This window comes from Amycolatopsis sp. NPDC003676 (assembly GCF_053587275.1).
Genome location: NZ_JBSFNS010000047.1, coordinates 1 through 57,671, shown reverse-complemented (window position 1 = coordinate 57,671; position 57,671 = coordinate 1). Strand labels below are relative to the sequence as shown.

The 57,671-nt window shown below is 68.2% G+C and carries 41 protein-coding genes and 2 tRNA genes (1 of these 43 running past the window's edge); 21 read left to right on the top strand and 22 right to left on the bottom strand.

Features of this window, described 5'->3' with window-relative positions; genetic code table 11:
• The 4 genes in view from ACWDNU_RS25585 to ACWDNU_RS25570 are tightly spaced (each overlapping or abutting the next) and all read left to right on the top strand, a layout consistent with a single transcriptional unit that may run on beyond the window.
• Positions 1-230, top strand: the 3' end of a protein-coding gene (locus ACWDNU_RS25585; RefSeq protein WP_449670747.1) for a membrane dipeptidase. 760 nt of this gene lie to the left of the window's left edge; only the last 230 of its 990 coding nucleotides appear in the window; its start codon lies beyond the left edge, outside the window; the stop codon is at positions 228-230.
• A complete protein-coding gene (locus ACWDNU_RS25580) occupies positions 227-919 on the top strand; it encodes a hypothetical protein (protein ID WP_449670746.1) in 693 nt (230 codons plus the stop codon). Before ACWDNU_RS25585 ends, ACWDNU_RS25580 begins: the two co-directional genes overlap by 4 nt.
• Complete coding sequence (locus tag ACWDNU_RS25575; RefSeq protein ID WP_449670745.1) at positions 916-1,317, top strand: RidA family protein; 402 nt, start codon at positions 916-918, stop codon at positions 1,315-1,317. The genes ACWDNU_RS25580 and ACWDNU_RS25575 overlap by 4 nt, the downstream gene beginning before the upstream one ends.
• Positions 1,307-2,656 carry an MFS transporter gene (locus tag ACWDNU_RS25570; RefSeq protein ID WP_449670744.1) on the top strand — a complete coding sequence of 450 codons (1,350 nt, stop codon included), beginning with the start codon at positions 1,307-1,309 and terminating at the stop codon, positions 2,654-2,656. The genes ACWDNU_RS25575 and ACWDNU_RS25570 overlap by 11 nt, the downstream gene beginning before the upstream one ends.
• Before the next feature lie 46 nt (positions 2,657-2,702).
• Here the strand turns inward: ACWDNU_RS25570 and ACWDNU_RS25565 are convergent, their stop codons facing one another.
• Positions 2,703-3,365 carry a fasciclin domain-containing protein gene (locus tag ACWDNU_RS25565; RefSeq protein ID WP_449670743.1) on the bottom strand — a complete coding sequence of 221 codons (663 nt, stop codon included), beginning with the start codon at positions 3,363-3,365 and terminating at the stop codon, positions 2,703-2,705.
• 64 nt (positions 3,366-3,429) lie between these two features.
• On the bottom strand, positions 3,430-4,947 hold the full coding sequence (locus ACWDNU_RS25560) for a molybdopterin-dependent oxidoreductase (protein ID WP_449670742.1): 1,518 nt from the start codon (positions 4,945-4,947) through the stop codon (positions 3,430-3,432).
• 185 nt (positions 4,948-5,132) lie between these two features.
• Between ACWDNU_RS25560 and ACWDNU_RS25555 the strand changes: the two genes are divergently transcribed.
• The gene (locus tag ACWDNU_RS25555; RefSeq protein ID WP_449670741.1) at positions 5,133-6,458 is read left to right on the top strand and encodes an outer membrane protein assembly factor BamB family protein; all 1,326 of its coding nucleotides are present in this window, start codon (positions 5,133-5,135) and stop codon (positions 6,456-6,458) included.
• Here the strand turns inward: ACWDNU_RS25555 and ACWDNU_RS25550 are convergent.
• From ACWDNU_RS25550 to ACWDNU_RS25540, 3 genes are all read right to left on the bottom strand, one after another.
• Positions 6,448-6,936, bottom strand: a complete 489-nt coding sequence (locus ACWDNU_RS25550; protein WP_449670756.1) for a DinB family protein — start codon at positions 6,934-6,936, stop codon at positions 6,448-6,450. The two genes, ACWDNU_RS25555 and ACWDNU_RS25550, sit on opposite strands and share 11 nt — an antisense overlap.
• 96 nt (positions 6,937-7,032) lie before the next feature.
• Entirely contained in the window at positions 7,033-7,764 is a 732-nt protein-coding gene (locus ACWDNU_RS25545; RefSeq protein WP_449670740.1) for a GAF and ANTAR domain-containing protein, read from the bottom strand.
• Between the two features lie 188 nt (positions 7,765-7,952).
• The gene (locus tag ACWDNU_RS25540) at positions 7,953-8,918 is read right to left on the bottom strand and encodes an AraC family transcriptional regulator (protein WP_449670739.1); all 966 of its coding nucleotides are present in this window, start codon (positions 8,916-8,918) and stop codon (positions 7,953-7,955) included.
• Between the two features lie 468 nt (positions 8,919-9,386).
• On the opposite strand from ACWDNU_RS25540, the gene ACWDNU_RS25535 reads away from it, so the two are divergent.
• Positions 9,387-11,087, top strand: coding sequence for a DUF1003 domain-containing protein (locus ACWDNU_RS25535; protein ID WP_449670738.1), 1,701 nt, complete (start codon positions 9,387-9,389; stop codon positions 11,085-11,087).
• 2 nt (positions 11,088-11,089) lie between these two features.
• Here the strand turns inward: ACWDNU_RS25535 and ACWDNU_RS25530 are convergent, their stop codons facing one another.
• The 4 genes from ACWDNU_RS25530 to ACWDNU_RS25515 form a co-directional block, all read right to left on the bottom strand.
• The gene (locus tag ACWDNU_RS25530; protein ID WP_449670737.1) at positions 11,090-11,500 is read right to left on the bottom strand and encodes a hypothetical protein; all 411 of its coding nucleotides are present in this window, start codon (positions 11,498-11,500) and stop codon (positions 11,090-11,092) included.
• 254 nt (positions 11,501-11,754) lie between these two features.
• Positions 11,755-12,582, bottom strand: a complete 828-nt coding sequence (locus tag ACWDNU_RS25525; RefSeq protein WP_449670736.1) for an SCO6745 family protein — start codon at positions 12,580-12,582, stop codon at positions 11,755-11,757.
• Positions 12,583-12,589: 7 nt separating this feature from the next.
• Positions 12,590-13,018 carry a HutD/Ves family protein gene (locus ACWDNU_RS25520; protein WP_449670735.1) on the bottom strand — a complete coding sequence of 143 codons (429 nt, stop codon included), beginning with the start codon at positions 13,016-13,018 and terminating at the stop codon, positions 12,590-12,592.
• A 52-nt stretch (positions 13,019-13,070) separates the two neighbouring features.
• Entirely contained in the window at positions 13,071-13,652 is a 582-nt protein-coding gene (locus ACWDNU_RS25515) for a TetR/AcrR family transcriptional regulator (RefSeq protein ID WP_449670755.1), read from the bottom strand.
• A gap of 104 nt (positions 13,653-13,756) precedes the next feature.
• Here ACWDNU_RS25515 and ACWDNU_RS25510 point away from each other — a divergent pair, with 104 nt between their 5' ends.
• On the top strand, positions 13,757-14,716 hold the full coding sequence (locus ACWDNU_RS25510) for a hypothetical protein (protein WP_449670734.1): 960 nt from the start codon (positions 13,757-13,759) through the stop codon (positions 14,714-14,716).
• Between the two features lie 154 nt (positions 14,717-14,870).
• Here ACWDNU_RS25510 and ACWDNU_RS25505 read toward each other — a convergent pair whose 3' ends face one another.
• Positions 14,871-15,728: an SAM-dependent methyltransferase gene (locus tag ACWDNU_RS25505; protein ID WP_449670733.1), complete on the bottom strand. Its 858-nt coding sequence runs from the start codon at positions 15,726-15,728 to the stop codon at positions 14,871-14,873.
• Positions 15,729-16,143: 415 nt separating this feature from the next.
• Here ACWDNU_RS25505 and ACWDNU_RS25500 point away from each other — a divergent pair, with 415 nt between their 5' ends.
• Complete coding sequence (locus ACWDNU_RS25500; protein WP_449670732.1) at positions 16,144-17,181, top strand: M48 family metallopeptidase; 1,038 nt, start codon at positions 16,144-16,146, stop codon at positions 17,179-17,181.
• A gap of 196 nt (positions 17,182-17,377) precedes the next feature.
• On the opposite strand, the gene ACWDNU_RS25495 is transcribed toward ACWDNU_RS25500, so the two are convergent.
• On the bottom strand, positions 17,378-18,838 hold the full coding sequence (locus ACWDNU_RS25495; RefSeq protein ID WP_449670754.1) for a GH25 family lysozyme: 1,461 nt from the start codon (positions 18,836-18,838) through the stop codon (positions 17,378-17,380).
• A 587-nt stretch (positions 18,839-19,425) separates the two neighbouring features.
• Here ACWDNU_RS25495 and ACWDNU_RS25490 point away from each other — a divergent pair.
• From ACWDNU_RS25490 to ACWDNU_RS25480, 3 genes are all read left to right on the top strand, one after another.
• Positions 19,426-19,917: a type 1 periplasmic-binding domain-containing protein gene (locus ACWDNU_RS25490; protein ID WP_370935526.1), complete on the top strand. Its 492-nt coding sequence runs from the start codon at positions 19,426-19,428 to the stop codon at positions 19,915-19,917.
• Between the two features lie 159 nt (positions 19,918-20,076).
• Positions 20,077-30,900 (top strand): LamG-like jellyroll fold domain-containing protein, encoded by a 10,824-nt coding sequence (locus tag ACWDNU_RS25485; protein ID WP_449670731.1) that lies wholly within the window; start codon positions 20,077-20,079, stop codon positions 30,898-30,900.
• Between the two features lies 1 nt (position 30,901).
• The gene (locus ACWDNU_RS25480) at positions 30,902-31,351 is read left to right on the top strand and encodes an SUKH-3 domain-containing protein (RefSeq protein ID WP_370935533.1); all 450 of its coding nucleotides are present in this window, start codon (positions 30,902-30,904) and stop codon (positions 31,349-31,351) included.
• A 369-nt stretch (positions 31,352-31,720) separates the two neighbouring features.
• Here the strand turns inward: ACWDNU_RS25480 and ACWDNU_RS25475 are convergent, their stop codons facing one another.
• From ACWDNU_RS25475 to ACWDNU_RS25460, 4 genes are all read right to left on the bottom strand, one after another.
• On the bottom strand, positions 31,721-33,325 hold the full coding sequence (locus ACWDNU_RS25475; RefSeq protein WP_449670730.1) for a DUF2079 domain-containing protein: 1,605 nt from the start codon (positions 33,323-33,325) through the stop codon (positions 31,721-31,723).
• 274 nt (positions 33,326-33,599) lie between these two features.
• On the bottom strand, positions 33,600-33,950 hold the full coding sequence (locus ACWDNU_RS25470; RefSeq protein ID WP_449670729.1) for a hypothetical protein: 351 nt from the start codon (positions 33,948-33,950) through the stop codon (positions 33,600-33,602).
• Complete coding sequence (locus ACWDNU_RS25465; RefSeq protein WP_449670728.1) at positions 33,943-35,244, bottom strand: pre-toxin TG domain-containing protein; 1,302 nt, start codon at positions 35,242-35,244, stop codon at positions 33,943-33,945. The genes ACWDNU_RS25470 and ACWDNU_RS25465 overlap by 8 nt, the downstream gene beginning before the upstream one ends.
• Before the next feature lie 237 nt (positions 35,245-35,481).
• Positions 35,482-36,402, bottom strand: a complete 921-nt coding sequence (locus ACWDNU_RS25460) for a helix-turn-helix transcriptional regulator (protein ID WP_449670727.1) — start codon at positions 36,400-36,402, stop codon at positions 35,482-35,484.
• Between the two features lie 135 nt (positions 36,403-36,537).
• Here ACWDNU_RS25460 and ACWDNU_RS25455 point away from each other — a divergent pair, with 135 nt between their 5' ends.
• The 5 genes from ACWDNU_RS25455 to ACWDNU_RS25435 all read left to right on the top strand — a co-directional run bounded on the left by ACWDNU_RS25455 (position 36,538) and on the right by ACWDNU_RS25435 (position 42,085).
• Entirely contained in the window at positions 36,538-37,482 is a 945-nt protein-coding gene (locus ACWDNU_RS25455; protein ID WP_449670726.1) for an aldo/keto reductase, read from the top strand.
• 94 nt (positions 37,483-37,576) lie between these two features.
• Complete coding sequence (locus ACWDNU_RS25450; protein ID WP_449670725.1) at positions 37,577-37,999, top strand: hypothetical protein; 423 nt, start codon at positions 37,577-37,579, stop codon at positions 37,997-37,999.
• A gap of 121 nt (positions 38,000-38,120) precedes the next feature.
• Positions 38,121-38,357: a hypothetical protein gene (locus ACWDNU_RS25445; RefSeq protein ID WP_370935540.1), complete on the top strand. Its 237-nt coding sequence runs from the start codon at positions 38,121-38,123 to the stop codon at positions 38,355-38,357.
• 462 nt (positions 38,358-38,819) lie between these two features.
• Positions 38,820-41,033, top strand: a complete 2,214-nt coding sequence (locus ACWDNU_RS25440) for an AAA family ATPase (protein WP_449670724.1) — start codon at positions 38,820-38,822, stop codon at positions 41,031-41,033.
• 2 nt (positions 41,034-41,035) lie between these two features.
• Complete coding sequence (locus ACWDNU_RS25435) at positions 41,036-42,085, top strand: 5-methylcytosine restriction system specificity protein McrC (RefSeq protein WP_449670723.1); 1,050 nt, start codon at positions 41,036-41,038, stop codon at positions 42,083-42,085.
• A gap of 684 nt (positions 42,086-42,769) precedes the next feature.
• Here ACWDNU_RS25435 and ACWDNU_RS25430 read toward each other — a convergent pair.
• The 4 genes from ACWDNU_RS25430 to ACWDNU_RS25415 all read right to left on the bottom strand — a co-directional run bounded on the left by ACWDNU_RS25430 (position 42,770) and on the right by ACWDNU_RS25415 (position 45,893).
• Positions 42,770-43,621: a hypothetical protein gene (locus tag ACWDNU_RS25430; protein WP_370935543.1), complete on the bottom strand. Its 852-nt coding sequence runs from the start codon at positions 43,619-43,621 to the stop codon at positions 42,770-42,772.
• Between the two features lie 58 nt (positions 43,622-43,679).
• Complete coding sequence (locus ACWDNU_RS25425; RefSeq protein ID WP_449670722.1) at positions 43,680-44,150, bottom strand: hypothetical protein; 471 nt, start codon at positions 44,148-44,150, stop codon at positions 43,680-43,682.
• Between the two features lie 101 nt (positions 44,151-44,251).
• Positions 44,252-45,589, bottom strand: a complete 1,338-nt coding sequence (locus tag ACWDNU_RS25420; protein WP_449670721.1) for a hypothetical protein — start codon at positions 45,587-45,589, stop codon at positions 44,252-44,254.
• Between the two features lie 230 nt (positions 45,590-45,819).
• A tRNA-Pro gene (locus ACWDNU_RS25415) sits at positions 45,820-45,893 on the bottom strand.
• 100 nt (positions 45,894-45,993) lie between these two features.
• Between ACWDNU_RS25415 and ACWDNU_RS25410 the strand changes: the two genes are divergently transcribed.
• Positions 45,994-46,067 (top strand) — tRNA-Gly (locus tag ACWDNU_RS25410).
• Here ACWDNU_RS25410 and ACWDNU_RS25405 read toward each other — a convergent pair.
• Positions 46,036-50,763 (bottom strand): HAMP domain-containing protein, encoded by a 4,728-nt coding sequence (locus ACWDNU_RS25405; RefSeq protein WP_370935546.1) that lies wholly within the window; start codon positions 50,761-50,763, stop codon positions 46,036-46,038. The two genes, ACWDNU_RS25410 and ACWDNU_RS25405, sit on opposite strands and share 32 nt — an antisense overlap.
• 155 nt (positions 50,764-50,918) lie before the next feature.
• On the opposite strand from ACWDNU_RS25405, the gene ACWDNU_RS25400 reads away from it, so the two are divergent.
• Positions 50,919-52,430, top strand: a complete 1,512-nt coding sequence (locus ACWDNU_RS25400) for a SpoIIE family protein phosphatase (protein WP_370935547.1) — start codon at positions 50,919-50,921, stop codon at positions 52,428-52,430.
• A gap of 31 nt (positions 52,431-52,461) precedes the next feature.
• Here the strand turns inward: ACWDNU_RS25400 and ACWDNU_RS25395 are convergent, their stop codons facing one another.
• Both ACWDNU_RS25395 and ACWDNU_RS25390 read right to left on the bottom strand, forming a co-directional pair.
• On the bottom strand, positions 52,462-52,617 hold the full coding sequence (locus tag ACWDNU_RS25395) for a hypothetical protein (RefSeq protein WP_449670720.1): 156 nt from the start codon (positions 52,615-52,617) through the stop codon (positions 52,462-52,464).
• Between the two features lie 95 nt (positions 52,618-52,712).
• Positions 52,713-54,017, bottom strand: a complete 1,305-nt coding sequence (locus ACWDNU_RS25390) for a serine/threonine-protein kinase (RefSeq protein WP_449670719.1) — start codon at positions 54,015-54,017, stop codon at positions 52,713-52,715.
• A 408-nt stretch (positions 54,018-54,425) separates the two neighbouring features.
• Here ACWDNU_RS25390 and ACWDNU_RS25385 point away from each other — a divergent pair, with 408 nt between their 5' ends.
• The 3 genes from ACWDNU_RS25385 to fahA are packed head-to-tail and all read left to right on the top strand — an operon-like array spanning position 54,426 to position 57,615.
• Positions 54,426-55,625, top strand: a complete 1,200-nt coding sequence (locus ACWDNU_RS25385) for a cupin domain-containing protein (RefSeq protein WP_449670718.1) — start codon at positions 54,426-54,428, stop codon at positions 55,623-55,625.
• Positions 55,592-56,449, top strand: coding sequence for a hypothetical protein (locus ACWDNU_RS25380; protein ID WP_449670753.1), 858 nt, complete (start codon positions 55,592-55,594; stop codon positions 56,447-56,449). Before ACWDNU_RS25385 ends, ACWDNU_RS25380 begins: the two co-directional genes overlap by 34 nt.
• Positions 56,446-57,615, top strand: a complete 1,170-nt coding sequence (gene fahA, locus ACWDNU_RS25375) for a fumarylacetoacetase (protein WP_370935854.1) — start codon at positions 56,446-56,448, stop codon at positions 57,613-57,615. Before ACWDNU_RS25380 ends, fahA begins: the two co-directional genes overlap by 4 nt.
• Positions 57,616-57,671 lie beyond the last annotated feature (56 nt).

The window sequence follows — 57,671 nt, the reverse complement described above, 5'->3', positions numbered from 1 at the left end:
CGCAGGACTACGTCGCCTGGCTGCGCAACGGCCGGTGGCGGCCCGCGTCCGCGGTGCCGGTGGAACCGCAGTGGCCGGTGTGGCCCAACTGGTTCGGCGGACCGGCCGACTTTCCGGTCCTCACCGAGGGGCTGCTGGAAGTGGGCTTGGACGAAACCGTGGTGGCGCAGGTGCTGGGCGGCAACTGGCTCCGGCTGTTCGACACGGTGTTCCCTGGAGTTGAGCAATGACCGCGGCGCGGGCTGAGCGCGTTTCAGCCGCCGAAACCGTGCTTACCCGGGTGTCCGTGCGGGAGATCCACGAGGTTTCGCTGCGGGCGTTGCGAGCCTCCGGGCTGAGCAGCGGCGAGGCGGAGTATTTGGCCGAGGTCGTCGCTTCTGCTGAGGTCCACGAGAGCGCCGGGCTTGACGCCTTGGTCACCGAGACGGCACGCGTCCCGGCTGGACGGGTCGGGCTGCGGCTAGAACATTGCGACGGTTACGCGGTGGCGCACGACCCGGCGTCTCGCGGTCCGCTGCAGGCGTTCGTACCGGCGTGCGAAACGGCCGCGGTAGTCGGCACGTTGGTCGTGCCTGGCATGGCGGGAGCCCCGGCGCTGGATTGGGCCGCGTTGGACATCGCCGAACGGGCTGGCCGGGTACTGTCCCTTTCGGACGGTTCACAACGCACCATTGTGACTCCGGACGGGGATTTGCTCCGGCTCCCCGCTGAAGCCGAACCGCGTCCGCCGGTCGCGGGATTGGTGATCCGCTCGTTGTCCGACGTTCCCGCCGGTGAAGTGATTTCCACTGCGGCGGAACGAAAGCAGCGGTATCGCGAAGCGGTCACCCATGGCGTGGCCGTGAAGACTCCACTGTGGACTCACGCGTATTCGATCGCGCGCGGGTTCCTGATTCCGGACCACCGGGAGGGCCGATGAACTCGCGTGAGCTGGTAGCGCATCCGCACGGACCTCGTCCCTACGCCGGTGCCGCTGTCTTCGGCGGAGTGATTTGGGCGTGCGGGCAGGTTCCCGCACGGCGGGACGGCAGCGTCCCGGAGGAAATCGACGAGCAGGTGCGGGTGGCCCTCGACAACCTCGAGGACACCTTGCGGGCCGCGGGAGGGAGCCTGCGCACGCTGCTCAAACTGACGGTGTTCCTCGCCGACCTCGGCGAGTTCGACGTCTACCACCAGGCTTACCTCGACCGTTTCGCCGGCATCGACCTGCCGCCGCGGACCACGGTCCAGGTCGCCGGATTCCGGGGGACGAAACGCATCGAGATCGACGCCGTGGCGGCGGTCGGCAGCGAGGAGACCAACCGACATGAAGACTGACCGCGCACCGGACACCGCTGGCTCTGTTGTTCGGGCGACCCTGGATTCGGCCAAGCTCAACGGGTTCCACCGCAAACTGGCGCTGTACTCGTCCGGCGGACCGTTCCTGGACGGCTACATCCTCAGCATCATCGGCATCGCGCTGGTGCAGATCGGCCCGCAGTGGCAGATGGACTCGCTGTGGTCCGGCCTGATCGGCGCGTCCGCGCTGGTCGGCGTTTTCATCGGGGGAGCGGTGTTCGGGCCGCTCACCGACCGCATCGGCCGGAAACTGATGTACACGATCGACCTGATCGCGATCATCGTCTGCTCGGTGCTGCAGTTCTTCGTCGCCGACGCGGCGCAATTGTTCGTGCTGCGGCTGCTGATCGGCGTCGCGGTGGGCGCGGACTATCCCATCGCCACCGCGCTGGTCACCGAGTTCGCGCCGAAGGCATGGCGGGCGCGGCTGGTCGGCGGGCTGAACGCGATGTGGTTCGTCGGCGCGACGGTCGCCGCGTTCGTCGGGTTCTTCCTGCTCAATGTGGACCAGGGCTGGAAGTGGATGCTCCTGTCGTCGGCGGTGCCCGCGCTGCTGATCGTGATCGCCCGCACCAGCATCCCGGAGTCGCCCCGCTGGCTGCACAGCAAGGGCCGCGACGCCGAAGCGCTGGAAGTGCTGCGCACGACGATCGGCGAGCACGCGACGCTGGACGATCTTCCGGAAGCCGAAACCAAAACCCCGATGTCCGCGTTGTGGCGCCGCGGATATCTCAAGCGGGTCATCTTCATCTCGATTTTCTGGACGTGCACGGTCGTGCCGCTGTTCGCGATCTACGCCTTCGGGCCGCAGATTCTCGAACTGTTCAACCTCGGCGGCGGCAACCTGTCGCATCTCGGGTACGGGCTGATCAATTTCTTCTTCTTCGTCGGGAACATCGCCGCGCTGCTGCTGGTCGACCGGCTCGGCCGTCGCCCCGTGCTGATCTGGGGCTTCGCGATTTCCGCGGCCGGGCTGTTCTACCTCGGTCTGCAACCGGGGGCCGCGCTGTGGCTGATCGCGCTGGCCTTTGCGGTGTACGCGGTGTTCAACGGCGGTCCGTCCATTTTGGAATGGATCTACCCGAACGAACTTTTCCCGACCGAGGTTCGCGCCTCGGCGGTGGGGCTGTGCACCGGGATCAGCCGGATCGGCGCGGCGGTCGGCACGTTCGCGACGCCGTGGTCGCTCGCCAATCTCGGGCTTTCGGCCACGATGTACATCGCTGCCGGTATTGCCGCGCTGGGTGCGATCGTGAGTGCGTTCATGGCTCCGGAGACGAAGAACATCGATCTGCACGTCGCTTCTTCGCTCAGCTGAGGGGAAACCGGGCCCGGCGCTGGGGAGGCGCGCCGGGCCCGGTGGCTCAGTTCTTGTTCGTGCCCGGGGTGAGCACCTTGTCGATCACGAAGACGGTCGCGTTCTTGGTCGGGATGTTCCCGCACAGGATCTTCGCGCCGTTGACCGTCAGGTTGTCGCCGGAACCCTCGATCTTCAGCGGCCCGCCCGCCGCGTTCAGCGAGGTCAAGGTGCCGGCTTGTTCGAGGCCCTTGGCGTCGTACCGCTTTCCGACCACGTGGTACTGCAGGATCGGCGCGAGCTGGTTCGGGTTGGCCGCCAGCTCCTTGAACTTCGCGTCGCCTAGAGCGTTGAACGCCGGGTCGGCCGGGGCGAAGACGGTGATGGCCTGCTGGCTGTTGAGCGTGTCGACCAGGTTGGTGGCCTTGACCGCCGCGACCAGCTTCGTGAGCAGCGGGTTCGTCGAGGCGGCGGACGCGACCGGCTGCGGGCCCATCGAGTCGAGCGAACCCGGCGCGCTGCCCTGCGGGAGCTGGGAACAGGCGGGACCGAAGACCTGGTCGTTGGTGGTGACGCCGGAGCTGCTGCTGGACATCGGCGCCGAGGACGGCATCGACGAGGGCATTGCCGACGAGGAGCTGCTCGAGGCGTTGTTGTCGGTGCTGCTGCCGCACGCGGTGAGGGCGAGAGCAGCGACGGCACCGATACCGGCGAGGCGAAGGGACTTCACGGCAATTCTCCGTTCACAGTGGACTGTTCTTCAGGGATTCGGCGCCGGGTCGGCACCGGATTGGTCAGGAAGCGATAAAAGTCGTGGAATGCCAGCCAGTCGCTCCGTCAGGCACCGTGCCAGCGCGGGCCTCGGTCTGCGTATAGCCGGATTTGTCGGTCGCGCGCACGAACACCTGGTGCGTGCCAGGTTTCACCGAGATCTGCGTCCACCACATCCGCCAGGTATTCGGATTCACCTCGGCGGACAACGTGGTCGGTTGCCAGGTGCCACCGTCCACTTTGATCTCCACCTTGGCGATCCCGGTGTGCTGTGCCCAAGCGACGCCCGCGATCCGCACCGCACCGGACGGAACCGTCGCGAAGCCCTTGGGCGTGTCGATCCGTGATTCGGTCTTGATCGGCGCCTGCTCGCCCCAGCCGCGACGGAGCCAATAGGCCTGCCGGGCCTTCCAGGTGGTGACCTCGATGTCCACCACCCACTTGACCGCCGAGACATACCCGTAAAGCCCGGGAGTGACCAGCCGCGCGGGAAACCCGTGTTCCAGCGGCAAGGGCTCGCGGTTCATCCCGATCGCCAGCATCGCGCCGCGCGAACGGTCCAGCGCGGCGGCGACCGGCGTGCCGGACGTCCAACCGTCCACACTGGAGCAGAACAACTGCTCCGCACCCGGCTGTACTCCGGCTTCCGCGAGCAGATCGGCGAGATCGATCCCGATGAAGTTCGAAGTGGACACATAGTCGCCACCGACCTCATTGGACACACAAGTCATCGTCACGGTGCGCTCGACCAGCGGCCGGTCGCGGAGATCGCGGTACCGGTACCGCATTTCCCGCTCGACCATCCCGTGGATCCGCAGGCTCCAATCCTCGGTTCGCACCTGCGGAACGGACAACGCGGTGTCGACGCGATAGAAGTCCCGGTTCGGCGTGAGGAACGGCGGCGTTCCGAGCTTGGCGAAATCCGCGTCGGCGGGGATCGGCGGAGCCGAAACCGCGGGCACGAGCTGGCCGACCGCTGCCCGGGAAGCGGTCGCGTCGCGGCTTCCGCTGATTAGCTGCCCGGCACCGCCGAGCACTCCAGCCCCGACGACGGCGCCGACACTGCCGAGCAGGAACGACCGTCGTGAAGAGTCCGTCGTCTGCTGCTGTAAAGCGATTCGGTGCAGCAGCAGGAAAACCGCCGCTCCCACGACCAAACTGGCCAGGGGAGCGAGCAACGCCACCGCGGTCAGATCCGGCCGCGCGGCCACCGCGATCCCGCCGATGAGTCCGAACGCGACAATGATCGCGAGGCCCGGCCACGGCGATCGCCGAGACAGCAACCCGGCCGCCGCGGATACAACCAGTAAGACCGCCGCCATGCCGCCGAGCAGGACGGCTTTGTCGTAGGTGCCGAAGGTCCGCACCGCGAAGTCCTTCACCGGCAGCGGCGTCAGATCGATGGCTCCGTTCCCGACCGCGAGGTACGGCGAAGCGTTGACGTTGCCGAACGACGCCGCCAGGTGTCCGGCGGCCAGCGCCGAGACCAGGGCGAGGACACCGCAGAGCGCTGCCGGGAGGATCCGCAGACGGGAGGTCATGCCAGGCATTCGCGGCCGGACCGGCTGCGGATGGGCGCCGGTTCGTCACCCGTCTGGGTAGCGGCGAAGGCCCGGGTCACCTTTTTCGCCGCATTTGTGTGATCTCGTGCACGCGCGGCCGTTTCGTCGGCTAAGTTCCCCGACGACTCCGAATGGAGCAGTGATTCGGGAGAACGGGGACACCGATGCGGCGAATCGCGAGTATCGCGGCCGGTCTGGGGATGCTGGCCGCCACGGCCGCGTGCGGCGGCGGGTCGCTGCCGACCGATCTGCCCACCGACAAGGCCGGACCGGCCGGGCAGCAGCCGCCCGCCTCGTCCGCCCAGCCCGAGGCGGTGACCGCCGACCCGCCGCTGGCGTTCGACACCAGCAAAGGCGTCCCGCTGCCCCGCACGGCGCTGCAGGCCAATATGGGCGGCTCCGTGACGTCGAAGTTCATGACGCTGCGCGACCGCACCGGCTACATCATCGCCCCCGAATCGCTGAGCGCGGTCGACGTCCTGACCGGCCGCGAGAAGTGGAACACCAAGATCGAAGGCCCGGCCGCCGACCCGAACGCGCACAACGGGCCGTTCGTCGAACAGAGCGGCCCGCGTCCGCCGCTCGTCACGGACAAACTCGCCGTCGGAGCCGTCCCGCTGCGGATGCCCGAGCAGGGCACGACGCCGGGCTACCTCGCGCTCGCCGTCATCGCGGTGAACCCGGAAACCGGGGCCAAGGCCTGGCAGGCGAACACCAAGATCGCCGACGACCAGTACGGGATCAGCGGCGACCGTTCGGTCACGCACGTCGTCGCGGTCACCGACAAGGCGGTGATCGCCAGCTTCACGCAGTCGGAGGGCAACCGCACCGTCGGACTGGACCCGGCGACCGGGAAACAGCTGTGGGAGCGCAAGGACTTCGACGCGGGGAGCCTGAACGGCGACGTCGTGGTCGGCGTCGACTCCAACGTGGCCGAGAACTCCTCGATGGTCCAGGCGACCGCGCTCGACGTCGCTACCGGCGCGCAGAAGTGGGTCGCCGCCGCCAAATCGAGCGCGGTCGAGATCATCCAGGCAGATCCGGCGATGGTGGTCCTGAAAGCGAATGAGTACAGCACCGGGCACGCGTTCCTGAAGTTCCTCGACGCGACGACGGGCGCGGAGAAGTTCTCCGTGGAAGGCACCCGCAACCTGGGCCCGGACCGCTACGGCGACTGCCTCTACGACGAGCAGTCGGTGCTCGCCTGCACCGACTCCGGCGTGCTCACCGCCTACGACGCCAAGGCCGGGACCAAGCTGTGGAGCCTCCCGGACCAGGCCGCGAACCGCGTCCCGCCGGGCGGCCTGACCGTCGCCTGGCACGGCGCGCTGTACGGCTACACCAACGGACGGCAGCCGATCGTCCTCGACGCCAAGACCGGCAAGGACCTGTCCACCGACGTCGGCTACGTGCCGGACTGGGTGAGCAAATACGCCGCGGCGGGCGTCGACAAGGACGGCGTGCCCACGGCGTACCCGGTCAAGAAGTAGCGCCGTCCGCCGCGAGAATCTGCTCGCGGAGGATGTCCGCGTGCCCGCAGTGCTGAGCCAGCTCGCGCAGAACGTGCAGGTAGACGAACTGCAGCGGCAGCGGGCCGCGCCGGTTGCCAGGCAGGATGCTGGTGAGTTCGAGCGACGCGGTGGCCTGGCGGGCGTTCTCGCACGCTTCGCGGTGCGCCTGCTGGACGGACGCGACGGTGTCGTCGTCGGCTAAGGCGAACGATTCGTCGGGCGTGTCCGGGATCCCGATCTCGGCGCGCGTACGGCCGGTGACGGCTTCGTCGAACCAGACCTTCTCCACGAAGGTCACGTGTTTGACCAGCCCGAGCAACGTCGTCCGCGACGGCACGAGCGACCTGCGGGCCTGCTCTTCGGTGAGCCCGTCGAGGCAGTGCTGGAGCGCCTCGCGGTGCTCGTCGATGAAGAATTCCAGCTGCTTCTTGGCGGGACTGTCGATCACTGATTCCATGGTCACCGGTCCAGCTTGCCGGATCGCTGAGGCCCGGCAAAGCCCCCGGCGAGCAGCCTCGCCCGCACCGTCCTCTGTGGACCGTGCGGTGAAGCTTCAGGCGATCGCGCTCAACCCGGACGGGATGTCTCCCTGTACGACCAGTTCGGCCAGTTCGCTCAGCTTCAGCCGCTGCCCGCGGGCGTACGAACGCAGCCGCTCGAACGCTTCTCCCAGATCGACGTCCAGATGCGCGGACAGAATCCCCTTGGCCTGCTCGATCACGACGCGGGAGTCCAGCGCCGACTGCAGTTGCCCGATGATCTCGTCCTTCGTCCGCAACGCCTGGCGCTGCGACAGTCCGGCCCCGGCGGCGTCGGCCAGGACTTGCGCCAGCCGCAGATCCTGCGCGGCCGGGACCGACGGCGTCCCGCCGAACAACGTCACCGCACCCACCGTGTACTCGCCCGCCCGCAGCGGCACGGCGGCGGCGCGAGCGACTCCGGCCCGCAGCGCCCGGGCGGTGAACCGGGGCCAGCGCTGCGGTCCCGATCCCGCGGGCCGCAGCGTGACCGGGGGCAGTACGGCACCGGTGCGGATGGTGTCCAGGGCCGGGCCTTCGCCGAGTTCGAACTGGCTGCGGGCCAAGGGGAGGAACGTTTCGTCGGAGGTGGTGAGGCAGTCCGCTTTCCCGGTCTCGTCGAGGACCGAGACCCCGGCGGCCCGCAGGCCGAGCAGGGCGGCCACGCTGATCGTGAGGTCGTGCAGCAGGTCCGGGACCGGCCGGTCGCCGGCGGCAAGGCCGAGCACGGCCTCGGCGACCAGCGTTTCGCGTTCGGTGGCAGGCATAGTTCCCCTCCAGGCAGGCGGGAACCGGGCGCGTGCGGCGAAGCGGGTCCACCGGCTGCGCGGCGGTACGGCGCCGGCGTATGCGGCTGTCTGCCGCCGATGTCCAGTGAAGCCCGTATTCACCGGACGAAGCCATGCCGATAACGCAGCACCTCGCGCCGGGCGTGCAGAAAACGCAGGAGTCCCGCTCAGGGGCCGCGCTGGACGAGAGTCTGGTGCGGGGAGCAGCCGTAGGCGGTGCGGTACGCGGCGGCGAACCGGCCGAGCTGGAAGAAACTCCATCGGGCGGCGACGGCGGTGACCGTGACGGTGCCCGACGGGTCGGCGGCCACCAGGTCGGCGTGGGCGTGGGAGAGCCGGACCCGGCGCAGATATCCCATCGGAGTGGTGTCCAGGTGCCGCCGGAAGGCGACCTGCACCGTGCGGACGCTGACATGGACGGCGGCGGCGATGTCGGCGACGGAGAGGTCCTGGTCGGCGTGCTCGTCGATGTAGGCGACGGCGCGGTGCAGGGTGTCCGAGTGCGCGTCGCGGCGGTCCCCGCCGGTGGGCTCCGTCGTCGCCGTGTTCGGGAAGGCGGCCAGCACGCTCGCGGCCAGCAGTTGCGAAGCGGCCGAGACGAGCAGCGGCTGCTGGCTCAGTTCGGGATCGGCGCAGACGCCGTCGCGCAGGTAGGCGATGGTGCGCCGCAAATGCTGTGCCGCCGCCGGGGAAACGGGCCGGTCGCCGACGAGCCGCACCGGATCGGGCCTGCGGCCGGGGAGCCCGGCGGCCACGCGGGTCAGCAACTGCGGGTCGAACATGACGAGGTTGTAGCCGGAACGGCGGATCACCCCGGCGTAGGGCCGGTCGTGCGGAGCGTAGACGAATACGTCGCCGGGCCCGAAGAACCCTTCCTCCCCGTCGGGAAAGCACTGCCGCACGATCGAGCCGGAATGCACGTTGCCGAGACAGATTTTGCCGAGGGTCCCGGCGTCGTGGCTCATGTCGTAACTGAACTCGAGATCGTCCACGCTGACCGATCCCACGACATTGCGGGAGACGTGCGCCCGGGTCTGTTCGACGTCGCCGCCGATCTGCATCCTGGTGTAGGCCCTGCTGAGGAACTCTTCGGTGACCTCGAGGTCTTCGCTGTCGAAATCGAGCTCTTTCATCACGATTCCCGCCGTTCCCGGGCGTTCGCGCACTCGCGGCGCTGCCTGCCGGGCAGGCAATTCCGGGCCGGGGAAAGCGCCGTCCCGCGGCAGCGCGCCGAATGCGAAAACACCTCACCATCGCCGGTCTGCCGGAACCTGCCTTTCCGTCGTGCCAGCGCTTCCGCAACGGTACCGCTCGCCGGGGAAAGCCGGGAGACCGCGTTTTCCCCGACGGTGCGCTAAATGGGGCGAGAAAACGATTTCTTTGCCGAATGCGCGTAATATTTCCCGCCATGTCCGTCGCCGATAGTCCTCAGTGGACAGTGGAGCACGGGCGCCGTGGACCCCTCCCGGCCCGCGCCGGGATACTGGGGTGCAGAGACCGGCGGAAAGCGGAAGGGGCTCGACGGTGACGCGGCGCGGATCCACGGAGCGAACGAAAGCGTGCTGGAAAGCCGCTGTGGCCACCGAATCCGGACGGATCGGGTGAACCGCCGCCGAATGCCGCGGCTGCGGCGACCGGCCACGACCGCGGACGAACAGGTCGGTTTCAACGGCGCGTTCGCGGCCGCGCTGACGCGCGCGGTCGGCTCGATGCCCGCGCTGTATGTCGTGCTCGCTCTCGTCGCCGGATGGATGGCGCTGGCGACCTGGGGTCCGCTGCGCGCGGCCGACCCGTATCCGTTCGCGTTCCTGCTCTTCCTCGACAACGTGGTGCAGCTGGTGCTGTGCCTGGTGATCCTGGTCGGCCAGCGGGTGCTGGGCGGCGCGGCCGACCGGCGTTCGATCCAGACCTACGAGAACGCCGAGGCCGTCTTCGAGCAGATCGCGGACCTGCAGCGGCATCTCGACCAGCACGACCGGGCGCTCAGCCGCGGCGTGAGCCTGCTGGAGTCGAGCCCGCATCCGTGGATCCAGCAGCACCGGGTGCAGCGGCCGCCGCAGGCGCTCGACCAGGCGGTGAGCGTCAACGGCCGGATCGCGGCGTGGCTGACCCAGCGGCTCGGCAGCATGTGGGCGTTCTACCTGGCCGCCGGCACGCAGGTGGTGTGGATGGGGCTGGCCGGGCTGGGCGTGCAGACGCTGGACCCGTACCCGTTCGCGTTCATGACCTTCCTGTCCACGCTGGTGCAGCTGGTCTTCATGATCGTGATCATGGTCGGGCAGGGCGTGCTCGGCCAGGCCGGCGACCGGCGGTCCGAGCAGACCTTCCTCAACGGCGAGGCGGTCCTGCACGAATGCCGCCGCATGAAGGCGCGGCTGGAGGCGCAGGACCGGCTGATCGAGGACCTCAGCCGCTACACCCGCGGCGAGCTGATCGAGGATCTCGCGCGGGCGCTCCACGACGTCGACGGCCATGCTCAGCGGACCGTGCACGCCTGGGTCCCGCCCCGCTGGGACCAGGCCCCGGAGGAACACAAGGCGGTCACCCGTGCCCAGGCCCGGCAGCTGGGCGAGCATCTGGCGCTGGTCGGCTGCGTGATGGTGCCCGCGTTCGACCCCGACCTCACCGTCGCGTTCGGCGACGACGAGGTCCTGCTGCTGGCCCAGCGCGAACACGACCGGTGGCGGACCGAACAGTCCTCCGGCGAACTGCCCGACCCGGATTTGGTCGACTGGGACGACCTGCCGGAGCCTGCCCGGACGCGGAAACTGCACGTCGCGCGCAGCATCCCGGGTCTGGTGGCCAGCGTCGGCATGCAGGTGGTCCGCGACGGACGGGCCCGCGGCGGCGCGGGCGAGGAGGATTTCACCGCCGAGGAATGGGCGACCCTGCAGCGGGCGATGATGGCGTCGGGAATCCTGGTCGGGCTGTCGGTCGGCGGCGTCGATTCGGACGAGATGTTCGCGCTGGTGAAAACCTTGCGCGAAGCCAGCGTCGCGCACCCTCGGCGGTTCATCCGCGAGGTGGCGGCCTCGTCGGCCTTCGACACGGGCCTGCGGCCGGGCGTCAAATACTCCGAATACCTGCCGTACGCGGAAAAGACGATCCGCTCAGCCGCCACGATCGTCGCCGGCACCGCGCCCGCGGAACTGCCGGACTTCCGCGAGTTCCTGGTCGAGATCGCCACGGTGGTCGCCGAAGTGAACCAGGAAGGCGGATTCCTCGGAGTGGGCGCGCAACGCCGGACGCCCAAGGAGGTCGCGGCCATGGACGCCGTCCGCCTGGCCGCCCGGCACGACTGACGTCACCTGATCGCCGAGGCCGCTCCGACGACGGCTCCGTAGAGCACGAAAACGTTGACCAGTGCGATGAACGACGGCTGGAGCCAGCGGATCAGCTTCGGCGGCTGGTCGGCCAACGGAGTGCCGCTGGCGTCGAGCGCTTGCTCGCCCGGTCGCGAGGCCACCAGCGAGACCAGGCCGAAGAGGGCGCAGAGCGCGAAGGGGAACCACTGGCCGTGCAAGGGATTCCAGAATCTTTGCGCGCCGCCCCAGGCGGCGGAGACGGCGCCGGTCATCGCGGCGAAGTTGGTCAGCGACTGGACGGTGACGAAGTCGCTGACGTTCTTGGTGTCCGCCGGCGCCGAGTCGCCGAGGTTGCCGCTCGTCGGTTCGGCCGTCGGGGTGGTGGTGGCGAAGGCTTTGGCCAGGGACATGAGACACCTCGTTGTGACTCGGATTCCCCGAAGTCGCGGCGAGGCGGGGTGGCGTTACGTCACTTCGATCGGGCTCACGGTGATCGGCTCGAGGACGGCGATCAGTTCGGCAAGCTCGGCGGCGGGCAAGGCGTCCTGCGGCGCGGTCCGGTCACTTCGATCCGGCGGCGACCAGGGTGGCGGTGGTCGGTTCGTGTGAGGCGATCAGGTCATCGGATTCGGCGGCGGGCAAGGCGTCCTGCGGCGCGGTCCGGTCACTTCGATCCGGCGGCCACCAGCCTCGCGGTGATCGGCTCCAGCACGGCGATCAGCTCGTCGAGTTCGGCAGCAGGCAGGGCTTCGTAGGGCGCGGCGGCGAGTTCGTCGGTCAGGTCTTCGATGCCCTGCTTCACCTCGCGCCCAGCGTCGGTGAAATGCCCGTCGGCGTCCACGAGCCCCCGCTCCCGCAACCCTTCCATGACCGCCGCCAGCCGCTTCTTCGGCAGGTGATGCACCCGCCCGAACGACTCCGGCGGATGGATGCCCATCTCCAGCGCCGACAGGATGTGCGCCTCGGTCCCGCCGATCCGCGCGCCGACCAGAGCGGCGATGTGCCCGTCCCCGCGGTGCTCGCGCAGCATGGTCGCGGAATGCCACAGCCGGGCCACCGGATCGCTCGGCACCGGAAGCGTGCGCATCCCGGCGAACATCACGCGGCCCACGGTGGGGGCACTCGTCGCGGCCTTGGTGGTCAAGTCGGCGGCGCGCACCAAGCCCGGCGAGTCGGCCAGTTCGTCGCCGAGGACGCGGCGCACCGAGGCCGCGCTGCCCCGTTCGCGTGCGGCGACGGACGCCTCGGCCGGGATCGTCTCCCACGCGCTCGGGATGTGCCGCGCGGCCTCGCCCTCGGCGAAGTTGTAGAACGCCGCGTGCACGACCTCCGCCGACGGCCGTCCCAACGGCGCGGCGCGGCTGGCGAAATAGCCGTCCCAGTAGGTGCGGTGGCCGAGCGCGGCCAGTTCCTCGTTGCATTCGTCGGCGAAGAACGTGACGAGGCAGATCGGCTCCAGGAGCTCGAACATGCGCCGGGCGATGCGGGTCATGGCTGCATCATGCCAGCGCGGTGAGGAAAACATCGGCGATTTGCCCGTCGAGATCGACCGTCGCGGCGACGCCGTCCACGCGGTCCGCCTCGGGTGCGCGCAGGACGACCTCGGCTCGGTACCGCCCGCGCCGGGTCATCACGTTGAGAGCCTGGGTCGGCTGATCGAGGGAGACCGTCACGGTGTCTTCTCCGGCGAACCGGATCTGGTCGCCGCGGCCGAGGTCGGTCGTGGTCCCGTTGATCGTCAGCCGGAGCGGGCCGAGGGCGGTGAAAAGCCGGTCGATGTCAGGGAAAGCCGAGAACGGGGCGTCTTCGAGAAGATCCGCGACGCTGATCCGCCACAGTGTTTCGCCGGAGGGATCGGCGGCGAGTTCCCGCGTGGTGCCTGCTCCGTTGCGCCAGGGGACCGGGGTGACTTCGAACGGGTTGAGCATCAGAGCATCTCACCCGGTCTCGAGGACAGACGCAAACGACCTGCTAAGCGGGTTACTGCGGCAAAAGCGTCCGGACCGCGTCGGGGAATCCGGCCACTCCGTCCGGTCCGGACAGCGCCAGAGTGAAGAGGAATCCGGGCAGGAGCGCCAAAATCGCCTGCGCGAGGGCATCCGCCGATGCCCCGGTCCAGGCCCCGGCCTCCTGCCGGTCGCGCACGAGGCCGGCCACTTCGGCACTCATCTCGGCTGACGCGGCGGTCAGCCGTCCGGCGAGTTCCGGGTTGCGCTGGGCTTCCGACCAGACCAGCACCGCCATGCCCGCCAGCTGCCGGTCGCGATGAAGATCGGTCACGGCCTCCAGCAGCTCCGCCATCACCTCGCCGACGCCGTGCTCACCGGTGCCGCGAGCGAGAGCAGCGCGCAGGACCGCGGTCACGTCGTCGAGATTCTGCGCGGCGACGGCGACGATCATGTCCTCCTTCTTCGGGAAGTACCGGTAGACCGCGCCCGCGGACTTGCCTGCCTCGGCGAAGACGTCCTGCATCGAGGTGCGGTGGAAGCCGTCGCGGAGGAAGCAGCGGCGCGCGGCCGCCAGGATTTCTCCCCGCTGGTCGTCCTTGTACTGCTGGCTCACCCTCGGCAACGTCCGCTCCTTCGCCTTGACACTCCTCGCCTCCGCAGCCTAGCGTGAAAGAAAAGCGGATGTCCGTCCTCTTTTAACTCGCCGGAGGGTCCCTCATGCCGATGACTCCCGTTCCCGACGTCACGCTGACCCCGGTCGCGTCCTTCCCGGAGAAGTACTTCCCGGAAAACCTCGCCGTCCGCGCCGACGGTTCGGTGCTGGTCACTGTCCTCCTGCAGCAGGAGCTGTGGATCGTGCCGGAGCCGCGGCGGCCCGTTCTCGTGCACCGCTTCGACCATCCGGTCACGGGGATCGCCGAAGTGCTGCCGGACGTTTTCCTGATCAGCCTGACCGAGGGCTACACCACCCACGAATCGCACCTGGTCCGGCTCGACCTCACCGGCTGGTCGCCCGGCGAACCGGTCTCCCCGGAGGTCATCTTCACCTTCGACGACCGCGTGCGCGCCCTCAACGGCAGCTGCCTGCTCGGCGACGGAGTGCTGGCTGTCGCGGACTGCTTCGCCGGGCTGATCTGGCGCGTCGACCTCGATGCCGACGCCCGCGGCGCGCAGGCCCGGATCTGGCTGGCCCACGACACGATGGCCGACGACCCGGACGCCGAGGTCGCCCCGCCGCGCCAGCCGGGCGTCAACGGAGTCCGGTACAGCGCGCTGACCGGATACCTCTACTACACCTCGACCGCGCAGAAAGTCTTCATGCGAGTGCCGGTCGACCCCGTCACGCTCGACCCGGCCGGTGGCGCGGAATTCGTAGCTGCGATCGACAACGCTGACGACTTCGCCCTCGATGAAGAGGCCGGATTCGCATACGTCACCAGGCATCGCGCCAACACACTGGACCGGGTGCCGCTGATCCCGCGGCACGGCAGCGAGGTCCGGCACGTCGCGGGAGAGCCGTTCGACGACCTCTTGGTCGGGCCGTCGAGCGCTGTCTGGGTCCCGGGCGAGGAGGGGCGCGCCCTCTACGTGACCACGGACGGCGGGACGACCGCTCCGCCGGACGGGGTCTTCCGGAACGCGATGTTGGTGCGAGCTGAACTAAGCACGGGAGCGTGACGAGACGTCACCGCGCTGGATCTCGAACGCGCTCGCGTCGATCCGCCAATCCTCTGCCGGCGACCGGAATTCCCGGCAACGGCGTCTCGGCCGTCGGCAGCGACTCAAGTGTCCACTTTGGATGGAGGGCGACGATGTTCGAGATCAGCTTCAGTCAGCGTTTGCGCGCGACCCCGGCCAGCATCGCGGCCTCGCTGGGGTCCGCGAACTCGATGACCGGAGTGTTGAGACCGCTTTCCTCCGGATGCCACGCGGCAGTCCACGTGACGCCCGGGTCGAGCAGTTCGAAGTCTCCGAACAGGGCGTGGATTTCCGCGTTCGAGCGCAGCACGTGCTTGCTGACATTGGTGTCGTACAGCTGGATGACGGCGTGCAATTGGCGGGCGATGTCGTCGGGCAGTCCCTCGTGGGTGAGTTGCGAGAGCACCAGATACGAACCCGGGGAAAGCATTTCCCGGTACCGCGCGATGGCCTCGGGACCGAGGTCGCGGCCGTCCCGGCCGGGCTGCTGGATGTGCAGGACGGCGGTGACCAGCAGGGCCAGCGGCTGGTCGAGGTCGACGACGCCGGTGCCCGCGACGGATTCCCACAGTTCGTCCGGTTCGCGAAGATCGCCCTGGATCACCGCGTGCCGTGCGGGGTCGCCGTGGCGCTCCAGCAGAATCCGGGAATGCGCGACCGCGACGGGCTCGCGGTCGATGTAGACGACGCGGGAGTCCGGCGCGACCTCGTCGGCGATCTGGTGCACGTTGCCCATCGTGGGGACGCCGGAGCCGATGTCGACGAACTGGCGCACGCCGAGTCGGACGAGGTGCCGCACCGCGCGGTGCAGGAAGGCGCGGTTGGCTCTGGCGCAGTACATGCCGGCCGGAAAGGCCGAAAGGACCATTTTGCCGAACTCGCGGTCGATGGCCCAGTTGGCCGTGCCGCCGAGATACCAGTCGTAAACCCGCGCCACGCTGGGCCGGTCGAGGTCCACGCCCGGGATGGGCTCCTCAGGTCCTTGCGCCACGCTGCCTCCCCCGCAGTCGTGACCAATCGTATCCAATCCGGGCGATCGCGCCGGACGGGCGTGCTTGCCCGAGCGCGGGTTGTCCGGGTTGGCGGCGACGACCAGCGCAGCAGGACCGAGGCCGCGGGAGCTGAACCAGGTCCGCTCCCGCCCGGCAGCACCGGCCCACTTGCCCGGTCTGGCTTGCCTTGGTCCCCGGCTGCCGAAATCGTGTGCCTGAATTCCCCGCGCGCGAAGACGTCGGCAAAGAATGCTCCGTTCGGCCCATCCGCCCCGCCCCGTCCAGCAGTCTGCTGTGGTCTGGACAACAAGGTTTCCGCCAGCCCGAAACGGGAAGCGCCGCATTCCGGGGCCGCGGAACGATCTGTCGGCGGGCGTTGAGTAGGCTGCGGGCAGAAACTTTTATGGGGGAGTCATGACTGACGAAATCGAACCCGCGCGCCGGGATGCCGTCCGTTTTCCGGGAATCAGCCCGCGGGCATACGAACATCCGGTGGATCGCGGCGCGCTCGCCACGCTGCGCGCGGTGCCCGGATTCGCTCAGGTGATCCGCGCCGTCTCCGGTTTCTACAACGAGCGCGGCGAACGGCTGATGGCGCTGGCGTCGTCGATTCGCGTCGGGCCGCGGCAGTATCCGGAACTCGACCGGCTGCGCCACGAATGCGCCGAGACGCTGGATCTCCCCGCCGTGCCGAATCTGTTCGTCTACCAGGATCCGCGGCTGCAGGCGTCCGCGCTGGGCATGGACGAGCCGTTCATCCGGATCAGCACCGCGCTCGTCGACCAGATGAGCCACGAATCGCTGAGGTTCGCCATCGGCCACGAGATGGGGCACGTGCTGTCCGGGCACGCGGTCTACCGCACGATCATGGTGCGGCTGATCAGCCTCCAGCTGTCGATGTCCTGGACGCCGGTGAGCGCCCTCGGCATCCGGGCGATCATCGCGGCGCTGAGCGAGTGGTACCGCAAGGCCGAACTGTCGTGCGACCGCGCGGGCCTGCTCTGCGGCCAAGACCCGGCCGCGGCGCTGCGCGCGCAGATCCAGCTCGCCGGCGGGGTCGACCCGTCCCGCATCGACATTCCGTCTTTCCTCCAGCAGGGAGCGGAATACGAGTCGGTCGAAGACATCCGGGACAGCTTGCTGAAGCTGAAGAACGTCGAAACCGAGACCCACCCGTTCGCCGTGGTCCGGGCGACGCAGCTGCAGAAATGGGCCGCGTCGGAGCAGTACCGCGCGATCCTGTCGGGCGACTACCCGCGCCGGGACGACGACGCGCCGACGACGGACTGGAAGGACGACCTGAAGTCCGCGGCCAAATCGTACAAGGATTCCTGGAACGCCTCGGCGGATCCGCTGACGAAGGTTTTCACCGAGGTCGGGGAGACGGTCGCCGGTGCGGCCAGCAAGGTCTGGACCAAGTTCGGCGGAGATTCGGGAAACGGCAACAGCTGAGGCGACTGCGGTGTGCCGGATCCTTGCCGCTGGCGGGATCCGGCAGGCGAGTCGCGCGCATCGCGAATCCGGCTCGTTCAGCCAAGAACGGCGGGCCCGCAGGCGATCTGCGGGCCCGCCGTTCTTGTTGCTGCCGATGACTACTCGGAATACGGGTCCGGCGCGCTTTGCCGCGCGCCGGTCTCGCCGATTCTGATCAGCTGTATGCGACCTGGGTGCTCGAGTCGGCGCTGATCCAGGTGATGGTCCCGTGCTGGAAGGTGTTGCGGCGTCCGCCGGTGACGGCGAATTCGTCGCTGGTCGGGTAGCCGAGGCGGCCCTTTTCCCAGCCGAGGTCGGCCCACTTTTGCCGGATGGCTCCGTGGATCGATTGCGCGCCGGTCGCCGGGGTCCAGTAGATGGAGGAGCCTTGGGCGCCGTTGAAGTGGTTGTAGCGGCCGATTCCGTCGGGTGTGGTGCCCTGGTCGGTGGTCGGGTAGCCGAGCCCGCGTTCCCAGCCGAGTGCGGCCCATTTGTCCCGGATGGGGCCGCGGATCGATTGTGCGCCGGTGGCGGAGGTCCAGTAGACCGAGGCTGAGTTGGTGAAGTGGTTGTAGCGGCCGACTCCGTCCGGCGTGCCGGTCTCGTCGGTGGTGGGGTAGCCCAGTCCGCGTTCCCAGCCCAGTGCCGCCCACTTGTCCCGGATGGCTCCGTGGATCGACCGCGCGCCAGTGGTCGAGGTCCAGTAGATCGAGCCTGAGTTGGTGAAGTGGTTGTAGCTGCCGCTGCTGTCCGGGGTCAGGGTTTCGTCGGTGGTGGGCAGGCCGAGGAACCCGTTGGGGCCGCCGAGTTCCTGGTAGTGCTGGGCGATCGCACCGTGGACCGCGTAGGCGCCGGTCGGCGGGTTGTAGCCGATGACGCCGTACTGGTAGTTCTGCGCCCAGCCGCCTGCGGCCGGGTAGCGGTTGCCGACCGGGGTGCCGAGGTAGGACGTCGGGCCGCCGAGTGCGTTGTAGTGCTCGGTGATCTTGTCCGGTTCGGTGCCGGCGGCGAGGGTCTGGAGGTCGGTGAGGCTGCCGTTGAAGACGTCCTGGTCGCCGGGGAAGGTGCCCGACGTCGCGGTCTGGGCGAAGGTGTAGTCGGTCCAGCTGGCGGGCATCGTGATGGCGGCGGCGATCCACAGTGGATCGTTGGCGAAGCCGGGATTGTTGCCGGTGCAGTGGTTCCACCAGCCGTTGGTGGTGTAGATGACCGGCCACCGGTTGGTGCGGTCGTGGACGGTGGTGGTGAAGTCGGTGATCCAGGCGGAGATCTGGGCCGGGGTCATGTTGTAGCACCAGCCGGTCCAGTCGGCGGTGCTGTAGGGGTTGTACTCGATGTCGAGCACGGGCGGGAGGGTTTTGCCGTCGGAGACCCAGCCGCCGCCGTGGCTGAGGAAGAATTGCGCCTGCGCCGCGCCGGTCGAGGTGTCGGGCAGTCCGAAGTGGTAGGCGCCGCGCAGGATCCCGGCGTTCGCGGAACCAGCGTAGTTGGTCGCGAACTGCGGGTCCACATAGGTCGTGCTCTCGGTGGCCTTCATGTACGCGAACTTCGCGCCGTTGCCCGCGGCCGCGGCCCAGTCCACTGTGCCCTGGTAGTGGGAGACGTCCATGCCCGGCGTCGTCACGCCCGCCGCCATGGCTGTCCGCGGGGCGGTTTTCGGCTTTGCGGCGGGGTCTTTGCCGATGGTCGAGCCCAGGTAGTCCGAGCCCGGATGCGCGGGTGCGCTCGCGGTGCTCGGGCTCGGTGAGCTAGTCGACGCCGCAGCCGGTGTCCCGGCCAACCCGCACGTGAGCAAGACGGAGACCGCACCCGCGCTCACCGCACTACGAAACCATCTCACTGAAACCTCCACCCGGTATCTGTCCACACCGCTATCGCCGGGGGCCCGGAAGCGTTACCGGTGCGGCGAAGAAAATCCGGAGACCGGGAAAGCCGGGCTGCTGCGGCCGGTGAAAGCCACGAAGAGGTGAACGAGAAATGGCTCAGAGCGGTTGTCGGGCCGGGGAAGAACCGGACTGCGTGGTCGGAGATTAATCCAGTCATCCGTTCGGTCCGTGTCTCGTGGGGAAGCGCCGTGGAGTGAAACGGTGCGGTTAGGCAATTTCCCCTCTGCTTTGCCGAAGCCGGGCGGCACCGTACTGTCCCCGGAGCGGTGGGGCACACTGCCGCGAGTGCGTCCGGCGACGGGCGCGGAAACGAGGGGGTCTTGTGCGGCGTTGGGGTGTGGCTGCGGCTGCGGGAATTGTCGTCGCCGGTGCGGTGGCCGCGGTGGTGTGGTGGCCCCGGGGCGACGATTCGGGCCTGCCGCCCGCTCGGGCGCGGGTGTACGCGGACTTCTCGGCCTGCCTGCTGACCGGAGGGCAAGGTCTCGCGAGCCCGGGCGCCGGGCCGGTCTGGGCCGGCTTGCAGGACGCGTCGGGCGACACCCGGATCAAGGTCTCCTATCTCGCCGCGGCCGGGCCGGCCACTGAAGCGAATTACTTGCCATACCTGAATTCCCTGGCACAGCGGCGATGCGACGTCGTCCTGACGGTGGGGGAGCCGGGCACGTCGGCGGCGCTCGCGCAGGCTGCCGCGCACCCCGCGATCCGCTTCGTCGCGGTCGGCGGCACCGGTCGCGAAGGTCCCAACGTTTCCGCTGTGCGGGCTACTGATCACGTGCGCGGGGACGTCGCCGAAACCGTGCGGGCAGCGGCGCACGCCGCCGGGCACTGAGGAATTAGTGCCCTTTCATCCGATTTACGGATTATTTGTCCGATTTCTCATGTGTCGTGCATCGCGAGGATTAGTCGTTTAGGAGTCTTTTCCGGACAGTCGCCCGTGTGGTGAACTTTCTCGCCGCTCGCGGAGGCGGCCCTTATCGAGGGGGAACCGGTGCGCCGAGGCGTCGCGAGATCTTGTGCTGCCGCAATACTTCTGGGCCTGGGTCTTTCTCTGGGAACTGGGCAGGCGGACGCGGCACAGCTGGCCGCGGGACAGCGCCCGATCACGGAACTGGGCTCGTGGCTCGGTTCGCTGTTCTCCGGTTCTTCGGAGTCTTCCCCGCACTGGGGCGCGACGCCTCGGCAAGCGGGCGGCACGGCCGAAGGCAAGTCCCACGACGCGAGCACCGCGTCGACCCGCGCGAGCGGCGGCACAGGAGACGCTCCCGACACCGGACCCGGTGAGCTGCCGGAGAATCGCGGTCACGCCCGGAAGGTGAATCCGGGACCGAGCGGCGTCGCCACCCGCGGGTTCGACGCGGCGACGAGCCGGCGCGATGCGCTGAAGTCGAGCGCCACGATGAACTACTTCCTCAACGCGGACGGCTCAGTCACGCGGGACTACACACGCGGCCCCGTCAACTTCGCCGACGGCGCCTGGGGATGGAAGCCGATCGACACGTCGGTACACGGCGACCCAGACGGCCGATGGCACGAAACCGCGAACTCGTTGTCGGTCGATTTCGCGGGCAGCGCGGCGGATCCGGCACTGGCGAAGCTCGCAGTCGACTCCGGGCACACGATCTCCTACGGCCTCGACGGCGCCCGCTCCGTGGCACCGCGCGTCGACGGCCGCGCCGCGACGTATCCGGATGCGTTGCCCGGCACCGACCTCGCGCTCGAACCCACCGCCACCGGCCTGAAGGAATCGCTGGTCCTGCACTCGGCGACCGCGGCGAACACATGGCTGTTTCCGTTGACGCTCAACGGATTGACCCCGCGGCTGGAGTCCGACGGTTCCGTCAGCCTGCTCGACGGCGCCGGGGCGATCCGGCAGCGAATCCCGCGCGGCTACGCCTTCGACTCGCACGTCGACCCGGTGTCCGGGGTTCCCGCCACGACGTATGCCGTCGGCTATGAGCTGACGACCGCCGCGGGAAAGCCCGCGCTGAAGGTCACGCTGGACCCGAAGTGGCTGACCGACCCGGCGCGGGTGTTCCCGGTGACCGTCGACCCGACCTTCACCGACGCGCCGGCGTCGACCTACGCCGAGATCGGCGCCCCCGGCGACCACTCGATGGAGAAGGTCGTCAAGATCGGGTCGTACAACTCCGGCCCCGATTCGGCGAACACGTTCCTCCAGTTCCCGAAAGACCTCGACGGGTCGCAGGTCACGGTCAGCGCGGCAACTCTGAAGCTGTTCGACACGTGGGCTTCGACGTGCACCCCCACGCGCTTCGACGTCGCGCCGGTGACGCAGGCGTGGACGCCCTCGACCGTGACCGCCTACCCCGGGCCTTCCTACGGCGCGAGCATCGGCAACGCCACCCCGTCGGTGCCCACCGCGTGCGCGAACCGCGCGGCCGACCGGACGAAGGGCGACTGGGTCAGCGTGCCGTTGTCCACGGCGACTTTCACCGGCTGGGCCAACGGATCCGCGGCGGACAACGGCCTCGCTGTCTACGCGGCGACGAATGACGCGTCGCACTGGAAGCAGTTCGACTCCTGGCTGATGAACGCCGGCTACCAGCCGGTGCTGTCGCTGACGACGAGCGGCAACGTGCCTCCGGTGGTCGACTCGGCCTACCCGGGCCCCAGCGGGACGACGACCAGCCTCGTGCCGTTCCTGTTCGCCACCGCCCACGACATCGACGCCGGCCCCGGCGCGCTGAAGTACCGCTACCAGGTCGCTGACTCCGCGGGCGCGACGATCGCCGATTCCGGTCTGGTCAACGAGGGCACCTGGCGCGTGCCCGCCGGGAAGCTGAAGTACAACCAGACTTACTACTGGGCGGTCCAGGCCTACGACGGAGCGTCCTATTCGGCCGATCCGCCGTGGAACCCGCTCACCGTCCAGGTGGACCAGCCGCTGGTGACGTCGTCGCTGTCGCAGAACACCGGGGTGCACGGAGTCGAACCGAGCATCGGCAACTACACGACCTCGGCGACCGACGCCGAGGTGCGCACCGTCGGCCCGGCGCTGTCGGTGGTGCGCGACTACAACTCCCGCGACCCGCGGTCGACCGGCGCATTCGGCGCGGGCTGGTCGAGCGTGTTCGACGCGCGCGCGGCCGAGCAGTACGACTTCGACGGTTCCGGCGCGGTCGTGAGCGTCCTCGTGACCTACCCCGACGGCTCCGAGGTCGGATACGGCAAGAACGCCGACGGCACGTTTTCCCCGCCCGCTGGGCGATTCGCCACGTTCAAGGCGATCACCGGCGGGTACAGCCTCACCGACAAGAACGACACCGTCTACACCTTCACGCAGTCCCTCGGCTCCGGCGCCTACCGGCTTTCGTCCATCGCGGACGCGAGCGGCCGCACCGTGAACCTGACGGTGTCGGGCGGTCAGGTCACGGCGCTGACGTCCGCGGTTTCCGGCCGTGCGCTGCACCTGAACTGGACCACGCCGACCGGCGCGACGAGCCCGCACGTGGCCTCGGTCTCGACCGACGACCTGACCGCGGGCGCACCGCTCACCTGGACCTACAACTACACCGGCGACCAGCTCGCCAGCGTCTGCCCGCCGGGCACGACGACCGGCTGCACCCGCTACGGCTACACCGCGGGCTCGCCGTACCGCACCGGCGTGCTCGATCTCGGGCCGCATTCGTTCTGGCCGTTGGCCGAGACGACCGGCACCACGGCGGCGAGCGCGGTCCTGACCAACGAAGGCACCGACGCGGCGACGTATCACGACGTCGCGCTCGGACAGCCGGGTCCGCTCGCCGGATCCGCCGCGACGTCCGCCGGGTTCAACGGCACGTCGTCGTACCTGCAGCTTCCGCGCGCGGACGCGGCCGCTCCGAACACGATGTCGGTTTCGATGTGGTTCAAGACCGCGGCGGCCAACGGCGTCCTGTTCTCCTACAGCACCATGCCGTTGAGCGAGACCACGAGCCCGGCCTCCCAGTACACCCCGGCGCTTTACGTCGGCAACGACGGCAAGCTGGTCGGCGAGTACTGGACCGGCGACACGACCAAGACGATCACCACGGCCAATCCAGTCAACGACAACGCCTGGCACCACGTCGTTTTCACGCATTCCTCGACCAGCCAGGGCATATACCTCGACGGCCAGTTCGTCGGCTCCTCGATCGGCGCGATCGTGCCGATGGGCCCGCAGAACCGCTACATCGGCGCCGGGTTCCTCGGCAACGCCTGGCCCGACCAGTCCCACGCCGGGCAGCCGGGCACGGCGACGTTCTTCAACGGCCAGATCGCCGACGTCGGCATCTGGGACAAGTCCGTTCCCGGCACCCGGGAGCTGCCGCTCTACCAAGCGGGCAAACAGCAGGAAAGCCTGCTCACGTCGATCACCCGGCCCAGCGGGGCGGTGCACACGACCGTCTCCTACGATCCGGTTTCCCAAGCGGTCACTCAGATCGGCGACGAAAACGGCGGGACCTGGAAGTACGCGCCGCTGACGGCGACCGGTTCGAGCCAGGTTTACCGCGGCGCCGTTCTCGGCTCGCATCCCGAGCTGTACCAGCGGTTAGCGGACGCGCCGGGCACCGCGTCGCCCGCGGGCGAGGTCAATTACCGGCCTTCCGCCTACACCAACGCGACTCTCGGTGTCCCTGGCCGGTTCACCGACTCGACCGCGGCGAAGTTCCCCGGCACCGTCGGCGGCGTCACGCTGCCGGACCATCTGGTGAGCGCGTCGACCACGTCGTCGGTCGAGCTGTGGTTCTCGACGACGTCCACCGCGGCCGGAGCGCTTTTCTCGACCGGGGGTTCCGCGCTCGGCGCGGCGAACCCGTCCGGCGGCGCCATGCCGGTGCTGTACGTCGGGACCGACGGGAAACTGCACGGCCACTTCTGGGACACCACCGTGGCGGGCATGGCGTCGGCCGCCAAGGTCAATGACGGCAAGTGGCATCACGTCGTGCTGACCGGCGCGAACACCGCCCAGGTCCTCTACCTCGACGGCCAGCAGATCGGCACGTTGTCCGGCCAGATCGGCAACTACGACCCGCTGAACTTCGTCGGGGCCGGTGTCTTCAACAGCAACGGCTGGCCCGCCGCGCCGTCCGGGAACACCTGGAACTACTTCGCCGGTTCGATCGGCGAGGTCGCCTACTACCGGTCGGCGCTGTCCTCGGCCGAAGTCGCCCAGCATTTCCTCGCCGCGGGCAACTCCCAAGGGCTCGCGCCGGTCACGACGGCGACGATCACCGACCCCGGCGGCAAGACCGCGGTGCAGCAGTACGACCCGGGCGCGGGCAACCACAAGGTTTCCGAGACCGACACCGGGGGCAAGCGCACCAGCTACGGCTACGACACGTCGGGCTTCCTGCACACGACCACCGACCCGAACGGCAACATCGTCACCGTCGGCCACGACGTGCGCGGCAATGTCGTCTCGCAGACCACGTGCCAGAACCAGGCCGCGGAGAAGTGTTCGACGTCGTACTCGACCTACTTCCCCGACGACACCACCGCGCAGCTCACCACCGCCGACGCGCGCAACGACCTGATGCTGACTTCTCGGGACCCGCGGTCGGCGAACGCGACCGATCCCGCGTATCTGACGACATTCGGTTACGACACGGCGGGCAACCGCACCACGGTCACCACGCCGCCGGTGCCGGGGTTCCCGAACGGGCGCACCACCAAGATCACCTACAGCGACGGCACCTCCGCTTTCCCGGCGGCCGATTCCGGCGCCGTGCCCGCGGGCCTGCCGGTGAAGACCGTCTCTCCCGGCGGCGCGGTCAACCAGATCGCCTACCTGCACAACGGCGACGTCGCGAGCACGACCAACGCCGACGGCCTGGTAACCCGCTTCACCTACGACGCGCTCGGCCGGACGCTGACGAAGACAGCGGTCTCCGACAGCTTCCCGGCAGGGCTGGTCACGTCCTACACCTACGACGGGAACGACCAAGTCGTCTCGCAGACCGACCCGGCGGTGACGGACCGGGTGACCGGCGCGGTGCACACCGCGGTCACTTCGAGCGTCTACAACGCCGACGGCAGCCTCGTGTCCCAGACGGTCGCCGACGGCAGCGGCGGCGACTCGGCCCGGACCACCAGCTCGACCTACAACGACAAGGACCAGGTCGAGTCCACCACGGACGCGAATGGCGCCGTCACCACCTTCACCTACGACGCTTACGGCAACAAGAAGAGCGAAACCGACGCCAACGGCACCGAAACCGACTGGGCCTACGACGGCGAAGGCCGCTTGCTGTCCCAGGGCGTCTGGTACACCGGCAGCCCCGTCGACCCCAAGCCGGCGACGTTCCTGACCCAGAAGTCCAACGCCTACGACCCGGCAGGGCGGCTGGCGTCGGAAACGGACTCGATGGGCAACGTCACCGCCTACACCTACACCGACAACGGTCTCACCGCGACAGTCACGCGCAAGGATCCGAGCGGACAGCAGTCGTTCGTCACCGAGTCCAATACCTATGACGCGGCTGGCAATCTGGTCGGCAAGGTCACCGGCAACGGCGCGAACACCTCATCGTCCACAGTGGACGCAGCAGGGCGCGTCGAGCGGACCGTGGACGATCCGGGCGGGGCCGCGCGCACGACGTCGGTCTCCTACACCCCGGACGACAAGGTCGCGACCAGCATGCAGTCCGACCCGTCGGGCCGCAGCCGCACGGTCAGCACGGCTTACGACCCGATGGGAGTGCTCACCTCGCGTTCGATCTCCTCGGACGGCACCGGGCACCCGGTCGGCTGGTGGAAGCTGAACCAGACCTCCGGCACCGCGGTCACCGACTCCTCCGGGAGCGGCAACCCCGCCACCGCCACGGCGGTCACGTGGTCCGGCGACGCCGCGAACCTCGACGGCAGCGCGTCCCAGATCGCCACCGGCGGCCCGGTGCTGAACACCGCGGCGAGCTACACCGTGTCCGCGTGGGTCAAGCCGGCGGCGTTCGGCGCGGGATTCCAGACGTACGTGGTCCAGAAGGCCAACGTGATGAGCGGCCTTTACCTCGAATACGACTCGAGCACGCACAAGTGGTCCTTCTCGAGGTTCGGCACGGACGCGTCGAACGCCACGCTCTACCGAGCCGAGTCGGCCGCCGACGCGCAGTCCGGCGTGTGGACTCAGCTCACCGGCGTCTACGACTCCGGCACCGGCGCGATGACGCTTTACGTCAACGGGGCGGCGGCGGGCAGCGCCACCGATCCGACCCCGCTCGCGGCCAACGGCCCGCTGGTGATCGGCCACGGCTGGTACAACGGCGCGAACGGCAACTACGCCACCGGCCAGGTCAGCGGGGTCCAGGCCTATTCGCGAGCGCTCTCGGCGGCCGAGGTCTCGACTGTTTACAACGGCGGGCACAGCGGCGGGACCGTCGCGTCGTCGCCGGCTGAAACCACCACGTGGACGGTCGACCAGCGCGGTCTGCCGACCTCGATGACCGACGCCAACGGGAGCATCACTTCCTACGCCTACGACGAGGCCGGAAAGCCCGCCGTCACCACGGCGCCGACGGTCAACGCCGAGACCAACGGCGGAGCACCGGCCGCGGTGCATCCCGTCACGACCACCGGCTACAACACCTTCGGCGAGCCAGTGGAAGCCGTCGACCCCAACGGCAACCAGGTCACGACCGTCTACGACGCGGCGGGCCATCCTGTCTCGGTCACCAACCCGAATTACACCCCGCCCGGCGGCGGCGCGCCGATCACGGCGACCACCGTGCGCACCTTCGACAAACTCGGGCAGGCCGTCTCCGACAAGGACCCGCTCGGACACGTCACGAAGGCGGACTACGACCAGCTCGGCAACGTCGTTCAGGTGACGAAACCGTCCGGCGCGAAGACTGTGTCGACCTTCGACACCAACGGAGACCGGCTCTCGATCACCGACGCGAACGGCGCCCGGACCGAAGCGACGTACGACTTCTTGTCCCGGCCGTTGACGGCGACTGTGTTCGAGCGCTACCCGAGCACGTTGACCGCCACGACGACGAACTCGTACGCGGCCTCCGACAGCAACCCGGGCGGCGCGAACCTCGCGTCGACCAAGACGCCGGCGGGCACCGTGACGTCCTACGGCTACAACGCGCTCGGCGAAACGACCTCGGTCACCGACGCCGCCGGGAACACCACCCGCTACGGCTACAGCTACCTGGGCGAGAAGGCGTCGGTCACCGCTGCCGACGGCACGTCGACGTCGACGGCCTACGACCAGTCAAGCCGTCCGGTGCAGGTGACCCGCAAGGACGCGACCGGCGCGATGCTGCAGCAGACCTCGGCGGTCTACGACGCGGGCGGCCGCATGACGTCCAGTGTGGACGGACGAGGCACGGCGCGGACGTTCACCTACGACGCGGCGAACCGGCTGGCGAGCGAAATCCAGCCGGTGTCGGCGACGTCGTCGATCACCACCGCGCTCGGCTACGACGCGGCAGGCAACCGGACCAGGTTCACCGACGGCCGCGGCAACGCGACCGTCACCCGTTACAACTCGTGGAACCTCCCGGAAGCCCAGCTGGAACCGACCACGGCGATCTACACCGCCGACGCCGACCGGACCTTCACCGCGGTCTACGACGCGGCGGGCCGCCAGGTCCAGCAGACCCAGCCGGGCGGGGTGAGCGTGTCGGCCGGCTACGACGACGACGGCAACCTCGTCAGCCAGTCCGGCAGCGGAGCCGACTCCGCCACCGCGACCCGGACGTTCGGGTACGACCCGGCCGGGCGGATGACCTCGGCGGCCACCGCCGAAGCCGGCGCCGCGGGCCACGCGGACCACCAGGCGGCCACCAGCGAAACCTTCACCTACAACGACCGCGGCGCGCTGCTCACCGCGAACGGCTCGGCAGGTTCGTCGTCGTTCGCCTACACCGCCGACGGACTGATGAGCGCCCGCACGGACGCGGCGGGCACGACCTCGTACGGCTACGACAGCGCCGACCGGCTTTCGAGTATCACCGACGCGGTCACCGGCGGCAGCCAGACGTTGAGCTACAACGCGCTCAACCAGATCAGCGGAGTCAAGTACGGCACCGGGAACACTCGGACCTACAGCTACGACGGCCTGCACCGGCTGACCGGCGACGCGCTCAAAACGGCTGGCGGAGCGGCGATCGCTTCGGTGGCCTACGGATACGACGCCGACGACAACCTCACCTCGAAAACGACCGCGGGCTTCGCGGGATCGGCGGCCAACACCTACACCTACGACCTGGCCAACCGGCTCGCGTCGTGGAACAACGGCACGAGCACGATCGAGTACGGCTACGACGCCGCGGGCAACCGCACGAAGGTCGGCTCGTCGACCTACACCTACAACGAGCGGGACGAGCTGACGTCCGACGGTTCGAACACTTATCGTTACAGCGCAAGGGGAACGCTGCAGGAACGCGCGTCGTCGACCGGCACCCTGATGTCGCGTTCGGACGCGTTCGGCCAGATGACCGAGCAGGGGACACAGTCCTTCGGCTACGACGCGCTGGCCCGGAACCTGACCGACACGACCAGCGATACGGGCGCGACCGTCGCCACATTCTCCTTCTCGGGACTGGGCAACACGATCGCGTCGGACGGCACGTCGACCTACAGCCGCGACCCTGGCGGCGGCCTCGTCGGCGTCGCTGCCGGCGGAACCGGGGCGTTCGCGTTCGTCGACCAGCACACCGACGTCGTCGGGACGTTCACGGCTAACGGATCCACACTGGACGGTTCGACGTCGTACGATCCGTTCGGCAACGTGCTGGCGTCCCAGAACCCGAAGGGGCAGCTGGGATACCAGTCGGGCTGGACCGACCGCTCGACCGGCACCGTGAACATGGCGGCCCGCTGGTACAACCCGGCGGTCGGGCAGTTCATGAACCGGGACACGGTGTCCAACAACCCGGTGCCGAACCCGATGGAGGCGAACAAGTTCGCCTACGTCGACGACAACCCGATGACCGGCACGGACCCGTCCGGGCACGGGCTGTTCGACTGGTTCAACAACACCATCGTCAAACCGGCCGCGTCGTTCGTGTACCACAACGTCGTCCAGCCGGTCGCGCACTTCGTGAACACGTATGTGGTGCAGCCGGTCGTGCACGCGGCGGTGGCGACCTACCACGCCGTGCGCGACGTCTACCACACTGCGGCGCGGGTGGTGCGGACCGTCTACCACCACGTGGTGCGGGTCGTGCGAAAGGTGTACCGCGCGGCGGTGCACGTGGTGAAAACCGCTTATCACGCGGTCGCGAAAGTCGTGAAAACCGCGGCACACGCGGTGGCCCACGCGGCGAGAGCAGTAGCGCACGCCGCGGTGTCGGCAGCGAAAACGGTCGGCCATGCGGTAGCGACAGCCGCGGTGGCAGTAGGCCATGCGGCGGCATCAGCGGCCTCGCACGTGGCCACGTTCGTGAAGGACCACGCCTCGACGATCGCGGGCATCGCAGCGGGCGTCGTGGTCGGTGCGGCGTGCACGGCGGCGACATTAGGCATCGGCGCGGTCGGCTGCGCGGCCATCGGCGGCGCTGTCGGCGGCGCGGTGTCGTACGGAATGGACTGCTCGAAAGCGCACAACTGCTCGGTCGGCGGTGCGGTGGAAGCAGTCGGCCTAGGCGCACTGGGCGGTGCTCTGGGCGCCGGATTGGCGGGCCCGCTGGGCGGCAAACTGGTGTCGGAGGCACTGGACGGCGTGCTGCCGGAAGTCGCGACACAGGGTTTGGTGGGCGCGGGTTCCGGAGCGGTCAGCGGCGGCGTGACGGCGTTGGCCGGTTACGGAATGAACTGTGGCCGGAACTGTTCGGTGAGCGGTGCGCTCGCGGCTGCCGGCTCCGGCGCATTGGCAGGCGGTGCCGGCGGCGCGGCATTCGGGGCGGCAGGCGGCCTGCGGGCTCGCGGGCGCAGTTCTGCGGAAGCGCCGGCGGAGTGCCACAGCTTCCTGGCCGGAACGAAGGTGTTGCTGGCGGACGGTTCGAGCAAGCCGATTTCGTCGCTGAAGGTCGGAGATCGGGTCGCGAACTCGAAGCCGGGCAAGGCGGGCTTGGAGACGCACCCGGTCGACCGGGTGATCGTGACGGAGACGGACCACGATTTCGTGGACCTGAAGGTGAAACCGAGCCGAATCCGCCGCGCGGCAACCCGAATGGCAGCAGGCCTCGCGGTAGCCGCAGCGGTAGTGACCGGCGGCAGCGTCCCGGCGTCAGCGGCACCGGCGACGCTGACGACGACGTATCACCACCCGTTCTACGACGTCACGCGCGGTGCGTTTGTCGAGGCCATCGATCTGCATGCGGGCGACCGTCTGCAGACAGCCGACGGTGGCGAGGCGACTGTCGAGGAGGTGACGCCGTACCACTCGACGGAGGTCACGTACGACCTCACGATCGACGAGCTGCACGCGTACTACGTTTTTGCTGGCGATATCCCGGTCCTCGTCCACAACTGCGGTGATGCTCTTTCGGCAGCCAGGGCTCTGGCCGACCGGGCCAGTTCGTTGTCCAACCGGATCAGGCCGGCGGTTGCGGAGGCGATCGAGTCGCCGGACGGCCACGTGATCGCGAATACCAGCCAGCGGGGCGGGGCATCTCCCGAACTGCACGAGGACGTGCAATCGGTGCTCGACGACATTCCGGCGGACGCACGTGGCGGCGGGCACGGTCGATGCGGTCTCGCGATGTGTTTGTCCGAGGCGCTCGGCAATGGCCTTGATCCCACGGGCTGGAAAGTGGCTGCGGTTAAGATCAGGGCGTCGACGGGGCATCCGGGGCACGGTGAGGGCATCGGTCCATGCCTGAGCTGCGTACCCCTGGTCGAGCAATACAACCTGGATTTCGTTACTGGCGGAAGGAATTAGCGTGAAGGAGTTCTCGCCGGAGGTTGTGGAGGCCCTTGAGGCGGCGGGGTGGCACCGGGGACGCCAGGTCGACGTCGAAGGCTGGCGTGCGGGCCTGGCGGGCGAAGGGCTCCGCATGCCTGATGCGGCCGCGGAGTTCCTTGCTTCGTTCGGCGGCCTGAAATTCGACCTCAAGGGTCGGGGGATAACGCGCGGAAAAGAACCGTTCGACTTGGATCCGTTGGTGGCTGCGGGAGAGGAGGGGCGGTTTGTCGACTGGGGCCGCGAGATCGGTCGGGCTCTTTTCCCGATCGGCGAGCTTGATGGCGGGCATTTCTTTCTCGCGATCGACGAGGAAGGCGAAATCTACTGTTTGGCGGATCGGCTCGGCTCGTTCGGTCGGGGCGTCGAAGGATTGGAAGGCTTGATCCTGGGGGTCATGCCAGAATGGCGGGACGCGGCTGACTGCTGAGTGCGCGAGCCGCCCGTAGGAATGATCGCGGCGAACGCGCGTTGCTTCGAGGCATCGAGGATGCATAAGGGCGGGTTTTCGCAGCCTTGGAGTCGAGGCCGCAGCGACGCGGGTCCGCTTCGGCGTTGCTGGCGAGGTCCCGGGCGGCACGGCGAGAGCAGCTGCGGCTGAGATCAGTGGGTAGTCAGCTCGGTGCTGCGCGTGCCTGTAGCGGAGCGAAATACGCTTGCTGGCTGCGCCTCGGCCTGAAACTGCCAAATCCAGGTCGATAGTGCCTCAGCGCCGACAGTGAGGCAGTCACTGGCCAGAAGCCTGTGTCGGGCGCGGTCGCGCTCGCCCGGCTGCACCTGGGGGATGTCGCCATTCTTCTCAGTTCGGGCTAGGAGCGGATTCGTGCAGACGGTAGAAGCGGCCGCCGAGTACTGCGTAGACGGTGACCGGTCCGGTGCCGGGGCGTGCGGTGGCTTGCCAGGCGTTGCCGTCGGCGATTCCCGGCGCAGGGGAGGGGAGCCCGACGATTCCCCCTCCGGTGACGACGTCGGCGGAGTCGGTGACGAGGACGCAGTCGGGGTGCAGGTCGGTCCATCCGGTGATGAGCGCGCTGCCGGTGGATGTGACGGCTCCGTGAGCGGTGGGGAGGTCTGTAGCGGTGGCCGGGTTGACGGCGGTGCCGAGTTCGGGTCCGTGGCAGCCGAGGGTGAAGTGGCGGTTGAAGGGGTAGGCGCCGAGGGCGCGAGCGGCGGGGATGACTTGGCGTTGGATGTGGAGTTGATCGAGGACGCTGGTGGTTTCGGTGCGCAGGGCGATGGGGGCGAGGGCGAGCGGGGCGTAGCCGCGGCGGGTGAGGTCGGCTTTGGTGCCGCCGATGGCGTGGGTGGTCAGGGAGATGGCGCAGATGCCGATGACGACCGCGGTGAGCGGCCACTGTGGACGGACGAGCGTCGCGAGGGCGAGGAGTGCGCTCACCGCGAGGGTGCTGACGATGGCGTAGCGGCTGATCAGCCCGATGTTCCCGCCGGGAGCCAGGTTGCTGGTGCGGCCCAATGCGACAAGCACCGCGAGCGCGACGGCATGTCCCGCGATCCCGATCCATCCCGCGGCGCGCGTGTCGCTCTTCGCGGCGATGGCGCAGGCGGTGAGGAGCGCGGTGGTGAGGGCTCCGGCGAGGACGGCGATGACGGCTTGGTCTCCGGACCAGAGGCTGCCGAGCGCGGCTGCGGCGGTGGAGAAGCGGCCGTCGGGGTCGAGTGCCGTGGTGGCCAGCGATTGGGCGCCGCTGGGTTTGGTGAGCAGCCAACCGGCCATCACGATGGTTCCGGCGGCGGTCATGGCGATGGTTTTGGCCCGGTTTTCGTGGCGGAGCAGGAAGATCGCGGCGACGATGAGGAACGCGGGGAGTCCGGCGCCGAAGCTGAGGCTGGCGAGCAGTGCTGCGGCTGCGGCGGTCGCGAGGCGGCCGCGGTGGGCTTGGGAGGCGGCGAGGACGGTGAAGAAGACGGCGGGGATCCAGCTGATGCCGTTGGTGCCTTGCAGCCAGATCTCGGCGAGGTGCGAGGAGAACAGCAGCCACGACATCCCGGCCGCGAGCGCTGCTTTCCGGTGCGGGGACAGGGATCGGGGGAGCATCGAGTACAGGCACGTGCCGATCCCGGCGACCAACGCCACCGTGAGGACGGTCAGGACGCGGTTGTCTCCGCCGAACCAGGCGGCGTCGGCGTAGAAGAGCAGCGAGGGGATGACGAAGGGCTGGTCGAGGTGGTAGGTGAACACCTGGCCCAGCAGGAGATGTCCGCGGTCGTCGGTGATTTTCGCCAGGACGTGCCAATAGTCGAGCAGCAGGTGACCGCGCGGCGCGCGCACGGCGGTCCACAACGCCAGCATGGCGGGTACTGCGGCGAAGGCTGTCAGCACGACGATCCCGGCGCGGGGTCTTCGGACGACGGGGACGGCGGCGGGGGAAGCGAGCGCGGTCAAGACCTCTCCTGGCGAAGTGAATGTCACCCCGGTCGGCGGCTTGCCGGACCTGCCCGCTGCGGATTGCGGATTTTTCGATGTGACCTGCTGCTTTTACCGCGTCGCGGATGGTCTGGACAAGAGTGTCCTTGCTCTCTGTTCCGGATGTAACGAAACAATGCGGACAAAACGATGCTATGGCCCGCAGTCCGGAGGATCGCGCGGGAAATTTACCGAAAGCGGTTCAGTGGGAAGAAAACCATCGGAAACGAGGTTGTCGGCAGGCCGCGCGAGATCACCGGGCCCGGCGGTCTCCTTCCGGAGTGTTCGACAGCCAGCACAGACCCAGCCCGGCGGACCAGTCGACCGCCTGGCAGTCGCGGACGACGCGTTCGACGGTGTCCTCGACGGACGCGGCAGGCCACGGCTCGAACCCCGTGTCGCCGATCTCTCCGACAACCATCAGTCCCTCGCGGAGCAGGTAGTCGAGAACACTGGCGAAGAAGGCGGCGAAGCGGTCGCTGTCCCTGGGGACGACCTGGAAGGCGTTCCAAATCAGAGAATCGACCGGAACCCAGTCGTCGAGGCCTTCGTCGAGCGTGGGGGCCACGACTCGTTCGATCTCGTGCGCCTGCCGTTCATCCATCGAGATGCACCTTCAACCTCTTGCCGTCCGCCGTCGCGATGTCGATTGTTTCACCGCTCGTCTTGGACGTCAGACGCCATTGGATCGTCGTGCCGTCTTGCAGTTTGAACACGTCGGGAATCTTGTCTCCCCGCGACGGAAGCCGCTCGGTGCCCGCCGTCCAGTGGTCGAACAGGGTCCGCAGTTCGGTCGTGTTCGACACGGTTTTCACGCCGCTGTTCTGGCCCTGGGGCAGCGCGTCGAATGAAATGCGCCAGTCTTTGGCACCGTTTTTCGCCGCGAGTTCGATCCCGCGGGAGACCTTCGCCGCTCGTTCGACGGCGACGAGTTTCTTGAGGGCGCCGCCGGCGATCGGGACGGCGGCCATGCCGTAGAGGGCACGTTCGAAACCGTCGAGTTCCTGCTGGGTGAACGCGTCCTTCCCGGCGATCGCCTCGACCGCGCTCTTGATGCTGCCGACCCCGGGGACGAAGTCCGTCGCGGCCGACAGGACCGCCGCGACGTCCGGGTTGAGCGAACCGGAATGGGTCGGGTGCCCGAAGGCCTCGTCGAAGTCGAACTTGATGCCCTTCAGCGACAACCCGCCCACCGGCATCCACGGCGTGGACGTGAACTTGTCCAGGGTCCGGTTCGCCGCGGCCAGGATCGCGTTCGCCGCGGCCAGATCGCGCTTGGCCCCGGCGAAATCGCGGTCGGCTTGTGCCATGGCGGTGCGGATCTGGGCGGCGCTGTAGTCCAGCTGGGCCGAGGCCTGCGCGATGCCGGCCGCGGTGGCCGCGAGTCCGCGATTGTTGGCTTCCAGCGCGGCGAGGTCGATGTGGATGTCCAGATCCGGAAGCGCATTGAACTGCGCGATGGCCGTTTTGGCGATCGCGGCCAGTTCGGGGAGCGACTTCACCACGATCCTTGTCGCGACGACAGTGTCGCGCAATTGCTGCAGCGAATCCTCGCTGAACTGATCGAGTGCCTGGCCCGCCCGGGAAATGTCTCCGGCGTCGATCGCTTTGCCGACCTCGTCCAAAGTCCGGGCGGCTTCGCTGAGCGCGTGGCCCGCGACCTGGCCGATGCCCTGGCGCAGGTGCCCGAGCACCAGGGCGCCCAGCTGGGTGCGGGCGACCGCCTTGCCCACCACAAGCGCCGCTTTGGCCCGGTCGGCGGCTTTGCACGCCGCCAGCTCCGGATGCCGGTCGCAGAGACCGGACGCCTGGGCGGGCATCGCCACGAGCATCGCGACGATCGCGACGACGAGGCCGACGACGCCCCCTCGGCGCGCGGCCTGAGCACGGAAACGCACCCGTGTCCTCCTTGATCTTGATCAGCGGAAGAGAGAGTAAGGCACGGCTGCGGCGACCGACGGCCACCGGGAGGTATTTGTGTCGGTGGGCACAAATACGTAACGGAAAGCGTGGGCGTCGTAATGAATAGCGAATTCCGGGGGAAAGGCGCCCGACCGGATCCCTTGCCAGGAGCGCGAGGAAACGGCAGAGCGCCAGCACATTCCTGAATCGCGGGCCGGGCGAACCGCGACGGATCAGCGCGGTTCGGGCCGAGGAGAGGGGCGGGCGGGCTCTGTCGCCGGGGATCGCGTGGCTGCCCAGCTGGCGAGGAGTTTGAGCCGGTCCTCCGATTCGGTGCCGGGTTCGGCGGTGTAGGTGATCAGATCGTGCACGGCTCGGCCGGGCAAAGGCAGGTCGAGGGACTGGAAAGTCAGTTCCAAGCCGCCGACTTCGGGGTGCCGGAGCCGTTTGACGCCGTCGTGGCGGATGAGGACGTCGTGCGCGGCCCAGAGGCTGCGGAACTCCGGACTGAGGGTGCACAGCTCGCCGATGAGTTCGCGCAGCGCCCGGTCGTGGGGTTCTCGCCCGGCCTCGGCGCGCAGGAGGGCGGCGGTGGCATCGCAGGCGGCGTCCCAGTCGACGAAGAAGTAATGAGCGCTGGGGTCGAGGAAGATGTAGCGGGCGAGGTTGGGACGGCCGCGCTCGTCGGCGGTGGTGCTGCCGAACATCGGCGCGTACAGGGCTCGGGCCAGGGGATTGCTGGCGACGACGTCCGTGCGGCCGTTGCGGACGAACGCCGAGGACATCGTCATGGAGTCGAGCAGCCACCGGACCTGGGGCGGGACCTCGACGTCCCGGCGACGCGACGGCGTGCGGCTCGTGGGCCGCGATGACCGGGCCAGGTCGAACAGGTAGGTGCGTTCGTCGTCGTCCAGCCGCAGGGCGCGGGCGACTGCGTCGAGGACGGCTTCGGACACGCCGCCGATGTGGCCCTTCTCCAGCCGCGTGTACCACTCGGTGCTCACCCCGGCCAGGACGGCGACCTCCTCCCGCCGCAGCCCAGCGACCCGGCGACGGGTGCTGGTCGGCAGTCCCGCCTGCGCCGGGGTGATCTTGGCGCGCCGGCTGGCAAGGAAGTGCCGGATCTCGCCGCGGTTGCCGGGCTGCTGGTCCATGCCATTCACGGTAGCCGTAGGTCGAGGCGCGAAAGGGGTTGAAGCAGTACCCCCGCTAAACACGACCTTCTCGGGCGGCGGCCGTCGCGGTCTCGTAGGGATTGAACGTCAGGAAACGAGAACGGAGTCAGGGACATGACGAGCAAGACGCCGACGGTGGCGCTGGGCACGTGGGCCTGGGGAGACAGCGGCGAGCCGGGCGACGGCTATTTCGGCAGCCAGCTGACCGCGTCCGGCCTGCGAGAGGTTGTTAGGACGGCGCAATCGCACGGGTTCACCCTGTGGGACACCGCGGTGGTGTACGGCATGGGCCGCTCGGAGACGGTCCTCGCTCAGGCGCTGAAAGGCTATGCCCGCAGCGAGTACCAGCTGTCGACGAAGTTCACCCCGCAGATCGCGGGCGACGGCGACGATCCGGTCACGGACATGCTGGAGCAGAGCCTCGCCCGATTGGGCACGGACTATGTCGATCTGTACTGGATCCACAACCCGGCCGACGTAGCCCGCTGGACGCCGCTGCTGATTCCGCTGCTGCAGAGCGGCCGTATCAAGCACGTCGGCGTCTCGAACCACAACCTGCAGGAAATCGCTCTCGCCGATCAGATCCTCGGCGAGGCCGGCTTCCGGGTGGAGGCGGTCCAGAACCACTACAGCCTGGTGCACCGGAGTTCCGAGCGCGCGGGCATCCTTGAGCATTGCCGCGAGAACGATGTGCGGTTCTTTGCCTACCTGGTCCTCGAACAAGGCGCGCTGACCGGCAGGTACAGCCCGTCCCGTCCGTTGCCGGAAGGCAGCAGCCGGGCGGCCGTGTACAACAAGATCCTGCCCCAGCTGCAGGCACTGACGGACAGAATGGGAGCGATCGGCGCGGCCCGAGGCGCATCCGCCGCCGACGTCGCCACCGCCTGGGCCATCGCGAAGGGGACCACCCCGATCATCGGGATCACAAAGGCGGCCTACCTGGACGGGTTGGTCCGCGCTCACGACATCGCGCTAGCTGAAGAGGAGATCGCGGAGCTGGAGTCACTGGCGGACGCCGCGAACGTCGACACGCGCGGCAGCTGGGAGCACGATATGTAGCAGTCGTCGGCGGGCCGAGGGAGAGACTGGGCGGGAAGCCCCTTCTGACTGTCTCCCTCGGCGTCGGTCAGATACCGCTGGAGGAATACTGACAGTGACCAGCTTCTCGGATTTCGCCAGCTACGGCGACAGCTACTACGGAGGTGGCATAGCCCGGTTTTCGTTCGGCCTGCTGGTGGTTTCGTCTCCGGACAGCGTCGACGACCACTCGGGTTGGGATCCTGCCCGCGAAAGTGTGCACGCTGGCAAAGATTCATTGCACGTCGCCGTTCGGCAGTCAGCGAGCGGGGCGGTTGCTGTCTCGTGTGTCGAAGAGCCGGTCGTTCCGGAGAGGCTTGAGCTGCTGCATCGCGGCGTGATTCAGCTGGCTCGATCGTTGGTATTGCTCTACGACCCGAATGGCCAGCTTCGCCTGGAATTGCCTGTGGAACGCGAGTTGAACGCGGTGTCGGTTTACGGTGACGACACCATGGAACCGGCCGAGATTGTCGTAGTGCTCGGCGTTGCTCAGTGTTGACCGCTGATTTCGGTTGATCTCACCTGTTCAATGAAGAATTTTCGGTAATTTACTTAGCTGTCCCGAGTGGTAGATAGGATGTTGTTGTGGTTGAATACATGACTCCTGCGCATGCAACGGAATGACGCTCTTGCATCACGCTATTGATGCCGAAGGCGATGGTCACGTGCAGACGGGCAATCCATTGCATGTCGACGTGACGGCTTACCTTCTCGCTCGCGGAGCCGACCCGCTTCGCCGAACCACTGATTCCACGCGGGAGACGGCAGAGGAGATGGCTCAAGGCTACGGTCATTGGCTGGCGCTCGCCCTGATCGAAGCATGGAAGCAGCAATGGCGTCGGCGGTCTGGTATGTGAATCCCATCGGGGGCGATGGCACGGCTGGTCGGGGACCCGGGCTCAGGTGCGCACGAGAGAACCCTCAAGCAGGAGCGCCACTAAGCGCTGCGCCAGCCCGATCCTCGAGTTCGGTGGCACCAGCATGAAAAAAAGCCGCAGGTCGAGCCCCTTCGAAGCAAAGTCGGGAGGACAGGATTTGCTCAGCGCAGTGCCGCATCAGCATAGTCGCTGGTCGGCACGGAGCGGAAATCCTCAATTAGGAGGGTGGCAGGCTGATCTTGTGTTCCGTCGGCAACGGTCAAGCCCTGCCAATGCTCAAGTACTGTCTATGTCGACGACGGCAGCGATCGACACTGACAATCAGAGCGTGGTCCCCAAGCAATGGCCGGACCGACCTCGTGTTCGCGGGGATATAGGTAGCCAAGGCCGTTCGCTCCTGCGAGCATGGTGGCCGAGCAGTCGACTTGGAGGATGTGGCTGATGGTCGTCGGACAGGCGGATCACGTCATGTGGGGCATCCACAACGACCAGCTGGACATCGATCCGGTCGCTGACGGCGCGGTCCGCATCGGCTGGGACGGCACCGGCGACCTCTCGGACGTCGCGTCGTCCCGCGACGCATTCAAACAGCGTCTTGCCGAGACCATGCCGGAGATCGAGCCCAAAACCATCGCTGGGTCGGCCGGCACGCTCTACCGCTTCGTCCACGAGATCAAAATCGGCGACATCATCGTTACGCCGAACCGCTTGAAGCGGACCCTCAACATCGGACGGGTCAGCGGCCAGTACGAATTCCACCCGTCCTCGCCGGTCCACCGGCACTGGCGGCCGGTCGACTGGCTGAGCGTCGACGTGCCCCGTGACGAGCTGTCCGAATCCGCGCAGAACGAGCTCAGCTCGCTGATCACCCTTTTCAAGATCACCACCGGCCGGGAAGAGATCGAACAGGTCATCGCCAAGCCGTCCACCGCGGAAGCCGACTTCGCCTGGACCGCGTTCTACCCCGAGCTGGCCGACCGGATCCTGGAGTACGCGACCGACCGCGAAGCCCTGCTGGAGAAGGTCTGGTCCGTCGCCGAATCCTCTGGTTTTCCGCACCTGTTCAAATACCTCAAGGGCGACCGTCGTCTCGACGGCAGCTACGGGCCCCTTCGCGACGTCGATCCGTTCACTGTCCTCACCTGCTTCAACCGCGGCATCAAGAATGACGCGCGCGCGGCCATCGCCGCAGCCTTCCGCGCCGAGTTCGGAGTCGGTGCGAAGGCGCCTGCCCAGTTCTCCGGCATCCCGATCGCCAACAATCTGAAGTCGTGGTTCATCCGCTGGGAGGTCGACCGCGGCCCGCATGACATCGACGCTCTTTGGCAGCTGGCGGCCGCCGCCGTCGCGTACGCCAAGAGCGCCGACGAAGCTACTCGCGAGGACCTCGTCAGCGCTTTCGACGAGTGCGCCACCGGTCAGACCCGGCTCCTCACCATGGGGCTGTACTGGATCCGGCCGGACTCATTCGCGGCCTACGACAGCCTCAACGGCAACCTCATCAAGAAGAACCTGCCCGAGCTCGCGGCTCAACTTTCTCTCGGCGCGAAGATCACCGGCGAACAGTTCCTCTCCAACACTGAGGCGGTTCAGGCTTGGCTGTCGTCCGGCGCGGCGCCCTACGACAGGATCTGCGCTCTGTCCTACGCCGCCTTTATTGATTCGCTCGAGCCGGTGGAGGAGTCCGAAGCCGCCGCGTCGCCGAGCGTCCCCGACGCGCCGCTCGCGAAGCCGGCGGAGATCGTCGAAGAGCCAGGCGATCCGTACGACGTCGCGTCCATCCGTGACGACGGGTGCTTCCTCGCGGAGGACGAACTCCAGCCGATGCTCGAGCGGCTCCGTTCGAAGAAAAACCTCGTCCTCCAAGGCCCTCCCGGCACCGGCAAGACCTGGCTCGCGCGCAGACTGGCCTGGGCGCTGTGCGGCGAACGCGATACTGATCGTGTTCAAATCCTCCAGTTCCACCCTTCGCTCGCCTACGAGGACTTCGTCCGTGGCTGGCGTCCTTCCACCAGCACCGCCGGCGGCGGGCTCAGGCTGGAGGACGGTCCGTTCCTGGAAATGTGCCGGCAGGCCGCCGACGACTCGAACCACGACTACGTGCTCGTCGTCGAAGAGATCAACCGCGGCAACCCCGCCCAGGTTCTCGGCGAGCTTCTGACCTTGCTCGAGGTCGACAAACGCCATCGGAGCTCCGCCATGCGGCTCGCCTATCCCCGGAGCCCGGACGAGCGCTTCTTCGTCCCGCCCAACCTGCACCTGATCGGCACCATGAACGTCGCCGACCGGTCGCTCGCGATGGTCGACATGGCGCTGCGACGACGGTTCGCTTTCATCGAACTCCGCCCGCGCCTCGGGGCGGACTGGGTCGAGTACGTCAGCCAGCTGGGCTACGAGCCGAAGCTGCTCGAGACGTACGGTCGCCGCGTCGACGAGCTCAACGAGCAGATCAGCGCCGACAGCGCACTCGGCCGTCAGTACTGCGTCGGCCACTCTTACTTCACCCCAGCCGTACGGCTCGAAGCGACAGGGCTGGATACCAAGGCGTGGTGGCAACGAGTCGTCGAGACGGATGTCCGGCTGCTGCTCGAGGAATACTGGTTCGATCGCAGCCACCTTGCGGAAGAAGCCTGCCAGAAGCTCCTCGGCGAGTAACTGTGCAGATTCCGATCCGGAACCTATGGCTGCTGCAGTTCTTCGCCTCGGAGCTGTTCCGCACCAACGGCCACCGAGCTGTCTCCCCGGAAGACGCTCCGGACGACCTGCCCGACCTCGTCGCCCGCATCCTCGCCGACGAGGCGGCGCAGCGCTTGCACCGCGGACTCTCCGTCGGCTTCCGGCCGATCACCCGCAACGAACGCCGGGTCAAGGGACGGATCAACCAGCTCACCACCGAGCGCCACCAGCTGCTCAACCGCGGCCAGGTGAACTGCACCTACGATGAGATCGTCACGGACATCCCTTCGAACCGGCTCGTCCGAGCGGCTCTCGAACGAGCAGCGATCCTGGTCCCGGGAGAACCGCGATATCGCTCGCTCGCACGGCAAATGGAGGCCGGGGGCGTTCGCGGACCATGCCCGCGGCTCGCGGAGGTTCCGCACCTGCGGCAACAGCGGCTTCTTCAGCGGGATCGCACGATGCTCGCCGCAGCCGAACTGCTCCTGACCCTCGCGATCCCGACGACCGAGACGGGCGATCGATACCTGCCGCTGCCAGCGGACGACGACGGCTACCTGCGAACGTTGTTCGAGCACGCCGCCTACGCCATTTACCGACATCGCCTCACCCCGGACGGCTGGAAGGTGAAGCACGGGCCCATACAGCAATGGGACATCTCGCAGCTCTCCGGCGGCATGCGCGCGGTGCTCCCCAGCATGAAGCTCGACATCGTGCTCCAACACCCGAACCCCGATGACAACGGACCGCGCCGGATTGTCATCGACACCAAGTTCACGTCCGTGACGAAGGCAGGCTACTACCGGGAAGCCACGCTCAAGAGCGAATACCTCTACCAGATCTACGCCTATCTGATGTCCCAGGCCGCAGCCGAAGGAGCCTGCCCGTCCGAAGGGCTCATGCTGCACCCGGTAGTCGACGGCCACTTCGATGAGGAAGTCGTCATTCAAGGCCGACGGATCCGATTCGCGACAGTCGACCTCGCTGCGTCGGGGCGGCGCATCGTGGACGAGTTCCTTTTGGCCTTGTAGCCTCGGCCGGCGGAGACGCGACCCGTGCTATAGGTGGCACGGACTCGTACGGACCTCTGATGAGTTCGACTCTCTCGGGTTTCGAAGAACTTTCCAGATTTGACAGCAATGAATGCTCGCATAGGTGGGTGTACTAACCGCTGAGGGGCGCGCTGGGCTGGTATTCGCTCCGCGAAGAAATCAAAATAGCTCGAACGAGAGTATTCTTGATCGGGCGAAATTGACCGTCTCCGCGGCGAACGCGGCTTCGAGTTCCCGAACCTTTTTCCGGGAGCCGAACAACCCGGGCTTGCCCGATGCGGGAGCGGGGTCCGCTTGGGCTGGTGCCCGTGGGGAATTCGGTTGGGCCTCGAGTGTCCACAACTGCCAGAATTTCGGCGGCGCGGGCCAGTCGGCTGGCGGCTGCCAGCCGGGCGGTGGCGTCCAGTCGGCGGGAACGGCCAGCCGGTTCGGTGGCGGATTGAACCTGTACCCCATGCCGCTGCCCTCCGCAGTTCACGATCACGGCAGGAGTCGCGGTTTCGGGAGAGTGTGTTACACGGTAGCGGCCGCCGCCCCCCGATGCGACTTCTCGAGTCGGAGGCGGCGGTTTCGTCGGCGATCGACGCGCACCCGCGCGGACGGCAGTTCCATTATTCAAGCGGTTGTTCGCGGGCCTGTGGTTCCCGGATATACGGCCCCGCGTCAGTCGTGGACGGTGAGGCAGGCTTGGTGATCGACGTCGGTCCAGCCGAGACATAGCTGCAGGTTGTTCGGAAAGTCGTTGTTCATGAGGAAGTGCTGCTTCAATGTGCCCAGTTTGCTGCAGGTGTAGAGTCCCAATCGAAACATCCGGCCGTTGGCGTACAGCACTGGTGCCGCGCAACTGGAGTCCGCCCAAGGCGGAAGGCCCTCGCTCGCATCGAGAGTGTCGACGTGAAGCTTCTCCCCGTGCACGTTCTCGCAGACCGAGCGGAAACCCAACGGCCCCAACCAGCAGCTATCTCCCGAGTACGGCGTGACGCCGCTCTTCGCGAAATTGGGTGTGTGCTGCGCAGCGGCCGGGATGCCCAAGCAACCCTCCCAGTTGTTGCTCGCTGACGAGCCGGGTTGCGACGTGTAGGCGGTCACCACGTTGTCGGTCTCGACGTTGACGATCACGACGGCGTCGATGTTCGGCGACGAAATGGTGTACGAGACGTTGTTCTGCCCGCTGGCAGGGCCTTCGTACTTGGCGTTCCTCAGCACATGTTCGATGCACCGGACTGTCGTCGTGGTGAATGGCGGGCGGCGGTCGTCGATGTGCCGGACACCGAAACCGGCTTGATCACTGACGTCATGGCGGCCACAGCGCAGGTTGACGGTGCGGAAGGTGTCCGTGTTGCGCACCGATGTGACCAAGTAGTCCTCGGCAGTGCCAGGTTTGAAGCAGTCCTGATATCCCTTGATCGGTGCGGCCGCAGTCGCGATGGTGTTCGCTGCGAGCAGCGCCCCTGTCGTGATGATGGCCAGTATTCCGAGGCGTCTGAAAATGTCGGCAAAGCCCGGCGATCTCATGATAGTTCCCGAATCCTTCCTGACAACGTGAACGAAGCATTGCGGTTTCTGCGGGATGTCAGCCGAGCGCGCGGCGGAGTTCGGTGACAGCTGTGTCTGGGAATGGGTGTGGCCAGCCCGGGATGACGCCTCCCGGTTTCATTGCCGAGCTGACGGTCTCGTAGCCGCGCAGGAAGGCGCTGGCGAGTTCGTGGCGCGGCGCGACCTGTCGTAGCAGCACTTCGCCTCGTTCGGGTGTCCAGTCCGGCGCGGTGATCCAGGTGCGGATCGCCACCGCGTGCACCACCAGCGCTAGGTGGTCCGCTACTGGCGAGGCGAAGTCCAGGAAGACTCCGCCTGGTTCATCGCCCCACAGCACGGACTGCAACTCCACCACCGGTCTCGGGCGTGCGAGGTTCGCGACGGCCTGCGCGAGGTCTCCGAAGGCGTCGTTGAGCCCCGTTGCGTGGAAGGTTTGCCGTTGAGGACCGGAGCCCAGCGTCAGCCTGCACCAGGCCGAGCTGAATTCGAACGTGACGTCATCAGTCATGGCGCAATTCTCCCTGACCGGTCGGACACCATTTTTCCGGGCAGGTGTCCGGCTGTTCTCCCGGGCGAATGATCAGATCAACGTCTCGACCCGGGGCGGGCCTAACTGATCTCGCGTCTGCAGGTAGTTCTTGTGATGCCCCTGGCCCATTCCGGCCGCACGGCGGGCAGGCTCAGGAGCGAGCGCAACCGCCGGTGGTCGGCTTCCGGCCGTCCCAAGGGAAACCGATGTCTAGCAAAGTCTTGCTGGTGTGAGCCGCGTGATTCCTGTGCGGACGCGGTGCCGTGCGCACGCGGTGCCGCAAGCGTCGCGGCGGCGAGCACCGTCCGGGTGGCTCTTCGCTGATAATTGTTCTGACCACAGCTGTTCTCCCCGTTGCTCAAGGAACCGAACACATACGAGCAGACGCGAAGCACCGGCTGGCGCTCCGATCCGCACCTCGCAGTGACGCTGACACCGCATATTCGCAGCGGTGCGGCGAATGAATCCCCCTGCATGCAGCTGGTTCTCCCGGTCAAGCTCTGCGATCCTGACATTCCCACAACTGCCAGGATTGACGCAAGAACGGTTGGCGCACGATAGACGAGTGAACGTCGCCGCCGTTCGCTGGCTGTTTCGAATCCCTCCGTCGCGCGCGGAACGGTCAGTCGAAACCGGAAGAGAAACTGCCTGGAGAACCGATTGCGGGGAGTCGTGACGATTTCGCATGTCTCACCCGCGAATATTATTCGCGCTTGTGTCGGCCCGCTAGAATGGATTCGCGGCTGGCGCACGCTTGTTTCCGCGGATCTGCCCGGCGACAGGGCTCTCCCGTCGGAGGCTCGGTCCGGAAGTCGGCGGAGCATGATCTTGATGCCGTTCGGCAAGAGTGGAGTGCTGCGGGGGCGGTCGCTGAGCCACAGTCTGGTGGCGGTGTCGGCGTAGGGCTGACGCGCTCTGACGCGGAGGCAGCGGCCGACGGCTGCGCTGAAGGGGTGCGGACGCCATTTGCTGCCTTTGCCGAGGACGTTGACGACACGACGGGACAGGTCGATGTTGGCGATTTCGGAGAGGCAGACGCCGGTGTCCCAGATCAACTGGATGATGGCTTCGTCGCGGCGGCTGTGGAAGTCGCGGCTTTGGCAGTCCCGGCGCACCTGCTTGATGAATTGCACCGCGATGATGGGTATCGGCTGGTCCGGAATGTGCGGCGGGTTCATGCGGGCCCTCGGGTGGTGCTCGATCTCCTCTTCGGCCAGGAGCCGGTTGAACCGCGCGCTCAAGGCTCGGCAGTTGTTGTTCGCGTTGCCGGGGCTGGTGGCGGCGAGGCGATAGGCGATCCACCGTTTGACGTGGTTTGGTTCGTAGTCTGCCGGTTCGGGCGTAACGGAAGCCAGCCACGCTTCGGGGTCGTCCGGCGGCGCGACGGGGTCGGCGAGACAGTTGTGGAAGAAGCGCACGGTGTTGCAGTAACCGTGGATGGTGCGTGGCTCTTGCTCTCCGCCTCGAGTGACATAGCCCACTCGTCGATCAACGCCTGCCAGGCCGGCGGAGCGGACTTCAGAGCTCGGGTGCGCAGGTGAAAATCCTCAAACAGGAGGGTCACTGAGCGCGGTGCCAGCACCCGCCCCGCGCATGGCGGCACGAAAAAGGGGCTGAACCCGCAGGTCCAGCCCCTCCAAAAGCAGGGTCGGGATGACAGGATTTGAACCTGCGACCCTCCGCTCCCAAAGCGGATGCGCTACCAAGCTGCGCCACATCCCGGCACCCCCGAAGCCTCCGGAAACCCCGGTACCCGGGGGGTGTACGACCCACCCTAGCGGGCACGCTAAGCTGGCTTCGCTCCCGGGTCACCGAGGGCGCTGCGGGTGTAGCTCAATGGTAGAGCCCTAGTCTTCCAAACTAGCTACGCGGGTTCGATTCCCGTCACCCGCTCCAACGGTTCCACATCAGAGGACGAAGACGCCGCATCCGCCTCCAGGCGGGCGGCGATCACGTCCAGCAGCAGGTCAGTGTCCACCGGCTTCGTGATGTAGTCGTCCGCTCCCGAGGCCAGGGTTCGTTCGCGGTCTTCCTCCGTCGCTTTCGCTGTGACGGCGATCACGGGCAGATCTTCGTGGGCCGCTTCGGCTCGGATTGCGGCGATGGTCGCGTTGCCGTCCAGTTCCGGCATCATCACGTCCATCAGCACCAGTGCGGTGTCCTCATGGCGTTCCAGGGCCCGGATTCCGGCCACGCCGGTGTCGGCGTAGATGACTTCCAATCCCGCCTGTTCCAGGACCGCTGCGAGGGCGAAGACGTTGCGCAGGTCGTCGTCGACGATGAGGACCTTTTCGCCGTTGAAGCGCTTCGGGGCGCTGTTCGGCTCTGCCACGGTGATGGTGCTCGGCAGGACCGGCAGCTTGGGGGTGGGGCGCACGGGCGTCGTCGGGGCGATCAGGTTCGCGGCGCCCACCGGCAGGTACAGCGTGAAGGTGCTGCCTCGGCCGGGGACGCTGCTGACGCGCAGTTCGCCGCTCAGCAGTTCCGTGAGCTGCTGGCTGATCGACAGGCCCAGGCCGGTGCCGCCGTATTTGCGGCTGGTCGTTCCATCCGCCTGGCGGAAGGCGTCGAAGATGACTTCCAGCTTCTCCTCGGGAATGCCGATGCCGGTGTCCTCGACGCCGAACGCGATGATCCCGGCCGCCGAGCGCAGGGATTCCTGCTCGACCTCCTCGGGGTCCGCCATCCGGATGTGCAGGCGCACGCCGCCCTCGTCGGTGAACTTCGCGGCGTTCGACAACAGGTTCCGGAGCACCTGCTGGAGGCGGTGTTCGTCGGTGTGCACGCTGCCGGGCACCGGCGGGTCGATCAGGACCGCGAATTCCAGGCCCTTGTCCGCGGTCAGCGGGCGGCACAGCGATTCGACGTAGTTCACCAGCTCCGGCAGCGTCACGTCGGACATCTGCAGGTCCAGCTTTCCGGCCTCGACCTTCGCCAGGTCCAGGATGTCGTTGATCAGCTGCTGCAGATCGCTGCCCGCCGCCCAGATCGTCTTCGCGAACTGGATCTGCTTCTCCGTGAGGTTGCCCTCCGGATTCTCCGACAGCAGTTTCGCCAGGATCAGCGCACTGTTGAGCGGCGTTCGCAGCTCGTGCGACATGTTCGCCATGAACTCGTTCTTGTACTGCGACGCGACCGTCAGCTGCCCGGCCCGCTCCTCGAGTTCTTGGCGGGCCTGTTCGATCTCGATGTTCTTGACCTCGATGTCGCGGTTCTGCTGGGCCAGCAGCGCCGCCTTCTCGGCCAGCTCGGTGTTCGACCGGCGCAGTTCGCCCTGCTGGGCCTGCAGCTGCTCGGACCGTGCGCGCAGTTCCTGGGCCAGCCGCTGCGATTCGGTCAGCAGCGCCTCGGTGCGCGAGTTCGACAGGATCGTGTTCACGTTGACGCCGATCGTGTGCCGCAGCTGCTCCAGCAGATCCAGGTGCACCGCGGAGAACTCGTTGACCGACGCCAGTTCCAGCACGCCGAGCACCTCGCCCTGGAACAGCACCGGCAGCACGATCACGTTCACCGGCGGGGCCGAGCCGAGCCCGGACGACACCAGCGCGTACTCCGGGGGAGCGCCGTTGACCAGTATCGTCCGCCGGTCCACCGCGGCCTGGCCGATCAGCGATTCGCCGAGCCGGAACCGCAGCCCGGTGCGGGCCTGGGCGAGGCCGTAGGCGGCGATGCAGTCGAGCAGCTTGTCCGGGTCGCCCGCGTCCTCGTCGTCGTGCGCGATGAAGAACGCGCCTTGCTGCGCGCTCACCAGCGGGGCCAGCTCGGACAGGATCAGCGTCGCCACCGACGCGAGGTCGCGGTGGCCCTGCATCCGGCCGGACAGCCGCGCCAGGTTCGTCTTCAGCCAGTCCTGTTCGCGGTTCGCGGAGGTGGTCTCCTTGAGGTTCGCGATCATCTGGTTGATGTTGTCCTTGAGGTCTGCCAGCTCGCCGGACGCGTCCACGGTGATGTGCCGGGTCAGATCGCCCGCGGTCACCGCCGTGGCGACCTGGCCGATCGCGCGGACCTGCGTGGTCAGGTTGCCCGCCAGCTGGTTCACGCTCTCGGTCAGCCGCTTCCAGGTGCCGGACACGCCCTCGACCTCGGCCTGGCCGCCCAGCTTGCCCTCGGTGCCGACTTCTCGGGCGACCCGGGTGACCTCCGCGGCGAACGCGGACAGCTGGTCGACCATCGTGTTCATCGTGGTCTTGAGTTCGAGGATTTCGCCGCGGGCGTCGACGTCGATCTTGCGGGAGAGGTCGCCGCGCGCGACCGCCGTCGTGACCTGCGAGATGTTCCGGACCTGGCTGGTCAGGTTGTGCGCCATGAAGTTGACGTTCTCAGTCAGGTCCTTCCAGGTCCCGGCCACGCCGGGCACCCGCGCCTGACCGCCGAGGATGCCTTCCGTACCGACTTCGCGGGCGACACGCGTCACCTCGTCGGCGAACGCGCGCAGCGTCTCGACCATGTCGTTCAGCGTCCCGGCCAGCGCCGCGACCTCGCCCGCCGCGTCGATGGAGATCTTCTTCGACAGGTCGCCGTTCGCCACCGCGCTCGCCATCGTGGCGATGCTCCGCACCTGCACGGTGAGGTTGTCGGCCATGACGTTCACGTTGTCGGTGAGGTCTTTCCAGATCCCCGCGACGCCGGGGACGCGCGCCTGGCCGCCCAGCCGGCCCTCGGTGCCGACCTCGCGGGCGACACGGGTGACCTCGTCCGCGAAGGCGGACAGCTGGTCGACCATCGTGTTCAGGATGTTCTTGAGCTCAAGAATTTCGCCGCGCGCGTCGACGGTGATCTTCTGCGTCAGGTCGCCGCGCGCCACGGCGGAGGTGACCTGGGAAATGTTCCGCACCTGGTCGGTGAGGTTGTTGGCCATGAAGTTGACGTTGTCGGTGAGGTCCTTCCAGGTCCCCGCCACGCCCGGCACGGTCGCCTGACCGCCGAGTTTTCCTTCCGTGCCAACTTCTCGCGACACTCGGGTGACCTCGTCGGCGAAGGACGAGAGCTGGTCGACCATCGTGTTCAGCGTCGTCTTCAGCTCGAGGATTTCGCCGCGCGCGTCGACCGCGATCTTCTTCGTCAGGTCGCCTCGCGCCACCGCCGTCGCGACCTGCGCGATGTTGCGGACCTGCGCGGTGAGGTTGTTGGCCATGAAGTTCACCGAGCCGGTCAGGTCGCGCCAGATGCCGGCGACCCCGGGCACGGTGGCCTGGCCGCCCAGCTGCCCTTCGGTACCCACTTCGCGGGCCACGCGGGTGACCTCGTCGGCGAACGACGAGAGCTGGTCGACCATCGTGTTCATCGTGGTCTTGAGTTCGAGGATCTCGCCGCGCGCGTCCACGGTGATCTTCTGCGTCAGGTCGCCCTTCGCGACCGCGGTGGTCACGTGCGAGATGTTGCGGACCTGGTCGGTCAGGTTGTCGGCCATCTGGTTGACCGAGTCGGTCAGGCCGCGCCAGGTGCCGGCTGCGCCGGGGACCTCCGCCTGACCGCCGAGGCGGCCGTCGCTGCCGACTTCGCGGGCGACTCGGGTGACCTCGTCGGCGAAGGACGAGAGCTGGTCGACCATGGTGTTCAGCGTCGTCTTCAGCTGCAGGATTTCGCCGCGCGCGTCGACGTCGATCTTCTTCGTCAGATCGCCCGCCGCGACCGCCGTGGCGACCTGCGAGATGTTGCGGACCTGGTCGGTCAGGTTGTCCGCCATCAGGTTCACCGAGTCGGTGAGGTCGCGCCAGGTGCCCGCGACGCCCGGCACCCGCGCCTGGCCGCCGAGGCGTCCTTCGGAACCGACCTCTCGCGACACCCGGGTGACCTCATCGGCGAACGACGAGAGCTGGTCGACCATCGTGTTGATGGTGTTCTTCAGCTCGAGGATCTCGCCTCGGGCGTCGACGTTGATCTTCTGCGTCAGGTCGCCGCGGGCCACCGCGGTGGTGACCGAGGCGATGTTCCGGACCTGCTCGGTGAGGTTGTCGGCGAGGAAGTTGACCGAGTCAGTGAGGTCGCGCCAGGTGCCGGCCACGCCGGGGACCTCGGCCTGGCCGCCGAGCCGGCCTTCGCCGGCGATCTCGCGGGACAGCCGGATCACCTCGGCGGCGAACCGCGACAGCTGCGCGTTGAGGCCGTTCACGGTCTTCGCCAGCTCGGCGTACTGCCCGCGCAGCGGACGGCCGTCCAGCTGCAGCGCCATCGGCTGCGACAGATCGCCCTCGGCGACCGCGCCGAGCACCCGGTCCAGCTCCACGACCGGACGGCTGACGTCCTCGATCAGCCCGTTGACCGTGTCGACCGCGGTGGCCCAGCCGCCGGGGCCGATCTCGGTGCGCACGCGCTCGGTGAGCTTGCCTTCCTGCCCCACCTCGTCGCGCACCCGCATGAGTTCCGTCACGAGCCGCTGGTTGCGCTCGGCGATGTCGTTGAACGCCGAAGCCAGCCGGGCGGTGATCCCGTCGCCGTGCGCCACGAACCGCCGCCGGAAGTTGCCGTCCCCGAGGTCGTGGACAGCGCCGAGCAGCCGCTCCAGCGCCGCGACCTCGCTTGCCGGGACGAGTTCCGGTTCCTGGGCCCCGGAGTTCCGGGGGTTCCCGGAAGTCTGGAGGGACTCTGTCATCTTTGCCGACCTTCCCACCACGCGTGTGCCAGCCATGGTCGTTGACCCAGCGTGCCATGGTTCGCCCTACACTTCGACCCAGTCCGCCCGCGCACACTGTGCCAACCTGGAAGGACCAGGACCGTCAGGTCGACCCGGAGGCAGGAGGTTCGTGCATGGTGTCACGGCCCGCTCCGGCGTCGGCCCTGCCACCCGGCGCCGAGCTGCCCGGGCACGCCGGATTCTGGCGCTCGGTGCTCGACGACGTGCGGGAGCCGGTGTTCCTGCAGGATCCCGAAGGCGCGCTGCGCTGGGCGAACGCGGCCGCCGAGCGGCTCGGCCCGGCGGAGCTCGTCAGCGTGACCGAGACCACCGGCAAGGTCGGCCACCGGCCGGCCAAGGTCCGGGTGCTCCCCGGCGGCTGGCGCGCCTGGACCGTGGTCGACGACGGCCGCCGCCGTCCGGAAGAGTTCCTCGCCGAGGCCGGTCCGAAACTGGCGCTCGCGCGCGGACGGCACGGCACGGCCCGGGTGATCGCGGAGCTGGCGGCGTCCGCTTTGGGCGATTGCGCCTTCGTGCTGCTGCCGACGACCCGCGGCCGCTGGGAGTGGTGGAGCTGCACCGAGCACGGCGCGGCTGGCCACGGCCGGATCCGGCGGGTGCCCCCGCAGCTCGCGCCGGTGGTGTCCGACGCGGTCGCCGACGTCGCCCGGCCCGAGATCCGCGCGGTGCCCGCGACCGAGGTCGCGGCGTTGCCCGCGGCGGTCGCCGAGCCGTTCGAAGGCCATCTCGAGGTTTCGGTGGTCTCGTTCGGCTCCGGCATGGCGGGCGCGGTGCTGCTCGGCAGGCGCGGCGAGCCCGCGTTCGGCGTGGCGCAGGGCCAGGCGGTCGAGGCGTTCGCGGACGCGGCAGGCACGGCGCTGGCCAACGCGCAGCGCTATGCCAGCCAGGAGGAAGCCACTCGCGGGCTTGAATCGACGTTGCTGCCGACGCCGCCCGCGCAGGTCGACGGCGCGAATTTCGAGCTGTGGTACGAACCCGCCGGTGGAGTGCTCGGCGTGGGCGGCGATTTCTACGACGTTCTCTCCCGCGACGACGGCAGCGCGTTCGTGGTCGTCGGCGACATCTGCGGCAAGGGAGCCGAGGCGGCCGCGCTGACCGGCCGGGTGCGGCATTCGCTGGCCGCGCTGCACCTCGTCGAACGCGACGGCCGCACGATGCTGCGGCTGCTCAACGAACTCCTGATCTCCGGCGGCAGCAACCGGTTCGCGACGCTCGTGCTCGGTTCGGTCGAGGCCGCGGAATCCGGCCTCGACGTCACGCTCGCCTCCGGCGGCCATCCCGCCCCGCTCGTGCTGCGGCGCGGGGGAGGGGTCGAGGAGATCAGCGTGCCCGGCACCTTGGTCGGCGTGTCGCCGCAGGCCCGCTTCGCGGAGGCGACGACGCACCTGAACGAGGGCGACGTCTGCCTGCTTTACACCGACGGCGTCACCGAAGCCCGCAACCGCACGGAATCCACCGAACTGTTCGGCGACGAACGGCTCTACACGGTGCTGGAGGACTGCGTCGGGCAACCGGCGCGGGAAGTCGTGCGCCGGTTGCGCGAGGCGGTGCGGGAGTGGCTCGGGAATTCCGGCCACGACGACATCGCGGTGCTGGCGATCGAGGCCGCACCGCGCGCGGAGTAAGCCAGAATTTCCTTGCCCGGCAACGGGAAGTTCACTTCCCGGGCTGGACTTCCGGCTCCGGTTCGGCCTTCTCGTCTTTGGCCGGAGCAGTCTCGACGTCGTGTTTCGGCTCGGCGGCGCGAGCGGCTTCCGGGTGCTCGAAGTGTTCTCGGCACTGCCGCCCGAATCGACGCGCGTGCGCGGTCATCGCCTCCACCTCCCCGGTTCGCCACCAGGATCGCGCGCCGGGGACGACTTCGCCACCGAATTGTGCGGCGTCAGCCGACCGGGTGGTGCGTCTGTCTAATGTGGAGTCTTGTCGCTCGGCGGGCCGGTGACCGTGTTCCGGGGCGGTTTCGTCTGTCCTGGCGGGGTTTTCGGCGGGGTCCGGCGCGGCTGGCTCGTCGGGCCGGCCTGGCTTTCCGACGCCGGTGCGGTCTGGGCCGTCGTGCCGGGCGGAACAGTTGTGGTCTGCGCGGGTGTCGCCGCGTTCGTCGAACGGACCGGCGGCGAGGACGACGAATGCCGGGGAGACGAGTCCGGTGAATCGGACGGAGCGGAAGAGGGCGGAGAAACCGGAACCGGGGCCGGTTCGGGGCCGGGCGCGGACCCGGTGCCCGGACGAAGCGGGGTCGCCAGCAGCAGCGTCCCCGCGGCGACCAGCACCACCGGCAGGCCCGCCGCGAGCACCGCGCGCCGCCGCGAGACCCGGTGGCGGCGACAGAAGACCGCCAGTCGCGTCTTGATCGGAAGCCGCAACGTTTCCGTACCGCGCAAGGCACGCGCCACGGCGGTCGCGGAGGGTCTTTCTTCCGGGTCGCGCATGGTCATCGCACGCAGAGTCCGCGCCAGCGGTTCCGGCGTGCCCGGCGGCACTCGCGGCGACCGATGCAGCCGCACCACCGCGGTTTCCGCCGCCGTGCCCGGGTATTCGCGGACACCGGTGAGGCATTCCAGGAGCACGAGCCCCAGTGCGTACACGTCCGAAGCCGGGCCGGGGTGCTCGCCCAGCACCTGCTCCGGCGACAGGTAGGCCGCCGTTCCGACGACCGCGCCGGTGTCGGTCACGCGGGTCGCGTCCACGATGCGCGCGACGCCGAAGTCGGCGATCCGCGGGCCGTCGTCGGACATGAGGATGTTGGCCGGCTTGAGATCCCGGTGGGTCACTTCGTGCGCGTGCACGTGGGCGAGCGCTTCGGCCAGCTGTGCGCCCAGCTCCACGACCTGGTCGGCGGGCAGTGGTCCGGACCGCAGCCATTCGGACAGGTTGGGCCCGTGCACGCAGTCCATGACGAGGTACGCGTGCCCCTCGTCGACCCCGGCGTCGACGAATCCGACCAGCCCCGGGTGCCGCACCGCACGCAACGCCGCGATCTCCTGGTCCCGGCGGTTGCGGCCCAGCTCGACCGCTCCGGCGTGGAACAGCTTCACCGCGACCGCGGCACCGGTTTCGCGGTCTTCCGCCTGGTGGACGCAGGCCGTCGCGCCCTCGCCGATCCGCTCGCCGACCTCGTACCGGCCGTCCAGGACCAGCGGCGCGGGCCCGTATCGGCCCAGCGCGAACCGTCTCGCGGTGGTGGCCGCGTCCGAATCGCCAGCGCCGGTCATTCGCCGATCACCTTTCCCCCGGGTAGCGGGGACAACTTACTCGCCGGACGGCGAGGGCAAAAGCAGTGGCGCGGTTCGGGGGACCCCGCACGGGGGCGTGCCGCCGTCTACGCGCGGCGCGCGATGCCTGCTCCGCCATGCTCCGGACAGCGGATTGACCTCGCGGGCGGTGCGGTCGAGGTTCTGCGGCGACCCTCCTGGAGTTTCGCGGGTACAGTGGCACCTGGGTATTACCGGCGCGCGCAATACTTGCCGAGCAGCGCGTGCTGGTGATGCTGCTGGACAAGCTCATCTCCGGCCGGGCGGGCTTCGCCACCCGCCGCTAACCCTTTCCCCAGGCCAGCGAGTGGACTAGGCTGGCCTGAAAGTAGTACATACTTTGATTACTTCGCGCCGAGGAGGCGACCCATGGCCTACTACCGCAGCGCGGGCAGCATCCCGCCTAAGCGGCACACCCAGCACCGCACGCCCGAAGGCGGGCTCTATTCCGAGGAACTGATGGGCGAGGAGGGCTTCTCGTCGGACTCGTCGCTGCTATACCACCGCGGCATCCCGTCCGCGATCGTCGACGCGACGCCATGGGAACTGCCGGACCAGACGCTCACCGAGAACCGGCCGCTCAAGCCGTTGCACCTCAAGCTGCACACGCTGTTCCCGGGCCAGGAATGGAAGAGCGCGGACGTCGTGAACCACCGCCGGCTCGTGCTCGGCAACGGCGACGTGCGCATCTCCTACGTCGCCGCCGGCGAGGCTTCTCCGTTGTACCGCAACGCGATCGGCGACGAATGCGTTTACGTCGAGTCCGGTGAAGCGGTCGTCGAGACGGTGTTCGGCGCACTGCCCGCCCGCGCTGGCGACTACGTGCTCCTCCCCCGCGCCACCACGCACCGCTGGGTGCCGAAGGGCCCGGAACCGTTGCGCGCCTACGTGATCGAGGCGAACTCGCACATCGCGCCGCCGAAGCGTTACCTGTCGCGCTACGGCCAGTTGCTGGAGCACGCGCCGTACTGCGAGCGCGACCTGCACGGCCCGGCCGAGCCGCTGCTCGTCGAGGGCACCGACGTCGAGGTGCTGGTGAAGCACCGCGGCTCGCGCGGCGTCGTCGGCACGCGCTACGTGTACCCGACGCACCCGTTCGACGTGGTCGGCTGGGACGGCTGTCTCTACCCGTACACGTTCAACATCTCGGACTTCGAGCCCATCACCGGCCGCGTGCACCAGCCGCCGCCCGTGCACCAGGTGTTCGAGGGCAACAACTTCGTCATCTGCAACTTCGTCCCGCGCAAGGTCGATTACCACCCGCTGTCGATCCCGGTGCCCTACTACCACTCCAATGTGGACTCCGACGAGGTGATGTTCTACTGCGGCGGGAACTACGAGGCGCGCAAGGGTTCCGGCATCGGGCAGGGCTCGATCAGCCTGCACCCCGGCGGGCACAGCCACGGCCCGCAGCCGGGCGCGGTGGAACGCTCGATCGGCGCGGAGTTCTTCGACGAACTGGCCGTCATGGTCGACACGTTCCGCCCGCTGGAAATCGGCGAGGGCGGCCACGCGAGCGACGACCCCGGCTACGCCTGGACCTGGGCAGGACGGGGACCGCAGTCGTGACCGACGCACTGACCCGCGGCCTGCTCGACGACGCGGCCGTCTTCCCGCCGGGCCTCGCACCGCTGCCGGACGCCGTCGCCGCGCACGACCGGCACACCGCTTCCGGGTACGCCGCGATGGTCGGCCCGCTGGTGGTCGCCGCGTCCGGTTTGGCGGAGCTGGCCGAAGTCGTCGCAGGCCGCTCGACGACCCTGCCGCTCACCGTGACGCTGCCCGCCGGGCCGGGCGGGATCGCCGACGTGCTCAAGGCCGTCGACGGCTTGCCGGTGTCCGTCGAATCGCTGGAAATCGCGGTGCCGCAAGGAATGAGCGTCGCCGAGTTTCTGTCCGCAGTGGACGGTTGCCCGGTTCCGGTCGCCGTGGAGATCCCGCGCGACGACCGCCGAGTCCCGTTGCTGCAGGCGCTTTCCGGCACCCCGCACAAAGCGAAGTTCCGCACCGGCGGCACCTCGGCCGAGTACTACCCGGACGAGGCCGAGCTGGCCGCCGCGATCCGCGCGACCGCCGAGGCAGGCGTGCCGTTCAAGGCAACCGCGGGGCTGCACCACGCGATCCGCAACACCGATCCGACGACCGGTTTCGAGCAACACGGGTTCCTCAACCTGCTTCTTGCCGCTGAGGCGGTCGACCGGGGCGCCGAGGACGAGGAAGTCGTCGCGCTGCTTGCGGAACGCGACGGTGCTGCGGTCGCCGACCGCATCCGCGCACTGGCCCCGGAACGCCTGGCCGCGGCCCGCACGCAGTTCACCTCGTTCGGCACCTGCAGCATCACCGACCCGCTCACCGAACTGACAGACCTAGGCCTGATCGGAGCCACCGCATGACCGTGCTCGACATCCCCGCCGGCTCCCCTTTCGGCGTCGAAAACCTGCCGTACGGCGTTTTCTCGGCAGGCGACGGCAGTCCCCGAGTGGGCGTGCGCGTGGGCGAGCACGTGCTGGACCTGTCGATCGCCCTTGGCGACGCGGTCTTCGCCGAGCCGACGCTGAACGCCTTCATGGCGCAGGGCTACGACCGCTGGGTCGAGGTCCGTACGCGGCTGCAGACGCTGGTCACCGGCGAGGTGCCCGCCGAAGCCGTGCACGCGATCGGCGACGTCACCCTGCACCTGCCGATCGATGTCGCCGATTACGTGGACTTCTACGCCTCGGAACACCACGCGTCGAACGTCGGCCGCCTGTTCCGTCCGGACGCGGAACCGTTGCTGCCCAACTGGAAACACCTCCCGGTCGGCTACCACGGCCGCTCCGGGACGGTCTACGTGTCCGGCACCGACGTGGTCCGCCCGAGCGGCCAGCGCAAGGGCGAGGACGGTCCGGTCTTCGGCCCGAGCACCCGCCTGGACATCGAGGCGGAACTGGGCTTCATCGTCGGCGCGGGCACCCCCGCCAACACTCCGATCTCGCCCGACGACTTCCCTCGCCACGTCTTCGGCGCGGTCCTGCTGAACGACTGGTCGGCCCGCGACATCCAGGCCTGGGAGTACGTCCCGCTGGGCCCGAACCTGGGCAAGAGCTTCGCCACGTCGATCTCGCCGTGGGTGGTCCCGATCCTGGCGCTGGCCGAGGCCCGGGTCCCACTGCCCGGCCAGACGTCGCCGGAACCCCTGCCCTACCTGCGGGAATCGTCGCCGTGGGGCCTGGACATCACCCTGACGGTGCAATGGAACGGCCAGGAGGTCGCCCGCCCGCCGTACCGCGAGATGTACTGGTCCCCCGCGCAGATGCTGGCGCACCTGACCGTCAACGGCGCCTCCGCCCGCACCGGCGACCTCTACGGTTCGGGCACCATCTCCGGTGCGGAACCGGCCGAACGGGGCTCGTTCCTGGAACTTTCGTGGGGCGGCCGGGACCCGCTGACCGTCAACGGCGAATCCCGCACCTTCCTGCAGGACGGTGACGAGGTCGCCATCACCGGTGCCGCAACCACGAGCAGCGGCGCGACGCTGGGCTTCGGCGAAGTCCGGGGCCGCATCCTCCCCGCCAAGTAACCAAAAGCCGTGAGGGGAACCCTGAGGGAATCAGATTCCCTCAGGGTTCCCCTCAC

Coding starts and splice junctions, on each gene's coding strand:
- ACWDNU_RS25495 (WP_449670754.1), bottom strand. CDS start 18,838: ATGGCGGCGGGCGTGACGACGCCGGGCATGGACGTCTCCCACTACCAG.
- fahA (WP_370935854.1), top strand. CDS start 56,446: ATGACCGTGCTCGACATCCCCGCCGGCTCCCCTTTCGGCGTCGAAAAC.
- ACWDNU_RS25400 (WP_370935547.1), top strand. CDS start 50,919: ATGGTGTCACGGCCCGCTCCGGCGTCGGCCCTGCCACCCGGCGCCGAG.
- ACWDNU_RS25430 (WP_370935543.1), bottom strand. CDS start 43,621: ATGAGATCGCCGGGCTTTGCCGACATTTTCAGACGCCTCGGAATACTG.
- ACWDNU_RS25385 (WP_449670718.1), top strand. CDS start 54,426: ATGGCCTACTACCGCAGCGCGGGCAGCATCCCGCCTAAGCGGCACACC.
- ACWDNU_RS25550 (WP_449670756.1), bottom strand. CDS start 6,936: ATGGAATCAGTGATCGACAGTCCCGCCAAGAAGCAGCTGGAATTCTTC.
- ACWDNU_RS25405 (WP_370935546.1), bottom strand. CDS start 50,763: ATGACAGAGTCCCTCCAGACTTCCGGGAACCCCCGGAACTCCGGGGCC.
- ACWDNU_RS25440 (WP_449670724.1), top strand. CDS start 38,820: ATGGTCGTCGGACAGGCGGATCACGTCATGTGGGGCATCCACAACGAC.
- ACWDNU_RS25395 (WP_449670720.1), bottom strand. CDS start 52,617: ATGACCGCGCACGCGCGTCGATTCGGGCGGCAGTGCCGAGAACACTTC.
- ACWDNU_RS25390 (WP_449670719.1), bottom strand. CDS start 54,017: ATGACCGGCGCTGGCGATTCGGACGCGGCCACCACCGCGAGACGGTTC.
- ACWDNU_RS25445 (WP_370935540.1), top strand. CDS start 38,121: ATGACGCTCTTGCATCACGCTATTGATGCCGAAGGCGATGGTCACGTG.
- ACWDNU_RS25455 (WP_449670726.1), top strand. CDS start 36,538: ATGACGAGCAAGACGCCGACGGTGGCGCTGGGCACGTGGGCCTGGGGA.
- ACWDNU_RS25470 (WP_449670729.1), bottom strand. CDS start 33,950: ATGGATGAACGGCAGGCGCACGAGATCGAACGAGTCGTGGCCCCCACG.
- ACWDNU_RS25510 (WP_449670734.1), top strand. CDS start 13,757: ATGCCGATGACTCCCGTTCCCGACGTCACGCTGACCCCGGTCGCGTCC.
- ACWDNU_RS25580 (WP_449670746.1), top strand. CDS start 227: ATGACCGCGGCGCGGGCTGAGCGCGTTTCAGCCGCCGAAACCGTGCTT.
- ACWDNU_RS25525 (WP_449670736.1), bottom strand. CDS start 12,582: ATGACCCGCATCGCCCGGCGCATGTTCGAGCTCCTGGAGCCGATCTGC.
- ACWDNU_RS25560 (WP_449670742.1), bottom strand. CDS start 4,947: ATGACCTCCCGTCTGCGGATCCTCCCGGCAGCGCTCTGCGGTGTCCTC.
- ACWDNU_RS25540 (WP_449670739.1), bottom strand. CDS start 8,918: ATGAAAGAGCTCGATTTCGACAGCGAAGACCTCGAGGTCACCGAAGAG.
- ACWDNU_RS25460 (WP_449670727.1), bottom strand. CDS start 36,402: ATGGACCAGCAGCCCGGCAACCGCGGCGAGATCCGGCACTTCCTTGCC.
- ACWDNU_RS25545 (WP_449670740.1), bottom strand. CDS start 7,764: ATGCCTGCCACCGAACGCGAAACGCTGGTCGCCGAGGCCGTGCTCGGC.
- ACWDNU_RS25425 (WP_449670722.1), bottom strand. CDS start 44,150: ATGACTGATGACGTCACGTTCGAATTCAGCTCGGCCTGGTGCAGGCTG.
- ACWDNU_RS25530 (WP_449670737.1), bottom strand. CDS start 11,500: ATGTCCCTGGCCAAAGCCTTCGCCACCACCACCCCGACGGCCGAACCG.
- ACWDNU_RS25555 (WP_449670741.1), top strand. CDS start 5,133: ATGCGGCGAATCGCGAGTATCGCGGCCGGTCTGGGGATGCTGGCCGCC.
- ACWDNU_RS25520 (WP_449670735.1), bottom strand. CDS start 13,018: ATGCTCAACCCGTTCGAAGTCACCCCGGTCCCCTGGCGCAACGGAGCA.
- ACWDNU_RS25500 (WP_449670732.1), top strand. CDS start 16,144: ATGACTGACGAAATCGAACCCGCGCGCCGGGATGCCGTCCGTTTTCCG.
- ACWDNU_RS25575 (WP_449670745.1), top strand. CDS start 916: ATGAACTCGCGTGAGCTGGTAGCGCATCCGCACGGACCTCGTCCCTAC.
- ACWDNU_RS25570 (WP_449670744.1), top strand. CDS start 1,307: ATGAAGACTGACCGCGCACCGGACACCGCTGGCTCTGTTGTTCGGGCG.